Genomic DNA, 54,949 nt, shown 5'->3' on the forward strand with positions numbered 1-54,949 from the left:
ATCACCTTCAGGTGCGCCGCCCCGCAGGCCGCCTTCACCGCCACGATCTCCTCATGAACCTTCAGGTAGTGGCCGGACAGGAACGCGCCCCGGTCGATCACCATGTCGATCTCGTCGGCGCCCGCCGCCACCGCCAGCGCGGTGTCGCTCACCTTCACCTCCAGCGAGGAACGCCCGCTCGGGAACGCGGTGGCCACCGAGGCCACCTTCACCCCCGAACCGCGCACCGCCGCGACGGCCGTGGCGACCAGGTCGGGATAGACGCACACGGCCGCCACCCGGGGCGCCTCACCGCCCGGGTGCACGGCCTTGGCGCACATCGCGCGCACCTTGCCGGCCGTGTCGGCCCCTTCGAGTGTGGTCAGGTCGACCATGGAGATGGCCAGGTCAATGGCCCTCGCCTTGGCCGTGGTCTTGATCGAACGGGTGCCCAGCATCGCCGCCCGCTGGTCCGCGCCGACCCGGTCGACCCCGGGCAGGCCGTGCAGAAATGCTCGCAATGCCGCGTCAGACGAGGCGACGTCCGCGAGCGAAGTAGTCAGAGTTGACACCTAGACAGCATCGCCGACCAGGGCCTCTACCTCCAAACCGGACCACCTTAGGGCGATCGAGGCCCAGGTCCTAGGTATGTCGTACGCCGTGGCGCACCAGAGATAAGGCATCCGCCCGATGTGGCGTACCCGGCCTTAGGACGAGTCTTAAGGGTGTCAGGAAGAAGCACGAAACAGCAGGAGAAACACCATGAATCCCGAGATCGAGTACGAGCTCATGAAGAACCAGGCCAGCGAGCTGCGCCGGGCCGCCGCCGAGCACCGGCGGGTACGCGAGGCCGAGAAGCACAACAAGTCCGAGCGCCGCTCGTTCTTCGGCAAGCGTCGTTCCTCATGACCACCCCACGAGCGCCCGGCCACAACCTCCCTCGTGGCCGGGCCTCTGCACCCCCATAAAACCGTCGAAAGCAATCGATGAGGCATGACATGCTGGATGACATGCGGGGACGTTCTGTCAGTCCTGTCTTCGTCGGGCGGGAAGAGGAGCTCGCGGCCCTGGCCGAGAGCTTCCAGGAGGCCAGGAAGGGTGCGGTGACCGCCGTCCTGGTCGGGGGCGAGGCGGGGGTCGGCAAGACCAGGCTTCTCCAGCGGTTCGCCGAGCAGTGCGCGGCCGGGGGCGCGCACGTGCTGTTCGGCGGTTGCGTCGAGCTGTCCACCGAAGGTCTGGCGTACGCGCCCTTCACCGCCGCGCTCCGGCAACTCGTCAGGGAGCAGGGGCCCGCGGCGGTCGCGGCGCTGCTGCCCGAGGGCGCTGAGCGCGATCTCGCCCGGCTGCTGCCCGAGTTCGGCGAGCCCACCGGCGACGGCGAGACCGACACCGGCCGCGCCCGCCTCTTCGAGCAGTTCCTCACGTTGCTCGAACGCCTCGCGGAGCAACGTCCCACGATCCTCGTCATCGAGGACATCCACTGGGCCGACAGGTCCAGCCGCGACCTCATCGCCTTCCTCAGCCGCAACCTGGGCGCCCCGCAGGTGCTCATCGTCATGACATACCGCTCCGACGACCTGCACCGCCAGCATCCGCTGCGCCCGGTGCTGGCCGAGCTGGGCCGCGTCCACGGCGTGCTCCGGCTCGACCTGCCGCGCCTGTCGCGTGACGAGGTCGCCCAGCAGATGACCGCGATCCTCGGCAAGACGCCCGAATACACCAAGATCGAGAAGGTCTACGAGCGCAGCGAGGGCATTCCGCTGTTCGTCGAGGCCATGCTGGAGAGCGGCGAGGAGTGCACGTTCCCCGACTCCATGCAGGACCTCATCCTCGGCTCCGTCGAACGGCTGCCCGATGAGACCCAGCGGGTGCTGCGCGTCGCCGCCGCGGGCGGCCTGCGGGTCGGCCACGCGCTGCTGGCGGCCGTGAGCGGCCTGTCCGACATCGAGCTGGAGACGGCGCTGCGCCCCGCCATCGCGGGCAACGTGCTGCAGATCGCCGACAACCGCGCCTACGTCTTCCGCCACTCCCTCATCCGCGAGGCCGTGCACGACGAGCTGCTGCCGGGTGAGCACCAGCGCCTGCACGCCAGGTTCGCCCAGGAGATCTCCAAGGACCGCCGCCTCGTCCCGCCGGGCCGCGCCGCCGTCGAGCTGGCACACCACTGGTACGGCGCCCGCAACGACCACTGGGCTCTCATCTCCGCCTGGGAGGCCGCGCAGAAGTCGTTCAAGGCGTTCGCCTACACCGAGGCCGTCCCGCTGCTCGAACGCGTGCTCATGCTCTGGGACCGGGTGCCCGACGCGGCCGAGCTCATCGGCGCCGACCACACCGCCGTGCTGGAACGGGCCTCCGAGGCCGCCAACGCCGGCGGCGACGTGGAGAAGGGCATCAAGTTCGTCAAGGCCGCCCTGTCACAGCTCGACGAGATCGAGGAGCCGGCGCGGGTCGCGGAGCTCATCGTGCGGCGGACGGCGTTCAAGAACGCCAAGAACCAGGCCGGCATCATCGACGACCTCCGGCACGCGCTGCGGCTCGTCCCCGAGCCCAGCACGAGCCGCACCGAGGTCGTCACGACGCTGAGCCGCCACCTGATGCTGCGCGGGCACATCGAGGAGGCCGGCGAGCTCATCGAGGAGGGCCTGCTCCTGTCCAGGCGGTTCGGCGACCGCTGCCTCGAAGCCGACCTGCTGATGAACCTGGCGCTCGGCCACTCGCTCAACGGCGACATGGACACCACGATCCGGATCAACGAGCAGGCGCTGGAGATCGGCAGGGAGGAGCAGTCCGGCCGGCTGATCACCCGGGCGATCGGCAACACCATCGACGCCCTGATCGACATGGGCCGCGAGGACGACGCCCTGCGCATGTCGGAGGCCGGCTGGCGGACCGCCAAGAAATACGGCCGCATCCGTGGCAGCGGCCTGTTCATCATGAACAACTGGGCCGAGTCGCTGGAGACGCTCGGCCGCTGGGACGAGGCCATCGAGAGCGTCGAGACCGCGCTCAACCTCGGCCCCGGCCTGCGCAACCGTTACGCCCTGCTGCGCGTGCGCGCCGACATCGCCATGGCCAGAGGCGAGCTGCAGCTCGTGGAGGCCATCCTGTCGGAGCTCGGCGTGCTGAAGGACCGGCCGGAGGAGTTCGTCCAGGACATCACCAACAACGCCCGCCTGCACATGAGCTGGCACATGACCAAGGGCGAGCCCGAGCACGCGCTGGCCGTGGCCGAGCGGGTGCTCGCGTGGCCCAAGCAGTCGAGCAAGCCCATGCTCGGCTGGCGGCTGCTCGCCATGATGCGCACGGTCTGCGACGCCGCCGAGACCACGGCCCCCGACCGCACCGCGGCGCTGCGGGCGCAGGCCGCCGAGCTGGCGGCCGGGCTGTCGGTCATCGGGCCGGTCGCGGAGGCCTACCGGCTGACGTACTCCGGAGACTTCGACGCCGCGGCGGCGGCCTGGGAACGACTCCACCGCCCGCACAACCAGGCCAAGTCCCTGCTGCGCGCGGCCACGGCGGCCGCGCGGAGCGGCGACAGGGAGGGTGCGGCCACGCGCCTGAAGACGGCGCTGCCGCTGGCGCGGGCGTTGCGCGCGACCCCGCTGGTGGCGGAGATCGAGGCGCTGTCGCGCCGGGTGGGCGGGCTGCAGGAGGAGCCGTCGGAGCTGCTGACGCCGCGCGAGCTGGAGGTGCTGCGCCTGGTGACCCAGGGCCGGACCAACCGGGACATCGCGGCCGAGCTGTTCATCTCGGCCAAGACGGTGAGCGTGCACGTCTCCAACATCCTGGCCAAGCTCGGCGTCACCACCCGGGGCGAGGCAGCCGCGGCCGCCCACCGGTTGTCACTGCTGTCGTCCTAGACAAGAGCCTCGGCGAGCAGTACGACGCCGAAGATCGCGAACGCGGCGGCGGCGCCGTACCGGATGACCTTCTCCGGCAGGTGCTTGCCGAGCAGTCGTCCCACCACGATGGCCAGGGCGTCCGCCGCGACCATGCCGACCGTCGAGCCGATCCAGGTGCCCATCCAGTCGTGCTTCGTCGCCAGCGTGATCGTGGCCAGCATGGTCTTGTCGCCCAGTTCGCTCAGGAAGAACGCCACGGTCACCGCGATCAGGGCGCTCCTGGTGACGCGCTGGGCCTTCCGCGACTCTTCCTCGGTCAGTTCGTCGCCGCGCAGCGTCCAGGCGGCGAATCCGAGGAAGGCCAGACCGGCCACCACCGAGATGGCCGTCGTCGGCAGCGCGTCTCCGATCAGCCCGCCGGCGGCGACACTCACCAGGTGCACAACCGTCGTGGCGATGGTGATGCCCAGAATCACGGTCCAGGCTTTGAAACGGGTCGCGAACGTCATCGCCATGAGCTGGCTCTTGTCACCGAGCTCGGCCACGAAGATGACACCGAGACTGATCCAGAACGCTTCCAACGGTCCTCTTCCGCGCGACCGGGCCGGAAGCGGAACCCTGAGGAGATTTTCGGGCATGACTTCGGCCCGGCAGCGTCTTTCTCATAGGGCTGCCAGGCCGAAGGTCTCGTCCGCCCGTTAAGGCCCGTGTGACCGGGCGCGGTGAGGCGCCAGTATGTCGATCACGCGATTGGGACTACTCCCCTTCGGTATTCACTTCCCACCATAACAGCCCCATCGGGGCGCCTATTCCCCCAGGTCACAGCCGACCAGCACCGGCTCGTTGACCAGCGTGACCCCGAACTTCTCGCGTACGCCGTCACGCACCTCCCTGGCCAGGGCCAGCAGGTCGTCGGTGGTGGCGGCGCCGGTGGGGTTGGTGAGGGCGAGCGTGTGCTTCGTCGAGATGCGTACGGGACCGCGCTGGTAGCCCTTCGGATAGCCGGCCTGCTCGATCAGCCAGGCGGCGGGCACCTTGACCAGCCCGCCGGGCATGTCCCAGTGCGGATGCCCGGGAGCCCGCCCGGCCAATTCCTCGGCCTCCTCGGGCGACAGGACAGGGTTGGTGAAGAACGAGCCCGCGCTGCGGGTGTCGGGGTCGCCGGGGTCGAGCACCATGCCCTTGCCGCGCCGCAGCCCCAGGACGGCCTCCCGGGCGGCGGCCAGCGGCACCCGGCCGCCGGCCTCGGTGCCGAGCCTCTTGGCCAGCTCGGCGTAGCCCACCGGGCCGGACATCTCCGAAATATCCAGCGCGTACGTCACCGCGAGCACCACATAACGCGCCAGGTCGCGCTTGAACACGCTGTCGCGGTAGGAGAACCCGCACTGCCGCGCCTCCAGGTCCACCACCTGCCTGGTCAGCCGGTCGTAGGCCCGGACGCACCGGATGGTCTGGGCCACCTCCTGCCCGTACGCGCCCACGTTCTGGATCGGCGTCGAACCCACCAGCCCGGGAACGCCGGACATGCACTCGATGCCCGACCAGCCCTCCGTCACGGCGCGGACCACCAGCCGGTCCCAGTCTTCGCCCGCCTCGACCGTGACGATGACCTGCTCACCGTCGCGTGACACGGTCACGCCCTCGGTCGCGACCTTGACCACCAGCCCGTCGAAGCCCGCGTCGGCCACCACGAGGTTGCTGCCGCCGCCGAGCACCAGCGTGGGCAGGCCGTTCGCGTCGGCTTCCGCGATCAGGGACACGAGCTGCTCCGCCGAGGTGGCCTCGGCGAAGTCACGGGCGGGGCCGCCCAGACGCAGCGTGGTGTAGGGCGCGAGCATCTCCATGAGCACCTAGCTTATGAGGCCCGCCGTCCTGCCGAGGCACCCTCACCCGGGGCGGGGCTCCAGGCGCTCGTGTGAGCTCACCGGCGTCACCGGCAGCGTCTCGGCGGGCACGAACAGCTCCCCCCGCAGCGCGAGCGAGAGGGCCCGGTCGGCGTTCGTGCCGTGTTCTGCGTCCTCGGGCAGGGCGGTGAGGGCCTGCGCCCTGCGTACCGCCATGAGCCCGCTGCCCAGCGCCCGCACCTTGCCGGGCCCCGCCTCCCGCCACGCGCCGTCGGCCTCCTCCAGGCCCTTCCAGCCGGCCGCCACCGCGCCCTCCACGACGGCCGCGATCAGCGGGGTCAGCGCGTCGCCGCGCAGCATGACGTCCGTCGCCATCAGCACCTGGACCTCGGACTCGTCCAGTTGCAGGAGCTTCATCCTGCTCTCGCCCCAGGTCGACGTCCCGCCTCGCCACAGCGGCGGTTCGGCGACGTGCCAGGCGGTGATCCGCTCCGGATAGCGGTCGGCCAGCTCACGCAGCACGTCACCGGCGCCGTCCACGTTGCCCAGGTCGAGGGCCAGCACGTGGACGTCGGTGTGGTCGAGCACCGACTGCACGCTCTTCCGTACGTCCTCGGGCCGGCCGTCCACCAGCACGCTCACGGTCGCGGTGACGTCCTTGATCTCGACGCGCTGCCGCTCGGTGTTGACGCCCAGCTCGTCGAGACGGTTCGTGGCCAGCGTGCCGTCCCAGACGCGCTGAGCGTGCAGCATGTCGTCGTCCGGGGCGCCGTGCTGGCCGGGGTCACCGGAGAAGCCCAGCTCGGCGGCCGGGTTCTGGCGGGCGTGGGTGCCCTTCGTACCGGACGTGCCGACCCCGGTCGCCGCGCCACCCGTGGTGTCGCGGCCGGAGCCGGTGCTGCCCGCCACCTGTTCCAGCCGCGCGGCCCGCAGGTGTCCCGGGGGCTTGGTGTCGGTCACGGCGGAAACAGGGATCGATCGGACCGTGGGCCATACCTGTCGCGCAGCATCACTCATAGGGAAAAGCGCTACCCGGAAGCCGCCCGCCCTATCATCCGGGGCCGCCTTCACCGCCCGTCACCACGACTTCCCTTCTCTCTCCACTCCGGCGGGCGCCTTCTCGAAGGAGAGAGACCGGTTCGCGTGTGGTGAGAACGAGGGCCAGGGCGACCAGGCTCAGGCGAGCTGCACCACGGCCCGGGCCTTCGACAGCACCCGCGCGTCGCCCGACTTGGCGGTGAGCTGGACGACCACCCGCTTGTCCGCCAGCTTCTCCTCCACGACACCACTGACCGACACCGTGGCGCCCTCGTCGTCGTCGGGGACGACCACCATCGAGGAGAACCGCACACCGAAGTCGACCACCGCCCCGGGATCTCCCGCCCAGTCGGTGACGAACCGCCCGGCCTGCGCCATCGTGTACATCCCGTGCGCGATCACGTCCGGCAGCCCGACCATCTTGGCGAAGCGCTCGTTCCAGTGGATCTGGTTGAAGTCGCCGGAGGCGCCGGCGTACATGACCAGATTGAGCCTGCGCACGTTGTAGTCCACGGCCGGGATCTGCTGCCCGACCTCGATGTCGTCGTACTTCACCGTGTCGGTCATCTCAGCCGGCCCCTCCGCGCTCGATGATCGTGTTGTAGGTCACGCAGACCGGCTCGCCCCCGACGGTCGTCACTTCGCTCCTGATCGTCAGCAGCTCGTTGCGCCCGGCGCTGCGGATGTCGGTGATCGTGGCGGTGGTGACCAGCTCGTCGCCGGCGTGGACGGGACGGATGTACTCGAAGCGCTGCTCGCCGTGGACCACCATGGCGAGGTTGAGCCCCAGGTCGGGGTCGACCAGCGCCTCGCCGCCGCTCTGCAGGCCGAACACGATGGGGAACGTGGGCGGCGCGAGCACGTCGGGATATCCGGCTGCCTGGGCGGCCTGTTTGTCCCGGTAGAGGGGGTTGTTGTCACCGATCGCGGCCGCGAACTCCCTGATCTTCACGCGGCTGACCTCGTAAGGGGCGCTGGGCGGGTAGGTTCTGCCCAGAAAGTCGCGATTCAAGGCCATCGATGCTCCTCGCAAGTCCGTCCGAGCGCTGCTGAGCCCGACGGTAACAGAACAAGGTTCGGCTGTCCCGAGTGATGGCGTTTCCTTTGCGAGGACAGCCTTACCAGGCCATCCCGTATGCCCCCGTAGACGCGACAAACCGGCGCCCTGTCAGAGGACGCCGGTTGTGCGTTATGAACGTTGGGGCCTGCCCGGAGACTAGCGAGTCTCGCGGTGCGCGCGGTGGCAGCGGCAGTTGGGGCAGTATTTCTTCAGCTCAAGCCGATCCGGGTCGTTGCGCCGGTTCTTCCGCGTGATGTAGTTGCGGTGCTTGCACTCCTGGCAGGCCAGCGTGATCTTAGGCCTAACGTCGGTGGCAGCCACTTGGGAGTGCCTTTCTACGTTCGGGACATGGACACGCCCGTACCCAGGCCGATCGACCTGGGACTGGGCAGTAGCGGAGGCCGGACTTGAACCGGCGACACAACGATTATGAGCCGTTTGCTCTGCCTGACTGAGCTACTCCGCCTTTGGGCCATTAAAGACCCCGGCCCCGTAGAGGATACCCGACGCGGTGAGCACATTAGTAACTCACCCGATCGGGGTGGGGTGCTCCCCAGTATGCCTCAGGTACCCCCGACAACCGAAATCAATTGAACGAGGTGGTCGCGCTCACGCGTCCCGCCTGGTGAACGAGACGGTGGCGGCGGCCAGGACGAGCGCCAGCCAGGCGGCCAGCACCAGCCCGCCCTCCAGCGGCGTGAGCCCCGGCCCGGGCTGGTAGAGCCGCGCCCCCGCCGCACCCGGCAGATACGCGGCCAGGTCGGTGACGGTCGCCAGCAACGGCGGCACGACCAGGACGAGCCCCAGCACGGTCCCCAGCGAGGCGATGACGTCCCTGGTGAGAAACGTCACCATCTGGGCCAGCAGGCCGATCAGCACCAGATACCCGGCCGCGCCCGCCAAGGCGGCGGCGTCCCCTCCCTGTCCGCCCGCGAGCCAGGCCCCCGCCCAGGCCCCCGTGACCGTCAGCAGGGCGGTGGCGGCGGCCGTCGCCAGGTAGGCGGCGAGCTTGCCGGTCAGGAGCAGCAGGCGGCCGGGGACGCTGGTGAGCGTGGTGCGGGACTGGCTGCCGGCGTACTCGGAGGCCACGGACAGAACCCCGAGCACAAGGAACCCGGCCTGGACGAAGTCCACGGCGCGCAGGGCCGCCTCGGCGGCGGAGAGCGGACGGTCGAAGGGGGCGGCGGCCAGGGCGGCGCCGAACCCGCCCGCCAGGAGGACGGTCGCGCAGACGGTGAGCAGCGCGGCGGGCAACGTCCTGAGCTTGATCAGCTCCGCCGCGACGGTGTTCCATGCGCTGTTGGTCATCACGCGTCCCTGCGCGCGAACAGGACCGCGGCGACCCCGAGCAGCACGGCCGTCCAGGCGGTCATGACCAGGGCGCCGGCCAGCGGTTCGAGGGTGTTCTCCGCCGGGTAGCCCGTGGCGAACATCTGCGCCCCGGCCACGTCGGGCAGGTAGTTCGCCAGCGAGGTGACCCGGGTCAGCAGGAACGTGACCGACACGAACGTGGTGTTGACGATGAACGCCACCATCGGCACGAGCCCACTGCGGGTCATGACGGCGACGGCGAACGCGATCAGCGCCATGAGCACCCAGTACGCGACGGCCCCCAGAGGACGCCAGCCGAGCGCCTCCAGCAGTGCCCCCATCGGGTGGCCGTGCCGCCCCAGCAGCGCCTGGGAGATCACGAGCGCGCCACCGATCGTGAGCACCGCCGCGACCCCGCTGACGAGCGCCACCACGACGGCCTTCGCCGCGAGCAACCGCCCGCGCCCCGGGGTGCTCGTGAGGCTGACCAGGATCTGCCGGCCGCCGCCCGCGTCCTTGCCGGTGGCGGTGTACTCGCTGCTGATGAGGACGATGCCGAGCACGATCACGCCCACGACGCCGGGCCCGGACATCTCTAGGCCGAGGTCGAGGGTCGAGCCGTCGTCCACCATGCCCGCGTCCAGCTTGGCGCGCCGCGAGGAGGCGGCCATGGCGGTGAACGTGAGCGTCATGGCGGTGCCCGCCACGGCCGCGATGATGGCCGAGGGCAGCGTGAGGGCCTTCCTGAACTCGGCGGCGATGGTGTTCGGCAGGCTCATGACAGCCGCCCGGCGGGGTCGGTGAGGGCGAAGAACGCCTCCTCCAGCGAGGCGTGCCCGGCCGTGACCTCGCCCAGCGGGCCGGTGGTCACGACGCGGCCCGCGCTGATCACGACGAGGTCGTCGGCGGTCTCGGCCATCTCGCTCATCAGGTGGCTGGACAGCAGCACCGTACGTCCGCCCTTGGCGTACTCCTTCAGCAGCCGCCTGATCCAGCGGATCCCGTCCGGGTCGAGGCCGTTGATGGGCTCGTCCAGGACCAGCACCTCGGGCTCGCCGAGCAGGGCGGCCGCCAGGCCGAGCCGCTGTCCCATGCCGAGCGAGAACGTGCCGACCCGCTTGCCCGCCACGTCCGCCAGCCCGACCTCCGCCAGCACCTGCCCGACGCGGCTCTTCGGGATGCCGTTGCTGCGCGCCACCCAGGTCAGGTGGGCGCGCGCCGTACGGGAGCGGTGCGCGCCGCTGCCTTCGAGCAGCGAGCCGACCGTGCGCAGCGGGTCGCGCAGCTTCCGGTACGGCCTGCCGCCGATCAACGCGGTGCCCGCGTCGGCGCGGTCGAGGCCGAGCAGGATGCGCAGGGTCGATGACTTGCCCGCGCCGTTCGGGCCGAGGAACCCGGTCACCCGGCCCGGTGCGACGGTGAAGGCGACGTCGCCGATGGCGAGTTTCGTGCCATGGCGTTTGGTGAGGCCGACGATTTCGATCACGCGTCTCAGCGTTCCAAGCGGGGCCCTGGAGCCGCATCGGCCAAAGGTTGACAGCTAGCGCAGGCCGTCCACGAAGCCGGACTCGTAGGCCAGGATGACGAGCTGGGTGCGGTCGCGTACGCCGAGCTTGAGAAAGAGCCTGCTCAGGTATGTCTTCACGGTCGCGCGGCTGAGGAAGAGCGCGGCGGCGATCTCCTCGTTGGACAGGCCGCGCACGATCGCCGCCACGACGTCCCGCTCGCGCTCGGTCAGGCCGGTCAGGGCGGCCGGGCGGGGTGCGGTCTTGGCGGCGAGGTCGGCGATCATGCGTCTGGTGACCTCGGGGGCGAGCATGGCGTTGCCCTCGTGCGCGATGCGGACGGCGCGCAGGATCTCGTCGGTGCCGGCGTTCTTCAGCAGGAAGCCGCAGGCGCCCGCGCGCAGGGCCTCGTAGACGTACTCGTCGAGGTCGAACGTGGTGAGGATGACGACCTTGACCTCGGGCCGCGCGGCGCAGATGGCGCGGGTGGCGTCGAGGCCGTCCATGACGGGCATGCGGATGTCCATCAGCACCACGTCGGGGCGCAGCCGGGTGGCGGCCTCGACGGCTTCGCGGCCGTCGCGCGCCTCGCCGGCGGCCGACAGCCCCGGTTCGCCGGCGACAAGCTCCACGAGGGAGGCCCGCAGCAGCTCCTGGTCCTCGGCGACCAGCACCCTGATCGGCTCAGACATCGGCCACCTCCGGAAGCGGCAGGACCGCACGCAACTCGAACCCCTCTCCCGGCCGATGCCCGGCGCTGAAGGTGCCACCGAGCAGCTCGACCCGCTCCCGTAACCCGACGAGCCCGTAGCCGGGCTCGTCGGGCGTCGCCGCGCTCCGGCCGTCGTCCGTCACCGTGACGCGCAGCGCGCCTGGCGCGCCGCCGACCGTCACCGTGCAGCGGGCGCCGGGGGCGTGCCGGGCGGCGTTCGTCAGCCCCTCCTGGACGATCCGGTACGCCGCCAGCCCGATCCCGGCGGGCACCGCCCCGGCGTCCGTCACGTGCAGCGTCACCGCGACCCCGCTCTCCCGCATGCGCCCGGCCAGGTCGGGCAGGTCGTCGATGCCCGGCTGGGGCCGGCGTTCCGCGACCTCGTCGCTGTCGCGGACGGCTCCCAGCGTCGTCCGCAGCTCGGTCAGCGCCTCCCGGCTGACCGTCTCGATCTGGCCGAGCCTGTCGCGCATGCGTACGGCGTCATCCGCGCGAGCCGCCACCCCGGCCGTCACCGCGATCGTGCCCAGGGAGTGGGAGACGACGTCGTGGACCTCCCGCACCACCCGCAGCCGCTCGGCCGTCACCGCGCCCTGCCGCTCGGCCAGCATCGCGTGCTCGGTTTCGAGCGCCGCCCGCCGCGTGGTGCCGCCCAGCACCCAGGACCCGGCCAGCGCGAGCAGGCTCAGCATCGTGTAGCGCACGGCGTTCTCCGCGTCGGCCGCCCCCAGGAACGCGACGCCCGCGATGACCACCCCGGTCAGCACGGCGACGGTGTTGAGCGAGCGGGCCGTGCCCCGGGTCAGGGCCACGCGATGGAGCACCCAGGCCGCGGCCACGAACGGATCCTGCGTCACGCCCAGCGCGGCGCCCGTCAGGGTCGCGGCGGCGACAACGGCGAACGCGCCGAGCGGCCACCGGGAGCGGAGCGTCATGCCGAGGATCAGCGCCGCGATGAGCCCGAGATGGGCCCAGGGGACGCGCCCGGCGTCGATCGGCAACCAGAACACCAGCACGCACAGCAGCGCGACGCCCACGTCCCACCGGACGGAGGACGGGCTCGCGTCGGACCAGGGCCGGCTCATGGAACGAACCCTAGCCAGCCGCTCAGAGGACGAACTTCGGCCAGAGAAACGAAAACGCCCGGCTCCGAGTGAATTCGGACCGGGCGTCGTGCTCTGCGATGTGCGAGCCCCCAAACGGAATCGAACCGTTGACCTTCTCCTTACCATGGAGACGCTCTGCCGACTGAGCTATAGGGGCCTGTCCGGCGCTGCGGACAGGTGTAACCATACACGGCACTCAGCGATGATGCGAACTGGTTCCGGCCGCCGCCGGTGCCTCGATCCGCCGCCGCGCCGGGAACTCGACGACCTCGCAGAGATCCGCCAGATCGACGTGCCGGGCCACCTCCGCGACGGAGGTGCAGTCGGCGACCATCCACCCGTTCCTGCGCACCCTGAGCACCTGCCGCCCCGCGCGCACGACGCCTACGACCTCGTAGCCGTCGACACCGACCCATCGCCTGTCCATAGCGGCACAGAGTATCCGCCGGGTCTCTCATTTTTCGCCACGCCACATCCGTTACAGGCATACCGAATCGGCAGGAATGCTCAGTAGCGATAGAAACCCGCGAAGTTCCTCTTCGCCGCGATCTCATCAATCCGCACGATGGCGCCGGTCTCGGGCGCGTTCATCATCTTTCCGCCGCCCAGGTAGATGCCCACATGGTGGGTTTTGACAGACCTCTTGGTGATCTTCCCGAAGAACACCAGATCGCCGGGGCGGGCGGACTTGACCCGGCGCATCTTCCGTACGTGGGCGTTGGTGTTGCCAGGCCCGAGCACGTCCCTGCCGTGCGCCATCGCGTACACCCAGCGGGTGAATCCCGAGCAGTCCAGGCCGCGCGTCCTGGCGGCCGGGCAGGGCTTGATCCGGCCCTTGTAGCCCCGGCAGGTGCCCTTCGAGGGGCCGGGGCTGTCGCTGTGGCCGCCGCCCCAGGAGTAGACGATCTGGCGCTGCTGGATCTCGTACGCGATCCGTACGATCAGCGGCGGCATGGACAGGCCCAGCGGTACGGAGGCCGTGGCGGCCAGCAGGAGCAGCGCGAGCACTCCGGCTAACCGCCGTGCCATCCCCGTACCCCCAAAACAGAACGTCTTGGGATTTATCCTGCCTTAAGGGTCAGCTCTACGGAGCCCACCGTCACGTTCATCCCCACCGTGCCCCGCGTCCGCTTCGGCTTCGTGGTGAACGTCAGCGTCACCTTCTGCCCACGCCCCACCTCGGCGACCTGGCACAGCACCGCCGTGCCGCTGTACCTGCACCCGGGCGCCTTGACCACGCGCTGCCCGCCGAACGCCCGCCCCGACACCTTGATGTCCTTGACCGGGTGCGGGCCCGTGTTGGAGAGCGTGACCGTGTACGTCTTCCTGCTCTTGGCCGCGCCCGACACCCGCACCTCGGCGGGCGGGTTGGCCAGCGCCTTGAGCTGGGACTCCGAGCCGTTGAACGAGTTACCGCCGCCGACCAGCGGCCCCTTGTCCGCCGACTGCCAGAACGTGTGCTTCTTCCAGCTCTTCGGCAGCTCACCGGGCTCACCGCCCCAGCGGGCCAGCCAGAGCGGGTTGGACTTGAACTTGGTCGAGTTCCCGGTGCAGGTCTGCCACCAGCTCGTGGTCGTGTAGATGATCGCGTGCCGGCCGGTCGCCTCGCGGTACTTCTTGGTGAAGTCCTTGATCCAGGTGACCATGTCCTCCTTGGACAGGTCGTAACAGTTGTTCTTACCGTTCTTGTCCTTGTACGGGTTGTCCTCGATATCGAGCACCCCCGGCATCGTTTGGCCATCGCTGACCCAGTTGCCGCCGTTCTGGAGGAAATAGTCGGCCTGAGCCGTCCCATCGGATTCGTGCGGTTGCGCGAAGTGATAGGCGCCCCGGACGAGCCCGGCCCCGGCCGCGCCGCCGTACTGGGCCTCGAAACGCGGGTTGCGGTAGTTGGTGCCCTCGGTGGCCTGGACGAACGCGAACTTCCCGCCCCCCGAGGTGACGGCCGCCCAGTCGATGTCGCCCGTCCAGTTGCTGACGTCGACCCCGGGAACCCCATCGTCCGCCTGGGCGACCCCGGTCATTCCGACCACAGCAATTACCACGAATAACCCTAGACGTTTCACGCCGGAGATCATTGCGGAGCGACACACAATTCCGCAAGTCCCGGAATATCAACCGCTTTAGCGGTATCCAGCCAATAGACCGGCCCCGGCCGCCTGCTCCACTCCCGCGCGTCCGTCCCACCAGGCCCGGGGAGTGCGTCGGCGAGGGTCTCCTTGAGATCGCCCTCGGTCTTTCCGGATCCCGGCAGCCCGTTGACGAGTACGGCCGGTTCACCCGTGCCGAGCACGGTGACACGAAAATCTTTCGGACGTAGGGGGAAACCGCACCTCAAGGCCCTGAAATCGGTCCTCGCGCGAGACCCGCTCCTGACGGCGTTTTCGCAGGTCAGAGCCGTATATGAACACCACATTCGCGTTTGCCAAACCGAATCATCCCTGCGCAAACTGGATCCGATCCTCGAATCCCGCCCCGACCAGGGGTTTCTTCGTCATGCCCGGAGGAGACCGTCCATGATCCACACCCGGGGCCTGTCCCGAGATTTCAAAGTCAAGAAACAGGTCGTGACCGCCGTACGCGGCATCGACCTCGACGTGGAGGCCGGCCAGCTGGTGGCCTTCCTCGGCCCGAACGGCGCGGGCAAGTCCACCACGCTGCGCATGCTCACGACCCTCCTGCCCCCCACCTCCGGCACGGCCGAGATCGCCGGCCACGACGTGGCCACGGACCCGGCGGCCGTCCGCGCCCGCATCGGCTACGTCGGCCAGCAGAACGGCGCGGGCGAGAACTACCTCGTCCGCGACGAGCTCATCACCCAGGGCCGCTGCTACGGCCTGCACGCCCGCGAGGCCGCCGCCCGCGCCGACGAGCTGCTCGACCTGCTCGACCTGCGGCCGCTGGCCAAGCGCCTGCCGGGCACCCTGTCAGGCGGCCAGCGCCGCCGCCTGGACATCGCGTTGGGCCTGATCCACCGTCCCGACCTGCTGTTCCTCGACGAGCCCTCGACCGGCCTGGACCCGACGAGCCGCGCGGAGATCTGGCGGCACATCCTGCTCCTGCGCGAGACGTACGGGACCACGCTCTTCCTGACCACCCACTACCTGGAGGAGGCCGACAACATGGCCGAGCGCGTCGTCATCATCGACGGCGGCCGGATCATCGCCGACGGCACCGCCGCGCAGCTCAAGAACGACCTGGCCGGCGACCACATCACGATCACCACCGGCACCGAGCGGGAGGCGGAGACGGCCGCCCGGATCAGCGGCGGGAGCGCCGACGGCACCACCGTGCGCCTGCGGGTGGCCAACGCGGCCGGCACGCTGCCCGACTATCTCAGGACCCTCGACGGCGCCGGCGTCAAGGTGACCAGCGCCGAGACCGCCCGACCGACCCTCGACGACGTGTTCCTCACTCTCACCGGGAGAAGCCTCACCGATGACGACATTCCTGCGTGACACCACCACCATCCTCTCCCGCGAGTTCAAGCCGGCCCTGCGCGACTCGGGCGGGCTGCTCTTCGAGATGGGGCAGCCGCTGCTGTTCCTGTTCCTGTTCGGGTCGCTGCTGGACGGGGCGGTCGGGTCGTCGTGGCAGTGGTTCGTGCCGGGGATCCTGGTCATGATGTGCCTGACCGGCCCGATGAGCACCGGCTACACGCTGCTGGTCGAGCTGATCGGCGGCTCGATGGAGCGCATACTGGTCACGCCGCTGAACCGGACGGCGATGCTGGTCGGCAAGAGCGCGAAGGCCATGCTGACCCTTCTCGTGCAGGCGGTGCTGATCATTCTGCTGGCGCTGCCGCTCGGCTTCGAGCTGCACGCGGTGGGGGTGCTCGCCGGTCTGACCCAGTTGATGATCTTCGGGGTGGGGCTGGGCGCGCTCTCGTACGTGCTGGCCATCAAGTCGGCGCCGTCCGGCACGCTGTTCTACGTCGTCTCCCAGTCGGTGCTCTTCCCGCTGCTCCTGCTGTCCGGCGTGCTGCTCCCGCTCGAAACCGCCCCGGCGTGGATGCGGGCGGTCGCGCAGGTCAACCCGGTCACGTACGTCGTGGAGGCGCAGCGCGCCCTCTTCTCCGGCGACCTCACCCACCCCTCGATCCTGTACGGCACCGCCAGCGCCATCGCCCTGGCCGCGCTCGGCCTCCATCTCGGCAACCGAGCCCTGAGAAAGGGCCTCTGATCAGGGACTGATCGCCAGGAACAGGAAAGAGGCGAACAGCACCAGGTGCACCCCGCTCTGCAGCAGGGTCGCCCGCCCCGGCACGACCGTGAGCGTGGAGACGACGAACGTCAGGGCCAGCAGCACCATGTGCGTGGCGCCGAGCCCGAGCAGCAGCGGTCCCTCCAGCCAGATCGACGCCACCGCGATGGCCGGGATGGTCAGCCCGATGCTGGCCATCGCCGAGCCGAGCGCCAGGTTGAGGCTGATCTGCACCTGGTCGCGCCGGGCCGCGCGGACGGCGGCGATGGTCTCGGGCAGCAGCACCAGCAGCGCGATCACCACACCGACCACGGCCTGCGGCAACCCGGCCGACGACACGGCCGCCTCGATCACCGGTGACTCGACCTTGGCCAGCCCGACCACGGACACGAGCGCCACCAGCAGCAGTCCGAGGCTGGCCAGCGCCGTACGGGCGGAGGGCCGGGGCGCGTGCTCCTCCTCGGTCATCGGCCGGCCCTCCACCTCGACCGGCAGGAAGTAGTCGCGGTGGCGTACGGTCTGGGTCAGCACGAACAACCCCCACAGCGCCAGCGAGACCACGGCCGCGAACGCGAGCTGCCCCGGGGAGAAGGCCGGCCCCTGGGCGCTCGTCGTGAACGTGGGCAGCACCAGGCTGAGCGTGCTCAGCGTGGCCACGGTGGCGAGGGCCTTGCCCGTGCCCTCCGCGTTGAACGCCGCGATCCGCCGTTTCAGGGTGACGGTGAGCAGGGAGAACCCGACGATGCCGTTACAGGTGATCATCACCGCCGCGAACACGGTGTCGCGGGCCAGCGTCCCCGTCTGCGGGCCACCGGAGATCATGAGGCTGACGATGAGCGCCACCTCGATCACCGTGACGGCCACGGCCAGCACCAGCGACCCGAACGGCTCGCCCACCCGGTGGGCGATCACCTCCGCGTGGTGCACGGCCGCCAGCACGGCGCCGGCCAGCAGCAGCGCCAGCACGGCCACCAGCACGGGCGGCAGCTCACGCCCCCACGTGGCCGCCAGGGCGATCAGCGCCAGCCCGGGAACGACTACAGTCCACTTCACAGCGTTTCGGATCATGTACTCTACGCAACCCCATCCTTTTTGGCTTTCACCCTGATAATGCCGTGACATCCGTTTTAGGGGGGAATGGAGTGCCCATGACGCGACTGGTGGCGAGCAGCACGGTGCCCTGGATCCCGGTGACGCACCGCCTGGACGTGCTCCTCGCCGACGCCCTGCCGCCCGCCGGGCAGACGACGTCGGCGTTCGCCTTCGTGTCGGACCAGGCCGGGCGGACGCTGCTGACGTGCGTGGACAGGGAAGGGCGCGGATGGGACATTCCCGGCGGCCACCTGGAGCCGGGCGAGAGCGCGACCGACGCCGCCGTCCGCGAGCTGTACGAGGAGACCGGGCTGCGCCTGCCGGCCTCCGCACTGTCGATCTTCGCCTGGCAGCGCATCGAACTGCTCGACCCGCCGCCGGCCGGCTACCGGTATCCGTCGCTGACGTACATGGCGATGTTCCGGGCCGTGCTGCCGGGCCCCGGCGCCCCGACGAGCCCGCCGACCGGCTCGGAGAGCACCCGGGCCGACTGGCTGTCCGTGGCGGAGATCGAGCGGCGCTGCGCCGGGAACACCTGGCTGGCGCTGCTGGACGGGCGCTAGATGGTCTTGGCCCGCTCCAGGTCGGCGCTGCGGTAGAAGCGTTCGGGGATGCTGGCGAGGGTGGACGGGTGCACCTGGGGGCCGAGGCCGTACAACTTCTGGAAGCTCATGATCAGCGGCCGCCAGGCGTCGGGGTCGATGTGGTCGTCCGTTCCCGGCAGGCGGATGTCCTCGTGGACCCAGACCCGCTGCACGCGTACCTCGAACGCCAGCACCCCTTCGCCCACCGGATGGTGGTTCTCGACCACGGCCTCCATCGCCACGGGACACTCGGCCACCCGGGGCGGGCCCACCGTCTCGGACGGCACGGCGGTCAGCCCGGCGCGGCCGAACTTGTCCCGCACGGTCCGATAGCCCCGGGCCCACTTGCGCTCGGGGACGGGATCGGACCCGGTGGTCAGGGCCAGCCGGTCGACGACGCCGGCGAGCGCGTCGGACGGCAGGTTCAGCACGCACTCGCGGGTCCGCAGCAGGTTCTGGGCCGTTTGGGCCCGGGCGCCCAGCCCCAGCATGGCCCGCCAGCCCAGCCAGAAGGCCGACGACATGGGGGCCAGGTTGGGCGTGCCGTCCTCGTTCATGGAGGAGATCAGGACGACGGGGGTGCCGAAGTAGAGGATGTTCGGCTCAATGGCGGTGTGCGTGTCGACAACAGTGCTCATAGAACAACTGTCGCGGCACGTCGGAGGTGGGTGCTGGCGCCATTCGGACATCTCACTCGACGTCGCCCGACCGGCCCGGGGATGATGATCCGATGATCTGGCGCGCGCCGGCGATCACCCGGCTCAACCGGCAGTTGGCCGTGATGGAGGCGGACGAACGCGCGATCGCGGACGCCTGGCTCGACGCCCACCGCGAGAGGATCGACGGCGCCACCGGCCGCTGACCGCTGCCACACCGCAGCCACACCGGCAGCACACCGGGCTTTGGCAGAGTCGGGCAGGGAGAAGATCGTTCTCTGTCTCGGGAGAGAAGTCATGGTCCAGACGCTCCAACGGCTCGCCGACAAGACCGTCAACGCCCTGCTGCCCAAGGCGACGGCGCACGCGGCGGCCTGTGTCAACTGCCCGCCCACCGCGAACCGGTGCAACTACTTCTGCTGTGGTGTCATCGCCTCGCGCGTCCACCTCTACAGCTGCTGCATGAACAGCAGCCTCCAGTGCACCTGCCAGGTAGAGATCTACGACTACTGCTGACGGATCACCCGGGCCGGCGGCCCCAAACGCCGGTCCGGGTCATCAGGAGCTCCTGATGCACTATCTCGCGCTACTGTCCCGCTGCGTGATCGCCGGCGTCCTGGTGCTGGCCGTGGTGTCGAAGCTGCGCGCGCCGGCGGAGGTCGGGTCCGCCGTCGGTGAGCTGCTGAAGGTCCGGCGGCCGGTCGGCCGCCGGCTGGCGCGGCTGCTCGTCGTCGCCGAACTGGGGGTGGCCGCCCTCGTGATCATCCCCGGTACGGCACAGGCCGGCCTGGTCGCCGCCGCCGTCCTCATGTGCGGTTTCGCCGCTCTGGTGTGGGCGAACGTCCGCCGGCGCATCCCCTGCCCCTGTTTCGGGCCGTCGCGTACCCCGCTGGGACCCGTGCACGTCGTCCGCAACCTCGTCCTGGGGGCGGTCGCGGCCGTGGGGGCAGCCGCCCCGATGGCCGCGCTACGGCCGGAAGAAGTCGTGATGACGCTGGTCGTGGCCGCGTTCGGGGTGGGTCTGGCCGTGTTCGCGGACGACGTGCACGCCCTGTTCCGTACCTGATGGAGACCTGATAGAGACCTGATGGAGAAAGGTGGAGTCGTGGCCGAGGCTGTCCTGGCCGTGCTGCTGGTGGCCAACCTGTTCCTGACCTTCGGCGTCATACGCCGGCTCCGCGAGCACACGGTGCGGCTCGCGGCGATCGAGCACCCGTCCGAGAGCGGCCTGGGCGTCGGCGCGGCGGTGCCGGACTTCCACGCCGCCACGACGGAGGGCTCCGCCGTCTCCCTCGCCGACCTGCGCGACGCCGTGACCGTGGTGTCGTTCGTGGCCACCGGCTGTCACAGCTGCGAGGAGCACCTGCCCACGATCCGGTCCAAGGGCGCGGCCGCGGTGGCGGGCGGCGCGCGGGCGCTGGCCGTCGTGGTGAACGTCCGGGGTGAGCGCGTGGAGGCCGACCAGCTCATCGCCGCCGTGTCGGGGCCCGGCGCCGTGGTGGAGGAGTCGCTGGGCGGGGAGCTGCAGCGGGCGTTCGGGGTCAAGCGGTATCCGAGCTTCTTCCTCGTGGCGCCGGACGCGACGATCATGGCCACGCCCGGGTCCGCGAGCGAGCTGCCGGCCATAGAACTGCGGACGTCCGCGAAGTGATGTCCCCCTTCAGGCGGTTCGTCACGGCGGCGGGGCTCGCCTGGCGGGCCGCGCCCGTGACGACGGCCGTGGTGTTCTGCGCGACCCTCGCGCTCGGCGCCGGGCCGGTGGCCGCCGCGCTGTTCGGCAAGCTGCTGATCGACCACCTGAGCACCGGCTCCGGCGCTCCGGCGACCCTGGCCGTCCTCGCCGCGGGTCTGGGCGGCACGCTGCTGGTGACCCACGTCGGCGACGCCGCCGTCCGCTACCTGGAGGACCAGCACGCGCGGCGGATCGAGATGATCGTGCAGGAACGGCTGTTCGCCAAGCTCAACAGCCTGCCCGGCCTGGAGCTGTTCGAGCGGCCGAACTTCCACGACCGCATCCAGCTCGCCCTGCGCGCCGGCCAGGGCGCCCCACAGCAACTGGTCGGCTCGGCGCGCTCCCTGGTCCAGAGCGGGATCCAGCTGATCGGGTTCGTCGGCGTGCTGATGGCCGTCAGCCGGACCGCGGCGCTGCTCCTGGCGCTGGCCACGATCCCGCGCCTGGTCGCCGAGCGGCGCCTGGCCAGGGACCGCGTCGGTCTGCTGTCCGCGCTGAGCCCGGCCCAGCGCCGCCGCTTCTTCTACAGCCGCCTGCAGTACGAGCCGCGCGCCGCCAAGGAGCTGCGCGTGTTCGGGCTGGGCGGGTTCTTCCAGGACCGCATGCGGACCGAGCTGACGGCCATCCACGTCTCCCAGCGCGGGCTCGACCTGCGAATCCTGCGCGTACAGGCGCTCCTGGACGCCGCGACGGTGGCGGCCATGGCGCTCGCGGCCTACATCGTCGTCGCGGACGTGGCCGCCGCCCGCGGCACGCCGGGCGACCTCGCGATCGTCCTCACGGCCCTGCCGGTGACGGCGGGCGCGGCCACGGCCGTGGTCCGCCAGCTCGCCGCCGGCTCGGAGGCGCTGCTGTCGATCGGGCACTACCTCGACATCATGACCACGGGCGGTGAACGGCCGGGCGGCGTGGCCGTACCCGCGCTCAAGGACGAGATCGTCTTCGACGACGTGTGGTTCCGCTACGGCGACGACCTGCCGTGGGTGCTCAACGGCGTGAGCTTCCGCATTCCGCTGCACCGGTCCGTGGCCCTGGTCGGGGCCAACGGGGCGGGGAAGAGCACCATCGTCAAGCTGCTGGCCGGGCTGTACGAGCCGGCGAAGGGCCGCATCCTGTGGGACGGGATCGAGCTGAGCCGGCTCGACCCGGCGTCGCTGCGGCGGCGGATCGGCATGGTGTTCCAGGACTACATGACCTACGATCTCACCGCCCTGGAGAACATCGGCGTCGGCGACCTGGAGACCCGCTTCGACCTGGCGCGGATCAGCGGCGCCGCCCGGCTGGCCGGGGTCGACGACGTCGTCGGGCGGCTGCCGCGCGGCTACGACACCATGCTCAGCCTCATGCACTTCAGCCTCGGCGAGGAGGACGACAGTGCCGGGGTGTCGCTGTCCGGCGGTCAGTGGCAGCGGATCGCGCTGGCGCGGATGCTCCTCCGCGCCGACCGTGACCTGCTGATCCTCGACGAGCCGAGCGCGGGGCTGGACCCCGAGGCGGAGTATCAGGTGCATCGGGTGGTGCACGAGCACAGCACCGGTACGACACGGTTGCTGGTGTCACATCGGCTGAGCGCCGTCCGCATGGCCGACCGGATCGTGGTCGTGGAGGACGGCCGGGTGTCGGAGACGGGCTCCCACGCCGACCTGCTCCGCACCGGCGGCCGGTACGCCGATCTCTTCCGCCTGCAGGCCGCCGGCTATCAGGACGTGCCCCGGTTCCCCAGCACCGGGCCTATGACCGAGGCGATCGGGATGGCGCCGAACTCCCTGGAGTCCAGCCCAGAACCCGCGTCGCCCACCACGTAGACGTGCCCGGCGGGCACCACGCCCCCGCTCGGCTCGGCGTCACCGGCGACCGCGGCGACCCGCTTGACCAGCAGCGGAACGCCGGTGGCCGCCGGCAGGACCAGGCCGCCGGGCGCCCGGCACACGACCACGGCGCCCCGCCGGACCCGGCGCCACCGGGCCACGATCACCCGGTCGCCGTCCCGCAGCGCCGGCTCCATGCTGCCGCCCTGAACGGTGACGACGAGGAGCGCCGCCCGCGCCACGAGCACCGCCGCGCCGGCCGAGATCACGACCCCGGCCACGAGCGCCCACATCACGTCACCGCGAGCTGGCAGTCATTGGCGAGAATGCGCAGAAAGAGCTCCTGCAGCGACGGGCTCGGTTCCACGCCGAGCTCGTTCACCAAATAGGACCGGAGTTTATAGAATACGTCCAGCGCCTCCGCCGGACGGTGGCTCCGATAAAGCGAGAGCATGAGCTGGGCGTGGAATGCCTCGTTGAGTGGATATTCAATTACCATGACCCGGAGCTCGGGCGTGATGACGTGATGCTGGCCCATTTCCAAACCCGTGTCGAAACGGGCCGCCAGCGCGCTGAGCCGCAACTCTTCCAGCCGCGTGCAGGAAAGGGCGATCTGCGGCGTCGTGGGCACGTTCGACAGTGCGGGACCACGCCACAAGTCCAGCGCCTCGCTCAGCAGCCGGACCGCCGATGCCGGGTCGCCGGCGGCCGACGCCTGCCGGGCCGCGCGGTAGAGCCGCTCGAACCGTACGGAGTCGACGTCGTCCGCCTGCAGGCGGTAGCCGTTGTCCACGGTCTCGATGTGCTGGTGGCAGGAGCGGTCGAGCAGGCCGCGCAGGCGCCAGACGTAGCCGTGGACGGTCTTGCGCGCGCTCGCGGGGGGCCGGTCGCCCCAGAAGTCCGTCACCATCTGCTCCACGCTCACCGGGCGGCCGACATTGAGCAGAAGGACGGCGAGCACCAGCCGTTGCATGGAGGCGGTTATTTTTATCGGGATGTTCTGATCGACGATTTCCAACGGGCCGAGAATCATGAAACGCACTGAAGTCTCCTTCGCCCCCGAGGCGATCTCACAGTCGATCGCGAACGCATCGCCCCCCAAGCCCGATTATCACTCCTATATTTATGGTGTCAATCATCTGGTCGGCGCCCGGACCGTTTAGGCGCTCAGCAGGCCGCGGCGGAAGGCGACCGCGACGGCGGCCGCGCGGTCGTTGACGCCGAGTTTGGCGTAGATGTGCAGGACATGGCTCTTGACCGTGGCCTCACTGATGAACAGACGGGCGGCGGCCTCGCGGTTGGTGGCGCCGTCGGCGATCAGGCGCAGGACCTCCAGCTCGCGCGCGCTCAGCGGGTCGGCGGGGGCGCGTACCTGGCCGAGCAGGCGGGTGGCCACCGACGGGGACAGCACGGCCTCGCCCCTGGCCGCCGCGTGCACGGCGCGGATCAGCTCGTCGCGGTCGGTGTCCTTGAGCAGGTAGCCGGTCGCGCCGGCCTCGATGGCCGGCAGGACGTCCTTGTCGGTGTCGTACGTGGTCAGCACGAGCACCCGGGCCCGGATACCCAGCCGGGCGAGCTCCTTGATGGCCGTCACCCCGTCCATCCTCGGCATGCGCAGATCCATGAGGATGACGTCGGGGTCCAGCACCCGGGCGAGGTCCACGGCCTGGGCGCCATCTCCCGCCTCACCCAGCACCTCGAAGCCCGGGTCGCCGGTGAACATGCCGCGGATGCCGTCGCGGACGACGGGGTGGTCGTCGGCGATCAGCAGCCGGATGGGGGTCTCAGGCACGCGGGGCCTCCCGGAGGACGGCGGGGACGCTCGCGGAGATCGCGGTGCCCGCGCCGGGCTCCGACTCGACCTCCAGGGTGCCGGCCAGGCGGGTCACCCGTTTGCGCATCGAGATGAGGCCGAAGCCGCCGCCGTCGCGGACGCGCTCGGGGTCGAACCCGGCGCCGTCGTCGCGTACGTCGAGGGCCACCACGTCCTCCATGTACGACAGCGTCAGCCCCACCCGCCCCGCCCCGGCGTGCTTGGCCACGTTGGCCAGGGCCTCCTGGGCGGTGCGCAGCAGGGTCTCCTCCACCTCGGGATGCATGGGACGGACCGTACCAGTCGTGGTCACGTCCGCCCGGACGCCGTTCAGGTCGGACCATTCGGCCGCGACCTCGGCCAGCGCGGCGGGCAGCGGGGCGGACTCCAGCGGCCCGGGGCCGACGGCGTGGATGGACCTGCGAGCCTCCGCCAGGCTCTCCTTGGCCAGGCGCATGGCGTTGCCGAGGTGCCGTTCGCGTATGTCCTCCTGGCCCTTGGCGTGCGTCGCGGCCTGGAGCTGGGTGATGATGCCGGTCAGCCCCTGGGCGAGCGTGTCGTGGATCTCCCCCGCCATGCGCTGCCGCTCGTCCATGACCCCGGCCTCCCGCGCCTGGACCAGGAGCTGGGCGTGCAGGCCCGCGTTCTCCCGCATCGCCTCTTCGAGCTGGGCCACCGTCTTCTTCCGCTCGGCGCTGCGCTCGGCGGTGACCTCGCCGACGAAGCTGAACAGGCCGACGCCGGCCACGATGGCGCCGGTGAAGAACAGGTAGGTGAGGATCCCCGCCGGGGTGGGCTCGGGCACGCCGCCACTGTAGGCCGCGACCGTGGCGGCCGCCGTGGCGGTCACTCCCGCGAACCGCCACTTACCCCGCAGGTACTGCCACGAGTGGAGGAAGCCGGTGAAGCCGAAGAAGCTCGCGAACCAGACTTCCCGGTTGCTCAGCACCGCGATCAGCACGATCAGGCCGGTGACGTACAGGGCCGGCGCCCCGCCGCGCGGCATGAGCGCGATCCACCCGGCGGCGAGCGCCGCCAGGCCGAGCGTGACCAGCCGCTGACTCCACGGCTCCCGCTCCTCGGTGAGCAGGGAGAGCACGGTGGAGACGGCGAGCAGCACGTACGGGGCCGCGGCCACGTACTGATCCAGCCGCCTCTCCCACCGGTCCAGCCTCGTCACGCTCACTCCCACCGAAAGAACCTGGCCGCCGCCGCGCTCAGGACCACCGCGTACGCGGCCATCACGCCCAGCAGCAGGAGGCTAGGCGAGCCACCGGCCCACACGACCTGCATCGACTGCCGGAAAGCCCCCAAGGGAGTGTATTCGCCGGCCCGGGCCAGCAACGCGGGCATCTGGCTCGCCGGCTGCATCAGCCCGGCCAGGTAGGCCATCGGAAAGTACAGCAGCACGCCGACCCCGTTGGCGCTGCGCCCGTTCGCGGCGAGGGCCGCGATGAGCAGGCCGATCGCGAACATCGCCGCCGTCCCCAGCACGAACGTCACCACGACCGCCCCCACACCGCCGGGCAGGCGCGCGCCCAGCACGGTCCCCGCGACGGCGACCAGCAGCCCGCAGGCGACGAGCGCCAGGGCGAGCTGCATCAGAACCTGCACCACCAGCATGTTCACCGGCCGCAGCGGGGTCGTGGAGAGCCGGCGCAGAATGCCCCTTTCGCGATACGTGGCCAGGGTCGTGGGCAGCATGTACAACGCGACCAGCCCCACGGCGATGGCCAGCGCCATCGGGAGCAACTGGGTGTCGCCCGGCTCGATCGAGCTGCCGAAGACGATCAGGATGAACAGCGGGATGAGCACCGTGAACATCGATCCCGGCTCCCTGACCAGGAGTTTCAGTTCGACGGTGGTGAGCTTGGCGAGCGCGGTCATGTCAGGTCTCCGTCAGTTGAAGGAACGGCCGGTGAGGGCGAGGAATGCGTCGTCGAGCGTGCGCTTGTCGATCCGCAGGTCGCTGACCAGGACGTGGTGGCGGGCGAGCCGGGCCGTGACGGCCGTGGCGAAGTCGCCCCTGCCGGTGACGGCCACCCGGTCACCGTCCCTGGTCACGCCCGACACCCCGGGCAGGCCGCGGAGCAGGGTGTGCGGGTCGGCCTCGGCCATCAGCGTGAACCGCATCTGGTGCTCGGCGTCGATGCCCTCGATGAGCCCGCGCGGGCTGTCGATGGCGACGATGCCGCCCCGGTCGAACACGGCGACCCGGTCGCAGAGCTCCTCGACCTCGTCCATGAAGTGGCTGACCAGCACCACGGTGACGCCGCCCGCGCGGACCCGCTTGATCAGCTCCCAGGTGGCCCGGCGCGCCTGCGGGTCGAGGCCCGTGGTCAGCTCGTCGAGAAAGGCCACCCGCGGGTTCCCGATCAGCGCCAGCGCGATGAACAGCCGCTGCTTCTGGCCGCCCGACAGCTTGCCGAAGCGGGCGTCGCGCTTGTCGGCCATTCCCCACTGCTCCAGCAGCTCACGCCAGTCGCGCGGGGCGGCGTAGAAGGAGGCGTAGAGGTCGAGCGCCTCCCAGACCTTGATGTTGTCCGGCAGCTGGGTGTGCTGCAGTTGCACGCCGACCTGCTCGCGCAGCGCCCTGGCGTCCTTGATCGGGTCAAGGCCGAGCACTCTGACGGATCCGCCGTCGGGGCTCCTGAGCCCTTCGACGCACTCGACGGTGGTGGTCTTGCCAGCGCCGTTGGGGCCCAGGATGCCGAAGATCTCGCCCTCTTCGACGGAGAACGACACTCCGTCCAGAACCGTCAGGCCGGCGTACCTCTTGGTGAGGTCGGTGACTTCGATGACTGCCATGCCTCAAGGATCTTGCGGGGGCGTTCCACGCGAATCGACCTGCCGGCCATGGTGCGGGACGGATGAGGTTGATCCGGAAATCCACCGTTCGGTGGATGGACAGGCAGACCGTCCGCTCGCGGATAATCCGCCCCGGAACCACTTGGGTAGTCTGAACGCATGACCGCGATGGCGCCCGCCCGTACCGAGACCGACCTGTCCTTCCTGCTCGACCACACCGGCCACGTGCTGCGTTCCCGGATGAGCGCCGCCCTCGCCGAGATCGGGCTCACCGCGCGCATGCACTGTGTGCTGGTCCACGCCCTGGAGGAGGAGCGCACCCAGATCCAGCTCGCCGAGCTGGGCGACATGGACAAGACCACGATGGTGGTGACCGTGGACGCGCTGGAGAAGGCCGGCTACGCCGAGCGCCGCCCCTCCAGCACCGACCGCCGCGCCCGGATCATCGCGGTCACCGAAACGGGCGCGGAGGTCGCCAGGCAGAGCCAGCGGATCGTCGACGGCGTGCACCGGGACGCGCTCGGCAGCCTGCCCGACGACGAGCGCGAGGTGCTGGTCCGCGCCCTGAACCGGCTGGTCACCGGCCACCTCGCCGAGCCGGCCGAGAGCCCGCAGCCGGTGCGCAGGGCACGGGAGCGGAAAAACTAGATCCGAGGCATATCGTCTACAACAGAACTATCTGCTACGGTCTCTCTCATCGACTTCGAATGGGGAGAGATCGTGTCGCACGTGCGCTTCGACTCACGCTGGACCGCCTTGGGCGTGTTGTCGGCAACCGGATTGATGACCATCCTGGACGGCAGCATCGTCACTGTCGCGCTACCCGCCATCCAGGAGGACCTGGGCTTCTCGCCCGCCGGCCTGAGCTGGATGATGAACGCCTACCTGATCGCCTTCGGCGGCCTGCTCCTCCTGTCGGGCCGGCTGGGCGACCTGATCGGCCGCCGGACGATGTTCATGGCCGGCAACGTGATCTTCACCGCCGCCTCGCTGCTGGCGGGCGCGGCCGGCGGCCCCGGGATGCTGATCGCCGCCCGGTTCCTGCAGGGTGTGGGCAGCGCGATGGCCTCGGCCGTGGTGCTGGGCATCCTGGTGACGCTGTTCACCGAAACCCGTGAACGGGTCAAGGCGATCGCGATCTTCAGCTCCACCGGCGCCGCCGGCGCCTCGCTCGGCCAGGTCCTGGGCGGCGTGCTCACCGACGCCCTGAGCTGGCCGTGGATCTTCCTCATCAACGTGCCGATCGGCGTGGTGACCATCGCGATCGCCGTCCGCGCGCTGCCCGCCGACCGCGGGGCCGGCCTGTCCGCCGGGGCCGACATCGCGGGGGCCGCGCTGGTCACCTCCGGCCTGATGCTGGGCATCTACACCGTGGTCAAGGTGGAGGAGTACGGCTGGCTCGCCGCCCACACGCTCGGCCTCGGCGCGGTGTCGCTGGCCCTGCTCGCCGCGTTCTTCGTCCGGCAGGCCACGGCCAAGGCGCCGCTCATGCCGCTGCGCGTGCTCCGCTCCCGCAACGTCGCCGGCGCCAACCTGGCCCAGATGCTGGCGCTGTCGGGCATGTTCGCCTTCCAGGTGCTGGTCGCGCTCTACATGCAGCAGGTGCTCGGCTACGGCGCCCTGGACACCGGCCTCGCCATGCTGCCGGCCGCGGTCGGCATCGGCTCGATCTCGTTGTTCGCCTCGGCCCGGCTCAGCGCCCGCTTCGGCGCCCGCGTCGTGCTGCTGGGCGGCCTGGCGATGCTCATCGCGGCCATGCTCCTGCTCACGAGGATCCCGGTGGACGCCGGTTACGTCACCCACCTGCTTCCGGTGATGCTGCTCATCTGGGGCGGCGGGCTCGTCCTGCCGGCGCTGGCCACGCTGGGCATGTCGGCGGCGCGGGAGAGCGACGCGGGCCTGGCCTCCGGCCTGTTCAACACCACGCAGCAGGTGGGCATGGCGATCGGGGTGGCGGTGCTGTCGACGATGGCCGCCTCGCGTACCGAGGAGCTGCTGTCGGCGGGCCGCGACCGGGCGGAGGCGCTGACCGGTGGTTACCAACTGGCGTTCGGGATCTCGGCCGGGCTGCTCATCACCGCCTTCGTCGTCGGGCTGGTCGTCCTGCGCCAGCCTCGCGTGGAGCAGCAAGTTTCGGTGACAGTCTGAAAATTTCACAGCGCGACAACGTCAATGGCCAGGGTCGCTGGGCGATCTCTGGCCATGGCGCCGTCCGGGTTCGTTGACAGCTCTCAAGGCCGCGCCGATACTTTCGCCAACATGCCGATAGTTTCACGAGGAGGGAGTACGCACATGCGCATCAAACTGCTCGTCGGCGCCATAGCGCTGGTCGCGGCCGCCGCCCCCATCACCACCAACCAGACCGGCACCAACAACGGCTACTTCTACTCGTTCTGGACCGACAGCCAAGGGACGGTCTCCATGGAGCTGGGGTCCGGCGGAAACTACAGCACCTCGTGGCGGAACACCGGGAACTTCGTCGCGGGCAAGGGCTGGAACCCCGGCGGGCGCCGGTCCGTGAGCTACTCGGGCAGCTTCAACCCGTCCGGCAACGCGTATCTCACGCTGTACGGGTGGACGAGAAACCCGCTGGTGGAGTACTACATCGTCGACAACTGGGGCACCTACCGGCCGACGGGGACGTACAAGGGCACCGTCACCAGCGATGGCGGCACGTACGACGTCTACCAGACCACCCGCTACAACGCCCCCTCCATCGAGGGCATCAGGACCTTCAACCAGTACTGGAGCGTCCGGCAGTCGAAGAAGACCGGCGGCACCATCACCTCCGGCAACCACTTCGACGCCTGGGCCCGGTACGGGATGAACCTGGGCAACCATGACTACATGATCCTCGCGACCGAGGGTTACCAGAGCAGCGGAAACTCCAACATCACGGTAGGTGGCAGCGGAGGCGGCGGCGGTGGCGGTGGCGGCGGCGGTTGCACCGCGACGCTGTCCGCGGGTCAGCAGTGGAGCGACCGGTACAACCTCAACGTCTCGGTCAGCGGTTCGAGCAACTGGACCGTGACCATGAACCTGCCGTCCCCCGCCAAGGTGCTCTCCACCTGGAACGTCAGCACCAGCTCCCCCAGCGCCCAGGTGCTGACCGCCAGGCCCAACGGCAACGGTAACAACTGGGGCGTGACGATCCAGCACAACGGCAACTGGACCTGGCCGACGGTCTCCTGCAGCGGCTAGCGGGGCCGATAGGAGCAGCGCGCGCCGACCTGGACGGTGGCGCGCAGCTCGTTCCCGATCACGCGGTCGGCGGCGGCGATGCCGGCCGCGCAGCGCCTCCTCGGCCAGCCCGGCCAGATAGGCCTGCTCCGCGTACGCCTCCAGCAGCGCGGCACGCCCCGCCGCCGGCAGCCCGCCCGCGTGCTCCACCGCCGCGCGGTAGTGCGCCGCCGCCTCCCGGTGCGCTCCCTGCCGGGCCGCCCCCGCCCCGGCCAGCCGCCCGTACCGCAGGACGGCGGCCTCGTCCCGCGCGTTCAGCGCGTGGTGGACCAGCCGGCCGGGGTCGATCCCCCGGACCCGAGCCAGGATGCCGAGCACCCGGCGGTGCGACGCCACCCGCCGCGCCGGCGACAGCGTCTCCTCCACCGCGCCGCGCAACAGCTCGTGCCGGAACGACACCCCGTCACCGGCCGGCACCAGCACCCCCGCGTCGACACACGTCTCGACCAGCTCCGGCGCGCCCGCCACGACGGCCGCGTCGGCGCGGGTGGGCATCACGGACACCAGCCTGGCCAGCTCTCTGGCGGGCCTTGGCAGCGACCGCAGCCGATCGAGAATCAGATCCTGTACGGTCGCCGGCACCGTCGCGCCCTCGCTCCCGAGCAGTTCGGTCACCAGCAACGGGTTACCGCCGGTCAGCCGGTAGACCATCGCCGCGTCCCGCCCCGCCAGGCCCGCCTGCTCGCTCACGCAGTCGTGCGACAGCGGGCGCAGCCTGATGCGCTGGACGAGGGCGCTCGGCAGGGCGGCCAGCGCGCCCCGGATCGGGTGCTCGGCCCCCACCTCGTCATCCCGGTACGTCACCACCAGCAGCGCGGGCAGCCGGCCGATCCGCCGCCCCAGCCAGACCAGCCAGTCCAGCGTGGCCTCGTCGGCCCAGTGCGCGTCCTCCACCACGACCACGGGGTGGGGCCGCGAAGAGGACAGCTCCTCCAGGGAGGCCGCGAAGATCTCCTCCTGGACCGCGCCGGCGCCCAGCCGTTCGGCGAGAACGCCCCCGGTCTGGAGGCCGATGTCATGCAGCGGCCCCAGCGCCCGCGGGGTGACCAACCGGTCGCAGGCACCCCATAAAACCCGCGCCCGGCACCGGCGGGCGAACTCCGTGACCAGCACGGACTTGCCGATGCCGGCCTCACCGGCCACCACCACCACCACCCGCCCGCCCCGCCGGCTCTCGCCCAGCAGGTCGTCGAGGAGTTTCAGTGTCGCGGAACGCTCCCAGAGCTCCACGACCCCGATCGTAGCCCCCGCGATCTCCGATCCGGGAGATGTCCGGCGGATGCCCTGGCGCGGCACCCATCGCCTATGGAGACTGAACGTACGCCGCGCCTGACGGGAGAATTCATGGGGACGAGCCGCCTGGAGCTGACCGGTTTCGCGGGACAGGTGCTCCTGCCCGGCGACGATGGCTACGACCGGCACCGGAGCGTGTGGAACGCGATGGTGGACCGGCGTCCGGCGGTCATCGCCCGCTGCGCGAGCCGCGACGACGTCGCCACCGCGGTGCTGTTCGGGCGCGCGCAAGGACTGGAGATCGGGGTGCTCTGCGGCGGCCACAGCATCCTCGGGTTACCGATCGCCCACGACGGCCTGCTGATCGACCTGACGCCCATGGACGCCGTACGCGTGGATCCGGCGGGCCGGCGGGCCTGGGTTCAGGGCGGCGCGCTGCTCGGCGCCCTGGATCGCGCGACCCAGCCGTACGGCCTGGCCACGACGGCGGGCAACGTGTCCCACACCGGCGTGGGCGGGCTGACGCTCGGCGGCGGGATGGGCTGGCTGGCCAGGGCGTACGGCCTGTCGTGCGACAACGTGACCTCCTTCGAGATGGTGACCGCCGACGGTGACGTGGTGCGCGCGGACGCCAAGGAGAACCCCGACCTGTTCTGGGGCCTGCGCGGCGGTGGCGGCAACTTCGGCGTGGTGACCGAGTTCGAGTTCCGCCTGCATCGGGTCGGCACCCGGTGCCTCCTCGTGGACCTGTACTTCCCGCCCGAGGACGCGGTGGCGGCGATGCGCGGCTGGCGTGACCTGATCGGCGACGCGCCGCGTCAGGCCACCTTCACCGCGTGGGTCGGCACCATGGACGACCGGCCGCTGGCCAGCGTCGGCTTCGTCTGGGTGGGCGACCCCGACGAGGGCCGCCGCCTGCTCCCGGCGCTGCGCGGCCTGGGGTCACCGGTCGCCGAACGCGTCCAGGAGCTGTCCTATCTCGACCTGCAGACGATGGACGACACCGTCGAGGGGCACCGGCACCGCAGATATTGGAAGGGCCACTACTTCGACGAGTTCCCCGACGAGGCCATCCACACCTTCCTGGCGCCGGGCGCGGCTTTTGCGCCGTCGGCCAGCCTGCAGTCGTACGGCGGCGCGATCGCGGACGTGCCCGACGACGAGACGGCCTTCAGCCATCGCGGCACGCTCGTCGAGTTCGTCGCGGCGGCGCGCTGGTCGGATCCCGCCGAGGACGCGGAGCGCATGGCCGCCGCGCGCCGGTACGCGGCGTCGCTGGAGCCGTTCGCCACCGGCGTCTACGTCAACGTCCTGACCGATGAGGGTGAGGGGGGCGTGCGGCGCGCGTACCCGAAGGAGAAGCTCGACCGGCTGACGGCGCTGAAGGACCGCTACGACCCCGGCAACGTCTTCCACTTCAACCAGAACATCCCGCCGGCCGCGCCCCGGAAACCCTAGGGCGCGGTACGGACACCTATCCGAGGGCCTCCTTGGCCCGCCGGCGGATCGCGATGTCGGAGTCGGACTCGCTCATCGCCGTCAACTGGTCCTGGAGCCGGGCGGAGGAGATCCGGGCCGCGGCCATGACGGCGCGCTTGCGCACTCCCACGTCCCCGTCGCTGAGCAGCGCGGCGAGCACGTCCTCCGCGTCGGTTCCCAGCTCGCCGGCGGCGTTGGCCGTCACGACCCGGACCTCGGCGTGCGGAGCCGCGGCGGCCCGCTCCAGCAGCGGGATGGCCTCGGGGCCGCCGATGGCGCCGGCCAGGCTGATGGCCTTGCTGGCCAGCATGGCGTCGTCGCTGCCGCCGAGCTCGGCCAGGAAGGGCATCGCGGCCGCGCCCAGCTCGGTGGCCGCGCGGTCGTAGTCGGGCTCGTCGGGGTCGATCGCCGCCCTGACGTCGTTCATCGTCACCATCACCGTGCTCCTTTCCTCAGCAGAGCTGCGTTTGGGCGCTGCTCTCCATTGTCTGACGCTCGCTCTCGATCAGGTCGGGAGGAGGGTTGGTGATGTTCGCCGTGCCGTTGCCGGTCATCAGGCGATCGTTGTCGTCGACGTGCCGGAGGCCGAGGACGTGCCCGACCTCGTGGGCCATCGTCCACTGCGTGGCCGCGCGGGCGATCACGCAGCTCGGGCGGCCATCGTGGGCGGCACACCCGTTGAGTGCGCGGCCGTTGGAGATGACGGTACGCGCGACGTAGACCGCGACGTCGTTGACCCCGACGTTGTCGCGGTTGTCGAACAGGTCGCGCTGCTCCTGGGTGGTCTGGCCGAACACGCAGGCGCCGACCTCGATGTCCTGGTCCGCGATGGTGAGATTCTCGGTGGAGCCGACTTCGACCATGATGTTGACCGAGCGATAGACCTCACGCATGCTCTGCACCATCTGGTCGATGGTGAAGGCGGTCGGCGCGGTGAGGAGTTTCACGTGCAGGCGTACGCGCGAGTTGAACGGCCTGCCGCTGTTCCCGGCGAATTCGGTGCCGTTGAGGGTGCCGAGCCACCAGTTCCCGTCACCGGGATAGTAGAAGAGCACTTCGGTCTTGCCCTGGCCGGAGAAGTCGCCGGTCCAGAGTGGGCGACCGTCCCGCAGGTTGCCGAGGCCGTCGAAGCACGGCATGATTCCCCTCCCTCCACCCATTGACTGGACTCACAGAATGCGACCGCGGCCTGGGTCGATGCCTCCGTGGCGGACCTAGGAATATCCCTAGGTTGTGACGTGGCGCACACCATGTCACAGCCGGACGGGGCATCTCGTCTCAGAGGGCATGACAAAGACCTCAGTGCTCATCACCGGTGGCAACAAGGGACTCGGCTTCGAGACGGCCCGGCGGCTCGGCGAGCAGGGTTGGACCATCTTTCTCGGCTCACGCGACGAAGGCCGCGGAAAGGCGGCCGCCGGGAAGCTGGCCGACCAGGGCGTGAACGTGGTGATGGTCCCGCTGGACGTGACCTCGGACGCGTCGGTGGCCGACGCCGTACGGCTGGTCCAGCGGCACACCGACCGCCTCGACGTGCTGATCAACAACGCCGGCGCGCCGGGGAACATCGTCGCGCCCGCCGACGCGACGGCCGGTGAGCTCCATTCCGTCTACGACACCAACGTGTACGGCCCGGTCCGGGTCACGCACGCGTTCCTGCCCCTGCTGCGGGCGGCGGAGCATCCGCGGGTGGTGATGGTGTCCAGCGGCGGCGGTTCGTTCGCGGTCGTGACCGACCCTGACCAGCCCGTCTCGAAGATGCACGAGCTCGCCTACAGCTCGTCGAAGGCGGCCCTGAACATGATCACCGTCCGGTACGCCCAAGCGCTCCCGGAGATCAAGTTCAACGCCATCACCCCCGGTGAGGTCGTCAATCTCAAGTTCACCGCCACCGATATGAACAATCACACCGGCCAGCTCACGGTCACCGAGGGCACCGATCCGATCATCGAGCTCGCGACGATCGGCGCCGACGGGCCGACCGGGATCTTCATCGATCGCCTGGGACCCGTCGCCTGGTGACGACCTCCCGACCGGGTACCCTGCTGGACGTGCATGAGGCGGTGGATGAGACGGGCGCGACCGCGTATCGGCCGCTGCTGTTCTCCATCGCCTACGGCATGACCGGATCCGTGGGCGACGCCGAGGACATCGTGCAGGACGCGTTCGTCGGCCTGACCCGCGCGCGCCAGGCCGGAACCACGATCACCGATCCGAAGGCGTACATGGCGAAGGCGGTGACGCGGCTGGGCATCGACCACCTGCGTTCGGCGCGGGTGCGGCGGGAGACGTACGTGGGTGACTGGCTGCCGGAACCGGTCGTCGTGTCCGCCGACGGGCAGGGGCCGGCCGAGCACGCCGAGCTGGCCGACTCGCTGTCGATGGCGTTCCTCGTCCTGCTGGAGTCCCTTTCGCCGGTGGAGCGCGCGGTGTTCGTGCTGCGCGAGGTGTTCGGGTACGGCTACCCGGACGTTGCGAGGATCATCGGCAAGACCGAGGTGAACTGCCGGCAGATCTTCGCGCGCGCCAGGCAGCGGGTCGCCGCCGGAGGGCAGGTGCGCGACGTCGTGTCGCCCCCGGCGCGGCGGCGGGGCGAAGAGCTCGCCCGCAGGTTCTTCGAGGCCGCCGCCGGTGGCGACATGGACGCGCTGCTCGGCATGCTCGCCCCAGACGTGGTGATGCACGGCGACGGTGGCGGCAAGGCCCAGGCGATCGCGAAGCCCGCCACCGAGCCGCTGCGCGTCGCGCGAATGCTCGTCGCCGGGCTCCGCCGGGTCCAGGCGCTGGGCGTCGCACACCGGCCGGCCTGGGTGAACGGCCGGCCGGGCGCGGTGATGTACGACGCGGAAGGCCGCGTGGCCGCCGTGGTCGAACTCGACATCGTCGATGGCGTGATTCAGGCGGTCCACTCGGTGGCCAACCCCGACAAGCTCCGCCATCTCGGACCGGTGTCCGATGTGGGGCTTCTGCCCCGTACTCAGGCGACGGAGTAGGCCCCCAGGATCGTCTGCGTCAACGGCATGCTCCGCATCGTTGATGAGCGACAAGAAGTCAGGTCAGGGTGAGCCGAACCTCCGATCCGATGCGGGTCAGCTTCTCCGGGTTGCGGACGTAGTAGAGGCCGGTGATGCGGGCGCCCTCGACACGGACCGCCATGACACCGTCGATCTCGCCGTCCACGCGCACCACGAGTGCCGGGTTGCCGTTGACCATGGTGGACTCACCGGTGAGCACGGCGCCGGCCTTGCGGGGGCCGCCGGTGATGAAGCGGGCCACCTTGCCCGCGCCGGTGATCGGCCGTGGCGCGGCCTGCTTGACGCCGCCGCCATCGCTCACCAGGACGACCTCAGGGGCGAGCACGTCAAGAAGGCCCTGCAGGTCCCCGGTCTCGAACGCACGCTGGAACGACTCCAGCGCCGCCCGGGTCTCGCCCGGGGAGACCGTCTCGCGCGGGCGGCGGGCATCGACGTGCTTGCGGGCGCGGTGCGCGATCTGGCGGACGGCCGCGGCGTTCTTGCCGACGGCGGCCGCGATCTCGTCGTAGCCGACGTCGAAGACCTCGCGCAGCACGAAGACGGCGCGCTCGGTCGGCGACAACGTCTCCAGAACGAGCATGAGCGCCATCGACACACTTTCGGCGAGCTCGACGTCCTCGGCCACATCCGGCGCGGTGAGCAGCGGCTCGGGCAGCCAGGACCCGACGTACGCCTCCTTGCGGCGCCTCATGGTACGCAGCCGGTCGAGCGAGCGCCGGGTCGTGATCCGTACCAGGTAGGCGCGCTGATCCTGCACCTGCTCCAGGTCGACCTTCATCCACCGCAGCCACGTCTCCTGGAGGACGTCTTCGGCGTCGGCCGCCGATCCGAGCATCTCGTACGCGACGGTGAAGAGCAGGTTGCGGTGCCGTACGAACGCCTCGGTGGCGGCGTCCATCCGGTCGCTGCGTTCGTTCATTGCCCGCTCCTGCCCGTTTCCTGTGCTCCACGCACAAGACGCCGGTCCGCACCGCCCTGTGACACCCATGGCCGGTGACACACGTCACATCGCCGCCCTGTCACAGACGCCGAGGCGCCCCCGTCTCATGGTCGTCAGAATGCGGCGGAAGAACGGAAACACATCATGAGCAAGGTCTGGTTCATCACCGGTTCGTCCCGCGGCCTCGGCCGCAACTTCGCCGAGGCCGCCCTCTCCCGGGGCGACAAGGTGGCCGCGGCCGTCCGGAACACCGGCAGCCTCGACGATCTGGTCGCCGCCCATGGCGACGCGGTGCTCCCGCTGGCGATGGACGTAACCGACAAGGCCGCCGTCTTCGAGAGCGTCAAGCGGGCCAAGGAGCACTTCGGCCGCCTGGACGTCATCGTGAACAACGCCGGCTACGCCCAGATCGGCGCGATCGAGGAGCTGACCGAGCAGGAGCTGCGCGACCAGTTGGAGACCAACCTGTTCGGTGCGGTGTGGGTGGTCCAGGCCGCGCTGCCGTACCTGCGCGAGCAGCGCTCGGGACACATCATCCAGCTCTCGTCGGCGGCCGGGGTCATCGCCATGCCGCTCGGCGGCGCCTACCACGCCTCCAAGTGGGCGCTGGAGGGCCTGAACGAAGCCCTCGCCGGCGAGGTCGCCGAGTTCGGCGTCAAGGTGACCATCATCGAGCCCGGCGGCTTCGCCACCAGGGACGGCAACAACCCGGACCCGCTCGCCAACGGCCACATGGCCCAGACCGACCCGGCCTACGACGGCCTGCGCCAGCGGCTCGCCAAGTTCACCGGCAAGCAGCCCGCCGGCGACCCGGCCGCCGCGGCCCAGGCCCTGCTCAAGCTCGTCGACTCCGACAACCCGCCCCTGCGGGTGCTCTTCGGGCTGGGTTTCTACCCGATGCTCCAGCAGGCGTACGCCGACCGGCTCAAGACCTGGGCCGACTGGCAGGACCTCTCGGCGGAGGCGCAGGGCAATCTCGGGTGAAAATGCTTTGTCGGGAGGGCGGCGTACGGGTAGCTTCGCCCTCCATGACCCCGACTCTGCGCACCGAGCGTCTCCTGCTGGAACCGTATGTCCCCGAAGACCGGGAAGACTTCGTCACCCTGTTCCAGGACCCGCGGGTTTCGCAGTGGATGGGCGATGGCACGGCCCCCGAGGCGGAGGACCGCGCCCTGTTCGGACGGATCTTCACCAAGGTCTACGCCCAGAACCTGTTCGACGTCTGGGCCGTTCGCCGGAACGGTTGCCTGGTCGGCCACGCCGAGATCAAGCCGACCGACACGGTCCAGGGCCACGAGATCATCTACGCGCTGACCCCCGAGGTGTGGGGATCGGGCCTGGGGAGGGAGCTGGCCGGGGCGATCGTCGCCTACGGTTTCGGCACCCTGGGCCTGACGGAGGTGTACGCCACCGTGGCGGCGTCGAACAGCGCCTCGCTGGCCGTACTGGACAAGATCGGCTTCGAGCATGAGCGTGACATCGCCGAGGACGACGGCGGCACCACGCGCGTGCTGGTCCGCCGCTCACCCGCCGCGCAGGGAGTAGGCGGCCACCCCGTCGGGCAGGTCGGCCACGCGTGACAGGGCGCCGGTGGCGATGTTCCAGCCGAGCAGCCGGCCCTCGTTCTCGACGATCACCGTGCCGTGGCCGAGCCAGCCGCGTACGGGACAGCTCTTTTCGCACCTCAGCGTCCTGATCACCTGTCCCGTGGCGGCGTCGGCCAGGTACGAGTGGGCGGCGGCGGACGTGGCGACGAGGCCGTCGCGCTGCCATCCGTGCTCGCCCGGCCCGTCGGTGATGCCCCGGACGTCCAGCGGCACCTCCGACCCGTTCTCCTGAATGACCGTCCGGCCGCCTTTTCCGGAGACGATCCTGAGGTCGCGGAAGCCCGCGACACCCGTGAACCCCTTGTACCGCTGCCGCCGCGCCTCCCCCGTGGCCAGGTCGAGCAGGTAGTTCGCCCTCTCCTGCTCGACGAGGAGCCGCTCGCCGCGCCAGAGCACCACCTCGTTGGCCCCCGGCACCGGGTAGCGCCTGGCCTGGCCGATCACGAGATCGACGACCACCACCTCGTCCTTCCGCGGGAAGGCGGCCATCGTCCCGTCGGGGGCGAGCGAGTTGGGCGTCAGCGGCGGCTTCACATCAAGAGGGATGCGACCGCCGGATTTAAGGGCATAAATCCGCCCGTCCCCGAACTCGGCCAGCGCCAGCACCGGCCCGGGAACGGCGGTCACCACGGGAATGTCGGCCCACCTCTCCGGCAGCGCGGTCACCAGCGCGGGCAGCTCCGCGCCACCGACCGTGTCCACGGCGGGGGCGGGCGCGACGGCGACACCGCGCTCGACCGGCTCCGGGAACACCACGACCCCCGCCACAACGAGCGCGACCGCCCCGGCCACCGTCCACCGCCGGCGGGAACGGCTCCGCGTACCCCGCCACCACAGCTCATCCGCCCGGGACGACCCTTCAGGCAGGGTCTCGGCGAGATCGTCGAAGAGCTCCCGCAGCCGCTCGTCCGTCATATCAGCACCTCTTCCAGCTCGGGAGCGACCTCACGCAACCGCTTCAGCGCCGCGTGCGTCTGGCTCTTCACCGTCCCGGGCGAGACCCCGAGGATCGCGGCGACCTCCACCACGGGCAGATCCTCGTAGAAGCGCAGCACCAGCACCGCCCGCTGCTTCACCGGCAGCCTGGCCAGCGCGCGGGCGAACACCACCTTCAGGTCCGACGCTCCCGAAGTGTCAGGATCCGCCTGGTCGGGCGGCTCCCCGTAGGCGAACTCCCGTCGCCGCCGCCACCTGGACGCCACGTCCCTGTACAGGGTGGTCCGCACGTAGTTGACCGGATCGGTATGCACCTTCGACCAGCGGCGCGCCAGTTTGATCAGGGCGTCCTGGAGCACGTCCTCGGCCAGATGCCTGTCACCGCTGATGAGGATGGCGGCCCGCAGCAGGCGCGGATGCCAGGCGGCGACGAAGACCTCGAACGCCTCGGAGTCCCTCATATGAACAAGACGCTCGAAGGGGGGTGAACGGTTGGGGCTGATATTCAGAAGGGCGGCACCGCGGGTGCCGTGTCAGCGGCCGTGTCAGCACGGCGACGGCCCGATATCAGGGCGGTCGGCGATCGTGAACGTCATGAGCGAAGCCCTCCACACCGTCACCACGATGCCGACCGCCCGTAAGTCCGGCTGCCCCTTCGACCCGCCGGCCGAGCTGATCGAGGCCCGCGAGCACGGCCCGATCAGCCGTTTTCCCTTCCCCGACGGGCACGAGGGCTGGCTGGTCACCGGCTACGACCTGGTCCGCTCGATCCTGGCCGACCCGCGGTTCAGCTCCCGCAAGGAGCTCATGAACCACCACCCGCTGGTCGACTACGGCGACATCGAAGTGCCCCCGGCGCCGCCCGGCGAGTTCCTGCTCATGGACGACCCCCAGCACAGCCGCTACCGCAAGCCGCTGGTCGGCAAGTTCACCGTCCGCCGCATGCGCCTGCTCACCGAACGCGTCGAGCAGGTCACCGCCGAATACCTGGACGCCATGGAGAAGGCGGGAACGTCGGCGGACCTGGTGACCGCGTTCGCCAAGCCCATCCCGTCCGTCATCATCTGCGAACTGCTCGGTGTCCCGTACGAGGACCGCGACCGCTTCCAGGAGAACATCGACAAGTTCCTCGGCGGCGAGGTCGACGACGACGAACTGATCGCCGCCTACATGGCCACCCAGACCTACCTCGCCGAACTGGTCGCCGCCAAGCGCGCCAACCCCACCGACGACGTGCTCTCCGACCTGCTCGACAGCGACCTCACCGACGAGGAACTGAAGGGCATGGCCCTCATCCTGCTGTCCGCCGGCTTCGACACCACCGCCAACATGCTCGCCCTGGGCACCTTCGCCCTGCTGCAGAACCCCGAGCAACTGGCCGCCCTGCGCGCCGACCCTGCCCTCGCCGACCAGGCCGTCGAGGAGCTCCTGCGCTACCTGACCGTCGCCAAGCAGTTCCAGAGGATCGCGCTGGAGGACGTCGAGTTGGGCGGCCACACCATCAAGGCCGGTACGACGGTCATCCTGTCCTACAACACCGCCAACCGCGACCCCGACCGCTTCACCAACCCGCACACCCTCGACATCCACCGCCAGGAGGGCGGCCACCTGGCCTTCAGCCACGGCATCCACCAGTGCCTGGGCCAGCAGCTCGCCCGCGTCGAACTGCGCGTCGCCCTGCCCGCCCTGATCGACCGCTTCCCCACGCTGCGCCTGGCCGTACCGGCCGACGAGGTCGCCCTGCGCCCGGAGACCGCCGACATCTACGGCGTCAAGAGCCTCCCGGTCACCTGGCGAGGGTGATCTCCGCCAGTTCGCGCCAATCCTGCAGCTTCCCGGCACGGGTCGCCTCGGCGAACACGGTCTCGCCGAGGCGATCGCGCGTGTCGGCGGCGACCCTGGACGCGTCCGGCAGCGAACGATCCGGCGTACCGCGAACCTCATCGCTCGCCGCGAGCAGGCGCACGGCCTGCTCGGCGTGTCCCTGGCGCAGCGCGAGATCCGCGATCCCGATCAGCACGCTGGCGATCAGCGGCGGATATGTCGTCTCCGCGGCCGCGCGGAACGCCTCGCTCCGGTGCGCGCGGGCCTCCTCGATGTCCTCGGCGAGGTAGCCCTGCAGGTCCATGACCTGGGCGCGGACCATGTCGCCCAGCTCCCCGCCGCCCAGCACGACGCGTACCGTGGCCAGGTGCTCGCGCGCCTTGCCCGGCTCGCCGCGCCAGCGCGCGAGCTGCGCCTTCGCAAGCTCCAGTTGGGCCACCACGTCCGGCCAGGCGATCCCGCCCGCGCACCGCTCCGCCTCCGCCACGGCGGAGGCGCTGGATCGTTCGTCGCCGAGCAGCCAGTAGAGCTGGGCCTGCCGCGCCCGCAGCCCGACGACCTCCTCGGCCGAGCCCAGCTCGGTCAGCGCCACGGCCGCCTGCTCGTAGTGCTCGCACGCACGGGCGAACTCGCCGCGCATGGCCAGCCGATCGGCCAGGAAGGTCAGCGCCAGCGACATCCCCATCCGGTCGCCCAGCGTGCTGAACTCGGCGAAGGCGGTCTCGGCGTCGGAGTCGACGTCGGTCTCGTCGCTGCCGAGCGTGAGCCGCAACCGGCCGCGGGCGTACCTGGCCTGCGCGCGTACCCAGGGATCGTCGTCGGCGATGAGCGGCTCGAAGGCGGACAGGAACTCCGTCGGCTCCTGCACCATCCGCTCCAGCAGCGCGACGAACACCACCATCGGGTGGCGATGCCCGCTGCGCTGAACGGCCCGGTGCGCCTCGTGGATCCACTCCGCCGCCTGATAATGATCGCGGCCGGGCCCGGAGGTCAGGAACACGGTCACGACGGTGTACGCCATCGCCCGCACCTCGTCGGGCACCTCACCCCGCAGCGAGGCCGCCGCGACGCTCAGCTCGGTGCCCTCGGTCCTGTGCCCGCTGAGGAACCAGTACCAGCCGGCGGCCCCGGTCAGCCGCATCGCCTCCTGGGCCCATCCGTCGGCGATCGCGCCGCGCAGGGCCGCGCTGATGTTGTCGTGCTCGGCGTCGAGGATGGCCAGCCATTCCAGTTGCTCGGTACGGCGCAGGTGCGGCTCGGCGGTCTCGGCCAGCTCGGTGAAGTAGGCGAGGTGCGCCCGGCGTACCGACTCGGTCTCCCCGGCCTCGTCGAGCCGGTGCGCCGCGTACTCCCTGATGATGTCGAGCATCCGGTAGCGGGGCGTGTCCTCGTCGTCGGCGAGCAGCAGCGACTTCTCGATCAGCGCGGTCAGCACGTCGAGCGTCTGCTCCCCGTCGGGGAACTCGTCCCCGCACACCCGTTCGGCCGCCTCCAGGCTCGCCCCGCCGGAGAACACCGAGAGCCGCCGCAGCACACTGCGTTCGGCCTCGGTCAGCAGGTCCCAGCTCCAGTCAACGACCGCGCGCAGCGTCTTGTGCCGGGGCAGCGCCGTACGGCTGCCGCTGGTCAACAGCCGGAATCGGTCGTCGAGCCGGCGTGCGAGCTGATCGATGGACATCGTACGCAGCCGCGCCGCGGCCAGTTCGATCGCCAGCGGCATCCCGTCGAGCGCCCGGCAGATCCCCGCCATGACCGTCAGGGTGTGCGCGTCGGAGCCGATGTCCTTGCGCACCCGATCCGCGCGGTCCCGCAGCAGCCGCACCGCGGGCGAGGACCCGATCTCGGCCGGATCGGCCCCCTTCGCGGGCAGCGGAAGCGGCTCGACCTGCCACAGCACCTCACCCGTGATGCCGAGCGGCTCCCTGCTCGTGGCCAGGATCCGCAGCCGCCGGCACTCCCCCAGCAGCCGATCCGCGAACTCCGCGGCCGCCTCGATCATGTGCTCGCAGTTGTCCAGGATCAGCAGGATCGCGCGCTCACGGACCGCGGCGATGAGCTGATCCATCGATTCCCCGCCGCGCCCGCCACCGAGCACTCCCTGGTCACGCAGGCCGATCGCGGCAAGGGCGGCCTGCGCCAGGTCACCGCCCGCCCGCACCGAGGCCAGCTCGATCAGCCAGGCCCCGTCCGGCAGCTCGGCGAGCATCGTCCGCGCGGTCTCCGTGGCCAGCCTCGTCTTGCCGGAACCGCCCGCCCCCGTCAAGGTGACCAGCCGGTGCTTGATGGCCAGGCCGGCGACCGTGGCGATGTCGTCGTCCTCGCCGACGTAACTCGTCAGCTCGGCGCGCAGGTTGGTCCTGCGGTTCTCGGCCCGCTCGCCCAGCTCGCCGCGGAGCAACGCGGTGTGCAGCGCGGACAGCTCGGCCGACGGATCGGTGCCCAGCTCCTCGGCGAGCAGCTCACGCGTCCGCTGGTACGCGGTCAACGCCTCGGGCCCACGCCCCGCCTCGGCGAGCGCACGCATCAACGCCGCCACGAACCCTTCTCGCAGCGGGTATGTGGCCACCAACTCGGTCAGCTCGGAAAGCAGATCCGACCCACGGCCGAGGCGGATATCGGCATCCACCCGATCGCCGAGCGCGGCGACGTAGAGCTCGTCCAGCCGCGCCACGGCGACGTCGAACGCTTCACTGTCGCGCAGCGCGATGTCCGCCATCGCCGTACCGCGCCACAGGGCCAAGGCCGAACGCAGCACCTCGGCCCGCTCCGCGGGCTCAACGGCACGCGCCTGAGCGATCAACCGCTCGAACCGGGACACGTCCACGGCCTCAGGCGCCACGGCCAGCCGATATCCACCGGCGTCAGCCTCGATCACGCCATCCGGCAACACCCGGCGCAGCCTGGACACCAGCGCCTGCAACGCGTTCACCTCGTCCGCGGGCGGCTGCTGCCCCCAGATCCAGTCCACCAGCTTCGACCGCGTGACGATCCTGCCGGGTTCGAGGGCGAGCGCGGCGAGCAGCGCCCGCAGCCGAGCCCCCGGAACCTCCACCACGGCCCCATCGGGGTTCCGGACCTCGAACGGCCCGAGCAATCCAACTCGCACACCAGCAATTGTGCCGGTCCCCACCGACCACCCGCCACCACGGGCCCCGCGGCATTCTCTTCTTCAGGGTTCTTTGCGTCTTTCAATTGCCACCGTCGAACGAAGTGTTGTCCGTGTTGACGCGACACATGATGATGTTGGTCTGCGGGTCGGTTCAAGTGGGTTTGAAGGTGCTCAAGACGCCAGAAAGCAACCCGGCGACGTCGTTCAGGTCGCAGTGGTATCCGCCGTCCCCCGCCAGACACGGAAGCACCGTTGAGCAGGTGCGGCGAGGGCGAGAGTGGTGGACGCGAAGACGGCGGCGAATACGGTCGCGATGCGGAAGATGGAGACCTCCTGGGGGAGAGAGGACCGAAGCAATGCGATACTCGCTGTGAAATATAAATTACCTTCCGTCAATTTCGCTCGCTTCGGAAGTGTCTCTGTCACGGGGAACACGCGGCACGATCAGACGGTGTACAGGAATGGCAGAGGCACGAGGGCACGTCATGATCCGTCCGTGGCGCGTTGGTGTTTCTCGCGTTGCAGCCGGTCAGCAACCGTGGGTCCAGACGTCAAGTTCTTCGCGGATGGCTCTGGTGACGCGGGCGTTCGGGCCTCGGGTCTCGGTGGCGTGATCCAGCAACCGCCGCAGTTCCTCGATGGCGATGACCGGTCCCGCGGTCTTCCCCACCCAGTGTGCCCGGCGTAGCCGTAGCCCAAGAGTGGTCGGATCGTCCGCACCGAACTCCTCGGCGCTGATAGCGATCAGGCCTTCCAGCCGTACTACGGCTTGGGTTGGATCTCCGGCCTCCCCAACCCAGTGCGCCAGCGTTCGGCCCAGCATCAACATGGAGCGGCTACGTGGAGCATCGAGCTGAGCGGCATCGGCCAGCACTTCAGTCAACAGTTCTACCGCCCGCTGGGCGTGACCGGCCTGACCGACGCATTGGGCGAGGTCCTCACGCGCGTCGAGAGTCCAGTTGTGCAGCGGCCCGAACTGCGACGTAGCGTCGGCGGCCAGCAGTTCCCACCGGTCAAGCGCCTCGGCGTATCTCTCGGTCCGCGTCAGCCGATCAGCGATTCGAAATTGGATCGAGAAGATCAGGTCCTGAGCGAACCCGTCGGATCGCGTGACGGTACGCAGGAGCTCCTCCATCAACAGGATGGCTTCGGCGGGGTCTCCCGCTTCACCGGTCCAGTGGGCGACTTCCATCCGGCTGTTTACCGTCATCTGGGCGTCCTGGCCAAGAAGGTGAGCGCAGTCCGCGGCAAGTTCCGCGTACAGGACCGCGGCTCGGGCGGCGTCTCCGGCCTGGCCGGTCCAGTTCGCGACGGCCCGCCGGGCCTTCAGCGTCCGCTGATGATCCTCGCCGAAGATCTGCACCGTCTCCGCGAGCAGTTCCGTGCACAGTCGCAGGGATTCGCCGGGATCTCCCTCCATCCCGATCTCCCACGCGTACATTCGCCTGGCGTCCAAGGTCTCGGAGTGATGTGGCCCGAGAGTCCGTTCCAGACTCTCGGCCGCGCGGCGGGCGAATTCGAGCGCGACAGACGCGCCATCCGAGTCGCGCAGAAGATCACAGCGCCGTTCCATGCCGTCCTGCAGGCCCGCGCGCTGGGCGGCACTGAAAGCGGCCTCGGCCTGGTCATGACGTAACCACTGCCAGGCGATCTCACCGAGCTCCATAGCCTCCCCAGGCGTCGCGAACGCGATCAGCACGTCGAAAGCCTTCCGTGGCACAGGAGTCTTCTCCACCGCGTCAATGAGGTAGTCGAAGGCCAGATAACCGTCCTCCACCTCCGGCAACAGCAGGCTGCTGGTGGCGTGCAGCGGCGTCACCGCCCAGCGGAGCGCGTCCTCCAGGGACTCGGGACGCAAGAGCGGGCCACCTCGGTCGCGCAGGTACGGCTCGTGCAGCTCGACCAGCACCGATAGGGGAAGCGGCCGGTGGATACCGACCCGCCGCGCATCGGTGGCGGCACGCACCAAGGCGGCCCCGCGCGGATGCGATCCTGGCGCCCACGCGTCCCGCCAGTCGGCCAGCAGGTACGGCCCGGCGGCCAGGTACTCAGCCACGCCGAACCGGTCGGCGTGCCGCAGGGCCTGCTCAATCCGGCGGTCGTCACGGTAACGCTCGGCGGCGACCAGGTCGGCCTTGGACCACGTACGCGATATCTCGACCCGGGTCGCCAGCCGCAACACGTCCCATCCCTGCCGCAATGCCTCCCGGCCCGGATTGATCGCGCCCGGCCCCGTACGCCCACTGAACTTGGCGTACTCCTCCGCCCGCATGGTCGCCACGACGTAGCGGCCACCTCCGCCCACGGCCAGGATGCCGCTGATGCCCTGCCCGGTCAGTCCGCCCTCGCCGAGGAACCGTTCGAGGTCGTCCAGCCACACGACGCACTTCGGGGTGTCGATCGCGGTGTCCACGGCGATCTGCCCCGCCTGACGGCTGACCGGCTCGATGAGACGGTGATCTGGGAGCAATTGCCGTATCGCCTCATAAGCCGCGCGCGATTTCCCGGCGGTGGATTCTCCCACCAGCAGCACGAAACGGCCCCGCCGCAGGGCATCGAGCAGCCGCGGCATGACGGCTCGCACGATGAACGCCGGTGTCCGCGTGTGCCGACCCTCATGCTCGACCGCCGCCGGATGCACCCCCAGCACCACCGGATCGTCCAGCGCGCGTACCAGCGGAAGACGGCCACGCGCGTCGAGCCGAACCACCGACGGCAGCAGCTCTCGCCGGTCTTTGTGTTTCTTCAGCGCGTCCGTGCCGTACGCCATCAGCGCTCCACCCATCGCGACGACCACCGCCGCGACCCCGGACGCCGGCGCCGTCGGCAACCCGGCGGTGGACAGCACGGCGGCGGCCCCGGCCAGCAGGGCCGCGGCAAGAAGCAAAAAGTGTCCGGTACGTCGGCGTCTGCCTCCTGGCATCGGCGGCCTCCGAGGTTCCCGGTGCCTCCAATATGCGGCAAGGCAGTCTCCAACGCGAGTACACGGCAGCAGCACCGGTTTCGAGGAGCCGCGCCGGCACAGTGCGGTCATGCGTCAGATACGACGAACAGGACGCGCATCATCAGTATCGCGAAGAGGGCACAACGCATCGCTCGACAGATGCCCTGCTCGGCCGCCATAGCCAGGAAGATCATTGCACACGTGTCGCACGAGCCCTCGGCCCCTCCGCGTCATCTTGGTGCGGCTTTCGCTGAGGTTTCATCCACAATGGAGCAGTGCGAGGACCGTGGGTGCATGCCGGCCGACTCTGGACGAACGGCGATCCGTTTCTCGCTGTCGACGCTTCATTGCGCGGCGCGTGGCATGGATTCAGCGACAACCAATACGACGACGTTGTGGGGCTAGGGCCGGAGGACACCAACATCCCGGTCGGAGCCGGCTGGGCAGCCCTCGTCGGCGCCGACGGAGTCGTCCGCGATGACAGTTGGATGGAAGCCTTCCAAGCAGAGGACGGCGGCATCGCCATCGTGCAGGCATCCGGTTCCGACTACCCGCGTCTGCTGGCCGAGGCCCTCCGCTACCCGGACATCGACGATGAAGACGGTGACCCGCTCATCGTGCGCAGCGGCGAGCTCGCCTTGTTCAGCTCCGCGTGCAACGGCACCGGGCCACACTCGCGACCCCTGGTGCCTGCTCGACCGGGACCGGTGCCATCTATGCACGGACAACCATCGCACGACAGCGATCCAGGCCTTCTGACAATGACGACGTGCACACGTTCGCGTTCAAGGTGCGCTGGTACACCCAGATAGACGAAGAGAGCTGTTTCGCCCGGTGGCTGCTGGCCCCTGACCCTGGACGTCGTGCAGCGCAACATGGACAAGATGCACGCGCCGGCGAGTGTCGCGGTGGCAGGCACTTCTGGCGCTCGGACTTGATCATCGTTCGAGACACGAGGTTCGAGGGTATGGCGGCCGCGATTCGTGATCTGATCTCGTCTGGAGACGTCGAGGGAGCATGCGGCCTGCTCGAACCCGGCCCTTGAGCCATGCTCATCCTGGAGTCCGAGGCCCCGCTGGAGGCAAGAGGCCTTAAGTCTTGACCTGGCGGCTGTCGCGCGCAGCAAGGACTTGCGTGCTGATGCGGCACTGCTCAGGAGGTTCGTCCTGGAGGTGACAGCTCGGCGTCGGCGCGCGTGAGCCATGCCTCGTACCAAGCGTCGAAGGTTGGCGTAGGACCGAGATATGTCGGTGTGGCCAGGTCATAGAGTTCGCTCTCCAGGCTGGCAGGGGCGGTCTTGGCTGGTCGCCAGGCGCTTTCGTCGAGCCAGACATCCCACACCGTGCCCGTCAGCTCTCCTGTGGTGACCAACGCGGTGACACCCGAGCAGCCCTGGGTGCCGATGAAGATGCAGCCGGGTGTGGGGTCGGGGGCTTGGATGCTGGGACCGCCACCGGAGTTGGGCTTTGGATCGTGGACCCATGTGTACCAGGCGTTATAGATCTGCTCGGCGTCGCGACGGGTGAGCGGGAAGGGTTTGGCAGGATCCCCCTCGGTCTCTTTCACGATCTCCTCCGGTTCCCAGATGCCGTAGTAGGGACCCGCGCCGGGACCGATCTGGAGCAGGAACTCCCGGTATGCGGGTGGCAATTGGACACCGAAATCGTCTTCTAGGGCCAGGACCGAGGTGGAGTTGAGCGGGGTGTTGCGGTACTGGTGTCGTTCAGCGCCGAAGATAAGGAACCGCTTGTTGCTTCGGTAGAACTCATGCAGGTGTACGGGTCGGCCGGTTTCGATGGCTCGCAGTCGGTCGAGTCCTGCTGTCATGGTCACCATGACGCCAGTATGCGGCTCTTTCGTGAACCAATCTGGCTGCGGCGGGATAGGCGCGTATGACCTCAGGCACACAGCGGTGCCCCTGTGACTCAACGCAGGCATCTCAGCACCGGACGTAGCGGAACGAGCAGGCCACAACGTTGACGTCCTCCTGGGGCTACGCCAAGTACATCGATCGCCAACAAGCGGATCGGCGACGCACCGGCGGCGTGCTACGCCCACAGGGCTCCGGACACCAGCCGGGGCCCTTCGCCGTTCCACGACTCGCTCGCACTGGCCGGGTTTGGACCTGCGGCCCCGTGGCCCCCAGACCACGGCAATCGAGCGATCATTCGAACGGCTCAAGGTTTCGGGAGAGCCTGAGTTCGCTGACGATCCCGCCGGTTGCCGTACTTCTCGGCTGTACCGTGCGCCCCTTCCTTGGTGGCCCAAAGAACGGGCCGATCCGAGGTCGGGTACTCAGCGCCTGGTCTCGTACCTGGTCAGGAGTATGCCGTCGGGGAACGTCCGGGTCTCCATCAGGGTCAGGTTCACCCAGTTGTCCAGGGCCGTAAAGAACGGCATGCCGCTGCCCACCAAGACCGGTGCGGTGACCAGCACGTACTCGTCGATCAGCCCGGCCCGCATGGCCGCTGCGGCAAGTGTGGCGCCGCCGATGTCCATGGGGACACCGTCCTCGGCCTTGAGCCGGGTGATCTCGGTGACCGCGTCGCCGGTGACCAGGCGGGTGTTCCAGTCGACCGTGCTGATCGTCGAGGAGAACACCACCTTCGGCATGTCCCGCCAGCGGCGGGCGTACTCGATCGCCGCCGGTGTGGCGCCAGGCTGCTGGTCGGCGGTCGGCCAGTGGGAGCTCATCGCCTCCCACAATCTGCGCCCGTACAGCGCCAGGCCGGTCGCCCCCACCCGGTCGGACCACCACTGGAACAGCTCGTCGCTCGGTACGCTCCAGCCGAGGTCGTCGCCGGGCGCGGCGACGTAGCCGTCCAGGCTCAGGTTCATGGCGAAGGTCAGTTTCCGCATGGCGTCAGCCTCCCGTGAGTCGGTGCTCGGCGTACAGACCAGCACGACGCGGAAAAATCATCGGTCAGGCCAGCCGAATTACCGGAGCAGGTGGGACAGGGCGCGCGGACGAGCGTACGCGCGGGCCTGGAGTCCCCGAGGTGGATAACCGCCCCCGGCCCAGACAGGTGGGACAGCCGGGCAGGTCACGCGCGCCGATCTGATCCCGTTCAAGTGCGCTACCAAAGCCCCAAATCGACACCCGGCCAGCGGAAACGCCGTCATTGCACGTACATTGATGGGCCACCGGCAGACGGTCGCTCTCGATGGCATCTGGCTGCGTACCCCACAAACGCAGAAGAGGCCCCGTAGGGCCTCTGAGCTGCGCTAACTGCGTGTGGCAGGTGCAAGGTTCGAACTTGCGTAGGCTGAGCCGACGGTTTTACAGACCGCTCCCTTTGGCCACTCGGGCAACCTGCCGTGCCATCCGCTCTCGCGGCGACAGACAGAAGAATAGCGGACTTCCGAGGTGTACGTGACACCGGTTTGTCCCGAGCCGGATCTCAAGGGACTGCAGCGCCGAAACGGGCGGGGTTCTGAGGGTCATCCGGGGTCGTTGAGCCAGCGGTCTCCTGGTCCCGCTCCCGCGGGGGTGGTACGGCGGCGCATGTTTGGCCTGCCGGGGATGGGTTCTGGTCTCCGCAGGCCGCGTGGCGGGCCCCGGTGTGGCTGGTGCTGGATTCTGTCCCGGCATCCGACGGGGGTGGAGGGGAAGGGGGTGTTGAGGGGGGAAGGTGGCGAAGTGGTGCAAAGGTGATCATCTGCGTACACGGGGCGGCAAGGGGTCTCGGTCCTGCGCGGCTGGCCGATGCTGGCTAGGCTCGTTCGCTGGGTCCGTGCGCCTCGGGCATGGTGGGGAAGCGGGATCCGGGTAGGGATTCGCGGTTGAGAGGATGGGTGTTTTGGCTGATTCGTCGTTCGACATCGTCAGCAAGATCGACCGGCAGGAAGTCGACAATGCGCTGAACCAGACGGTCAAGGAGATCGGGCATCGCTTCGACTTCAAGGGCACTGGGGCTGCTATCAGCTGGTCCGGGCAGAACAACATCGAGATCAAGGCGAACAGCGAGGAGCGGGCGAATGCCGCACTCGACGTGTTCAAGGAGAAGGTGGTCAAGCGGGGGCTGTCGCTGAAGGTTCTCGACGCGGGTGAGCCGAAGCTGTCGGGCAAGGAATACCGCATGCTGATCAGCCTCAAGGAGGGCATCGATCAGGAGAACGCGAAGAAGATCTCCAAGCTGATCCGTGACGAAGGTCCCAAGGGGATCAAGGCGCAGATTCAGGGTGAGGAGCTTCGGGTCAGCTCCAAGAAGAAGGATGACCTTCAGGACGTCATTTCTCTGCTCAAGGGCAAGGATCTGGACATTGCCCTGCAGTTCGTGAACTACCGCTAGCCAGGCGTGGAACCGTACGGATCCGGTCTCGGTCTGGTGGGGTCGGGTCGTGGAGGGGACATCCGCGGCATATGGTCGAGCGCTCTCGTCCGGCAGGTAGATGGTCGAAAGCGCTCGTCCTGGCACATGGTCGAGCGCCCTTGTCGGGCAGAGGTTGAGGGTGCTCGTCCGGGTTTTGCGAGGGTGTGCAAGCGGCGACGTGTGCCTCAGGTTACTCCGCGGGGTGGTTACTGGGGGCGGAGGATTCGGGTGGCGCCGGCGATCAGGGCTGTGGCGAGGATCCAGCCGGAGATGATCAGTGCGTACGCGAGCCACTGCGTCCACCCCACAGCCGCGAAAAGCTCTCGTTGCCCGAATGCGGGGATCGGGAGGAGTAGGTCGAAGGTGTAGGCGAACGAGTTGAAATCGGGGCTCTCGGTGGGCTTGAGGGCTCTTGGGGGGATAAGGGCGAAGACGACCGTGCCCAGGGTGAGCAGTAACCCGAACCACATGCCTGCCAGCCACGGGCGATAGCCGTAACCGACGGCCCCGTCGAGGAGGCGGCCCCACACCCGTGTGCCGACTCCTTGTGTCTGCCTTCTGGCGCGTAGCTTGGCGAGTTGGGTGCGGCGGGCGAGTACGTCGTTGCCGTCGCTGAGGTACCAGGCGGCCAGTTGTTCGTACGGCTGCGGACGGAAACCGTCCGGATCGCGGGTGACCCAGTCGATGCGTTTGGCCACGCCGCCCCCGCGCAGGCGGTTGTAGGTGAGGCCGTTCAGGCGAAGCTTCTCCGGCCAGACGTCCGGGTGGTCGTGCAGGGTGCCGATGGTGGAGTAGGCCAGGGTGACGACGCCCTCGATGGGTTCGGCCGGATTGAGGTAGAGCTCGCGGATCTCCATGTGACTCATGTAGAGGGCGTAGCGGGTGTCCGGGCTGCGGACGGTGCCGGCGATCGAGAGAGTGCCGTTGATGCGGGCGCCTCGTAACAGTAAGCAGCCGGTTGCCTGGAATCCGTTGGTGCAGCGCATGGTGTCTTCGACGGCCATGTTCTCGGCGTCGAGGGCGTCTTTGCCGGGATTGCTGAGCTTCGCGCCCTCCAGGAAGAATCCGCCGTTGAGGCGGGCGCCCACCAGGTTGATTCCGCCGGTGAAGTCGGCGTTGCGCAGGTACGTGCCGGCGTCGACGGTGATGGCGTTGGCGTAGAGGGCCCAGTCATCGTCGTCGTCCGTGGCCACGCGCGTGCCTCCGAGCCACAGGCCGCTTTCGAACTGGGCGCGGGCCAGGCGTACGGCACCGGTGATGTTCGAGCCGGACAGGCTGAGATGGCCGGCGACGTGCATGCCGCCGCCGCTGATCCCCGGGAGGTGGCAGTCGGTCAGGCGGATCGTGCGGGTGGTGGAGTCGGTGAGCCGGATAGGTTCGTCCAGATGGCAGCCGGTGAGGATGAGTTCGTGCGGAATTGTGCCGCCGGCGATGACCAGGCGGCCGGTGATCCTGGCGCCGCGCAGGCGTACCGAGGGAACCGAGCCGCCGTTGACCTCGCGAGCGCCGAGCAGGAGCGAGGCGATCACCTCGGCCCTGATCGAGCGTTCAGGCCCCCAGGTGTCGCCGTCCGTGGGCGCGTTGGCGCCGGCCTTGCGGCAGGTGCCGATCTCGAACGGGCCCAGCTCGACCGTCTCCCCGGTCGGGAAGGCGTTCCAGAGTTTGCGCTCTGCTTCGGTCAGCCGTGGAGCCGGGCCCATACGATCCCTCAGCGGCGGTAGCCGGCCATGCGCTCGAGGCGCGCGACCCGCTCGGACGTGGGCGGGTGCGTGGAGAACAGGCGGCCGACGCCGGAGCCGCTGAACGGGTTGGCGATCATCATGTGCGAGGCCGAGGTGAGGCGGCTGTTCTCGGGGAGCGGAAGTCTGCGGGCGCCCATCTCGATCTTGCGGAGTGCGGAGGCGAGTGCGAGGGGGTCGCCGGTCAGCCGAGCGCCCGATTCGTCGGCCTGGAACTCCCTTGTGCGAGATATCGCCATCTGCACCATCCCGGCCGCCACCGGACCGAGCACCATCATCAGCAGCGCCCCCAAGAAGCCAGGACCCTCGTCGTCGTCAGAGCCGCCGAAGAACACGGCCACATAACTGACCCAAGTGATCATCGTGGCGAGCGCACCGGCGACCGAGGAGATGAGGATGTCCCGGTTGTACACATGCGACAGCTCATGCCCGATCACGCCGCGCAGTTCGGCCTCGTCGAGCAGCTTGGTCAGCCCGTACGTCACGCAGACCGCGGCCTGGCGGGGGCTCCTGCCGGTCGCGAACGCGTTCGGCTGCACCGTCGGCGAGATGTACAGGCGTGGCATCGGCTGGCGTGCCTCGGTCGAGAGCTCGCGGACGATTCGGTAGAGCGTGGGGTGTTCGACCTCGCTGACGGGCCTTGCCCGCATGGCCGACAACGCGATGCGGTCGGAGAAGAAGTAGGCGATGCCGCTGCTCGCCAGGGCGAGCACGAGCGCGAACCGCATTCCGGTGCCGCCGCCCAACCACGCGCCCACCCCGACAATCAGCGCAGACAGCCCGCCGAGCAGAACGGCGGTGCGCAGACCGTTGTGGTGCAAGGTTCCCCCTCTCGTGGCCTGGGTTCACCTCGTCCAACGACGATGACCCGGTCCTTCGTTCCCCGCAGTGCTCAGTTGAGGGCGGAGCGCGACTTGCCGCGTGCTGTTCAGCCAGAGGCGGACAAGGACGTCAGGTCGAGAACGAACTGCGGGGCGATCGAGAACAGGACGACCGCCACCAGGGCCAGGCCGATCGCGAACCAGGTCGAAGGGTGTGGGCGCGGCGCCAGCCCGGCGGCCGGGGCGAAGAGGCGGGCCGTCCAGACGACGTAGTAGTAGAGGCCGATCACCGTGTTGACGGCCATGACCAGCGCCAGCCAGCCGGAACCGGTCTCGATGATCTCGCGGAAGACGAAGACCTTGGCGAAGAGCCCGGCCAGCCCGGGCGGCAGGCCGGCCAGGCAGACCAGGCAGAACGCGAGCGCGATGCCCGCCGCCGGACGGCGCAGGGCCAGGCCGCGGTAGTCGTCGAGTTCGTTGCGCGCGGAGGTCTTCGACACGAGCATGACGACGGCGAACGCGCCGAGGTTCATGGCGGCGTAGATGACCAGGTACGCCATGGACGCGCTGATCGCGCCCGGCATGAGCTCGGCCGACGTGACCGCCAGCGGAGCCAGGATGTAACCGGACTGCGCG

The 54,949-nt window shown here is 69.7% G+C and carries 55 protein-coding genes, 3 tRNA genes and 2 pseudogenes (1 of these 60 cut by a window edge); 21 read left to right on the forward strand and 39 right to left on the reverse strand.

The features are described from left to right. Positions 1 to 542: pseudogene (locus tag C4V41_RS15470) on the reverse strand (deoxyribose-phosphate aldolase); the annotation flags it as partial. Between the two features lie 199 nt (positions 543 to 741). Between C4V41_RS15470 and C4V41_RS62945 the strand changes: the two are divergent. Both C4V41_RS62945 and C4V41_RS65840 read left to right on the forward strand, forming a co-directional pair. After that, positions 742 to 888: a hypothetical protein gene (locus C4V41_RS62945; protein ID WP_200824011.1), complete on the forward strand. Its 147-nt coding sequence runs from the start codon at positions 742 to 744 to the stop codon at positions 886 to 888. Positions 889 to 989: 101 nt separating this feature from the next. Beyond that, positions 990 to 3,839: an ATP-binding protein gene (locus tag C4V41_RS65840; RefSeq protein WP_327537332.1), complete on the forward strand. Its 2,850-nt coding sequence runs from the start codon at positions 990 to 992 to the stop codon at positions 3,837 to 3,839. On the opposite strand, the gene C4V41_RS15480 is transcribed toward C4V41_RS65840, so the two are convergent. The 16 genes from C4V41_RS15480 to C4V41_RS15555 form a co-directional block, all read right to left on the reverse strand. Further along, entirely contained in the window at positions 3,836 to 4,402 is a 567-nt protein-coding gene (locus tag C4V41_RS15480; protein WP_235030147.1) for a TMEM165/GDT1 family protein, read from the reverse strand. The two genes, C4V41_RS65840 and C4V41_RS15480, sit on opposite strands and share 4 nt — an antisense overlap. 225 nt (positions 4,403 to 4,627) lie before the next feature. After that, a complete protein-coding gene (locus C4V41_RS15485; protein WP_103956596.1) occupies positions 4,628 to 5,665 on the reverse strand; it encodes a UDP-N-acetylmuramate dehydrogenase in 1,038 nt (345 codons plus the stop codon). Positions 5,666 to 5,707: 42 nt separating this feature from the next. Then, complete coding sequence (locus tag C4V41_RS15490) at positions 5,708 to 6,625, reverse strand: hypothetical protein (RefSeq protein ID WP_103956597.1); 918 nt, start codon at positions 6,623 to 6,625, stop codon at positions 5,708 to 5,710. A 216-nt stretch (positions 6,626 to 6,841) separates the two neighbouring features. Continuing rightward, positions 6,842 to 7,270, reverse strand: a complete 429-nt coding sequence (locus C4V41_RS15495; RefSeq protein WP_103956598.1) for a MaoC family dehydratase — start codon at positions 7,268 to 7,270, stop codon at positions 6,842 to 6,844. A gap of 1 nt (position 7,271) precedes the next feature. Further along, entirely contained in the window at positions 7,272 to 7,721 is a 450-nt protein-coding gene (locus C4V41_RS15500; protein ID WP_103956599.1) for a MaoC family dehydratase N-terminal domain-containing protein, read from the reverse strand. Between the two features lie 198 nt (positions 7,722 to 7,919). Further along, on the reverse strand, positions 7,920 to 8,084 hold the full coding sequence (gene rpmG / locus C4V41_RS15505) for a 50S ribosomal protein L33 (protein ID WP_019632658.1): 165 nt from the start codon (positions 8,082 to 8,084) through the stop codon (positions 7,920 to 7,922). Positions 8,085 to 8,155: 71 nt separating this feature from the next. Next, positions 8,156 to 8,229 (reverse strand) — tRNA-Met (locus C4V41_RS15510). A 143-nt stretch (positions 8,230 to 8,372) separates the two neighbouring features. After that, positions 8,373 to 9,071 carry an ABC transporter permease gene (locus C4V41_RS15515; protein ID WP_103956600.1) on the reverse strand — a complete coding sequence of 233 codons (699 nt, stop codon included), beginning with the start codon at positions 9,069 to 9,071 and terminating at the stop codon, positions 8,373 to 8,375. After that, positions 9,071 to 9,853: an ABC transporter permease gene (locus C4V41_RS15520; protein ID WP_103956601.1), complete on the reverse strand. Its 783-nt coding sequence runs from the start codon at positions 9,851 to 9,853 to the stop codon at positions 9,071 to 9,073. Before C4V41_RS15520 ends, C4V41_RS15515 begins: the two co-directional genes overlap by 1 nt. Continuing rightward, positions 9,850 to 10,560: an ABC transporter ATP-binding protein gene (locus C4V41_RS15525; protein WP_103956602.1), complete on the reverse strand. Its 711-nt coding sequence runs from the start codon at positions 10,558 to 10,560 to the stop codon at positions 9,850 to 9,852. Before C4V41_RS15525 ends, C4V41_RS15520 begins: the two co-directional genes overlap by 4 nt. Before the next feature lie 54 nt (positions 10,561 to 10,614). Then, entirely contained in the window at positions 10,615 to 11,271 is a 657-nt protein-coding gene (locus C4V41_RS15530) for a response regulator (RefSeq protein ID WP_103956603.1), read from the reverse strand. Then, positions 11,264 to 12,376, reverse strand: coding sequence for a sensor histidine kinase (locus tag C4V41_RS15535; protein WP_103956604.1), 1,113 nt, complete (start codon positions 12,374 to 12,376; stop codon positions 11,264 to 11,266). Before C4V41_RS15535 ends, C4V41_RS15530 begins: the two co-directional genes overlap by 8 nt. Positions 12,377 to 12,481: 105 nt before the next feature. Beyond that, positions 12,482 to 12,554: transfer RNA gene (locus C4V41_RS15540), tRNA-Thr, on the reverse strand. Positions 12,555 to 12,593: 39 nt separating this feature from the next. After that, entirely contained in the window at positions 12,594 to 12,824 is a 231-nt protein-coding gene (locus C4V41_RS15545) for a transposase (protein ID WP_103956605.1), read from the reverse strand. 80 nt (positions 12,825 to 12,904) lie between these two features. Then, complete coding sequence (locus C4V41_RS15550; protein ID WP_103956606.1) at positions 12,905 to 13,426, reverse strand: C40 family peptidase; 522 nt, start codon at positions 13,424 to 13,426, stop codon at positions 12,905 to 12,907. Positions 13,427 to 13,458: 32 nt separating this feature from the next. Then, a complete protein-coding gene (locus C4V41_RS15555) occupies positions 13,459 to 14,421 on the reverse strand; it encodes a GH25 family lysozyme (RefSeq protein WP_160150291.1) in 963 nt (320 codons plus the stop codon). A 492-nt stretch (positions 14,422 to 14,913) separates the two neighbouring features. Between C4V41_RS15555 and C4V41_RS15560 the strand changes: the two genes are divergently transcribed. Together C4V41_RS15560 and C4V41_RS15565 are read left to right on the forward strand one after the other, a co-directional pair. Continuing rightward, positions 14,914 to 15,855: an ATP-binding cassette domain-containing protein gene (locus C4V41_RS15560; RefSeq protein WP_103956608.1), complete on the forward strand. Its 942-nt coding sequence runs from the start codon at positions 14,914 to 14,916 to the stop codon at positions 15,853 to 15,855. After that, positions 15,836 to 16,579 carry an ABC transporter permease gene (locus C4V41_RS15565; protein WP_103956609.1) on the forward strand — a complete coding sequence of 248 codons (744 nt, stop codon included), beginning with the start codon at positions 15,836 to 15,838 and terminating at the stop codon, positions 16,577 to 16,579. The genes C4V41_RS15560 and C4V41_RS15565 overlap by 20 nt, the downstream gene beginning before the upstream one ends. Here the strand turns inward: C4V41_RS15565 and C4V41_RS15570 are convergent, their stop codons facing one another. Beyond that, the gene (locus C4V41_RS15570; RefSeq protein WP_200824012.1) at positions 16,580 to 17,653 is read right to left on the reverse strand and encodes a calcium:proton antiporter; all 1,074 of its coding nucleotides are present in this window, start codon (positions 17,651 to 17,653) and stop codon (positions 16,580 to 16,582) included. A gap of 95 nt (positions 17,654 to 17,748) precedes the next feature. On the opposite strand from C4V41_RS15570, the gene C4V41_RS15575 reads away from it, so the two are divergent. Further along, positions 17,749 to 18,255, forward strand: a complete 507-nt coding sequence (locus C4V41_RS15575; RefSeq protein WP_103956611.1) for an NUDIX hydrolase — start codon at positions 17,749 to 17,751, stop codon at positions 18,253 to 18,255. Here the strand turns inward: C4V41_RS15575 and C4V41_RS15580 are convergent. Then, positions 18,252 to 18,914 carry a flavin reductase family protein gene (locus C4V41_RS15580; RefSeq protein WP_103956612.1) on the reverse strand — a complete coding sequence of 221 codons (663 nt, stop codon included), beginning with the start codon at positions 18,912 to 18,914 and terminating at the stop codon, positions 18,252 to 18,254. The two genes, C4V41_RS15575 and C4V41_RS15580, sit on opposite strands and share 4 nt — an antisense overlap. Positions 18,915 to 19,006: 92 nt before the next feature. On the opposite strand from C4V41_RS15580, the gene C4V41_RS65330 reads away from it, so the two are divergent. From C4V41_RS65330 to C4V41_RS15600, 5 genes are all read left to right on the forward strand, one after another. Then, positions 19,007 to 19,138, forward strand: a complete 132-nt coding sequence (locus C4V41_RS65330; protein WP_268808606.1) for a hypothetical protein — start codon at positions 19,007 to 19,009, stop codon at positions 19,136 to 19,138. Positions 19,139 to 19,229: 91 nt separating this feature from the next. Then, the gene (locus C4V41_RS15585; protein WP_103956613.1) at positions 19,230 to 19,448 is read left to right on the forward strand and encodes a hypothetical protein; all 219 of its coding nucleotides are present in this window, start codon (positions 19,230 to 19,232) and stop codon (positions 19,446 to 19,448) included. A gap of 55 nt (positions 19,449 to 19,503) precedes the next feature. Continuing rightward, positions 19,504 to 19,998 (forward strand): MauE/DoxX family redox-associated membrane protein, encoded by a 495-nt coding sequence (locus C4V41_RS15590; protein WP_103956614.1) that lies wholly within the window; start codon positions 19,504 to 19,506, stop codon positions 19,996 to 19,998. 39 nt (positions 19,999 to 20,037) lie between these two features. After that, the gene (locus C4V41_RS15595; RefSeq protein WP_160150292.1) at positions 20,038 to 20,583 is read left to right on the forward strand and encodes a TlpA family protein disulfide reductase; all 546 of its coding nucleotides are present in this window, start codon (positions 20,038 to 20,040) and stop codon (positions 20,581 to 20,583) included. Next, on the forward strand, positions 20,583 to 22,469 hold the full coding sequence (locus tag C4V41_RS15600) for an ABC transporter ATP-binding protein (RefSeq protein WP_103956616.1): 1,887 nt from the start codon (positions 20,583 to 20,585) through the stop codon (positions 22,467 to 22,469). Before C4V41_RS15595 ends, C4V41_RS15600 begins: the two co-directional genes overlap by 1 nt. On the opposite strand, the gene C4V41_RS15605 is transcribed toward C4V41_RS15600, so the two are convergent. From C4V41_RS15605 to C4V41_RS15630, 6 genes are all read right to left on the reverse strand, one after another. Beyond that, complete coding sequence (locus C4V41_RS15605) at positions 22,364 to 22,765, reverse strand: S26 family signal peptidase (RefSeq protein ID WP_103956617.1); 402 nt, start codon at positions 22,763 to 22,765, stop codon at positions 22,364 to 22,366. The genes C4V41_RS15600 and C4V41_RS15605 overlap by 106 nt on opposite strands. Next, positions 22,765 to 23,505, reverse strand: a complete 741-nt coding sequence (locus C4V41_RS15610) for an AfsR/SARP family transcriptional regulator (RefSeq protein ID WP_235030233.1) — start codon at positions 23,503 to 23,505, stop codon at positions 22,765 to 22,767. The genes C4V41_RS15605 and C4V41_RS15610 overlap by 1 nt, the downstream gene beginning before the upstream one ends. Positions 23,506 to 23,631: 126 nt before the next feature. Continuing rightward, positions 23,632 to 24,264 (reverse strand): response regulator, encoded by a 633-nt coding sequence (locus C4V41_RS15615; protein ID WP_103956619.1) that lies wholly within the window; start codon positions 24,262 to 24,264, stop codon positions 23,632 to 23,634. Further along, on the reverse strand, positions 24,257 to 25,465 hold the full coding sequence (locus C4V41_RS15620) for a sensor histidine kinase (RefSeq protein WP_200824013.1): 1,209 nt from the start codon (positions 25,463 to 25,465) through the stop codon (positions 24,257 to 24,259). The genes C4V41_RS15615 and C4V41_RS15620 overlap by 8 nt, the downstream gene beginning before the upstream one ends. 2 nt (positions 25,466 to 25,467) lie before the next feature. After that, positions 25,468 to 26,172, reverse strand: a complete 705-nt coding sequence (locus C4V41_RS15625; protein ID WP_103956621.1) for an ABC transporter permease — start codon at positions 26,170 to 26,172, stop codon at positions 25,468 to 25,470. Between the two features lie 12 nt (positions 26,173 to 26,184). Beyond that, positions 26,185 to 27,093: an ABC transporter ATP-binding protein gene (locus C4V41_RS15630; RefSeq protein WP_103956622.1), complete on the reverse strand. Its 909-nt coding sequence runs from the start codon at positions 27,091 to 27,093 to the stop codon at positions 26,185 to 26,187. A 159-nt stretch (positions 27,094 to 27,252) separates the two neighbouring features. Between C4V41_RS15630 and C4V41_RS15635 the strand changes: the two genes are divergently transcribed. The 4 genes from C4V41_RS15635 to C4V41_RS60700 all read left to right on the forward strand — a co-directional run bounded on the left by C4V41_RS15635 (position 27,253) and on the right by C4V41_RS60700 (position 30,979). After that, positions 27,253 to 27,741, forward strand: a complete 489-nt coding sequence (locus C4V41_RS15635; RefSeq protein WP_103956623.1) for a MarR family winged helix-turn-helix transcriptional regulator — start codon at positions 27,253 to 27,255, stop codon at positions 27,739 to 27,741. 81 nt (positions 27,742 to 27,822) lie between these two features. Beyond that, a complete protein-coding gene (locus C4V41_RS15640; RefSeq protein ID WP_235030148.1) occupies positions 27,823 to 29,241 on the forward strand; it encodes an MFS transporter in 1,419 nt (472 codons plus the stop codon). 144 nt (positions 29,242 to 29,385) lie between these two features. Further along, a complete protein-coding gene (locus C4V41_RS15645) occupies positions 29,386 to 30,294 on the forward strand; it encodes a glycoside hydrolase family 11 protein (RefSeq protein WP_160150293.1) in 909 nt (302 codons plus the stop codon). Between the two features lie 346 nt (positions 30,295 to 30,640). Further along, entirely contained in the window at positions 30,641 to 30,979 is a 339-nt protein-coding gene (locus tag C4V41_RS60700; RefSeq protein ID WP_146103668.1) for a hypothetical protein, read from the forward strand. Between the two features lie 167 nt (positions 30,980 to 31,146). Here the strand turns inward: C4V41_RS60700 and C4V41_RS66105 are convergent. Beyond that, positions 31,147 to 31,755, reverse strand: a pseudogene (locus tag C4V41_RS66105) (ATP-binding protein); the annotation flags it as partial. Here C4V41_RS66105 and C4V41_RS15655 point away from each other — a divergent pair. Next, on the forward strand, positions 31,678 to 33,024 hold the full coding sequence (locus tag C4V41_RS15655; protein WP_200824014.1) for an FAD-binding oxidoreductase: 1,347 nt from the start codon (positions 31,678 to 31,680) through the stop codon (positions 33,022 to 33,024). The pseudogene C4V41_RS66105 and the gene C4V41_RS15655 overlap by 78 nt on opposite strands. 16 nt (positions 33,025 to 33,040) lie before the next feature. Here the strand turns inward: C4V41_RS15655 and C4V41_RS15660 are convergent, their stop codons facing one another. Then, positions 33,041 to 33,481, reverse strand: a complete 441-nt coding sequence (locus C4V41_RS15660) for a HEAT repeat domain-containing protein (RefSeq protein WP_103956627.1) — start codon at positions 33,479 to 33,481, stop codon at positions 33,041 to 33,043. A gap of 16 nt (positions 33,482 to 33,497) precedes the next feature. Next, positions 33,498 to 34,184, reverse strand: a complete 687-nt coding sequence (locus C4V41_RS15665; protein WP_103956628.1) for a matrixin family metalloprotease — start codon at positions 34,182 to 34,184, stop codon at positions 33,498 to 33,500. Between the two features lie 148 nt (positions 34,185 to 34,332). Here C4V41_RS15665 and C4V41_RS15670 point away from each other — a divergent pair, with 148 nt between their 5' ends. Together C4V41_RS15670 and sigJ are read left to right on the forward strand one after the other, a co-directional pair. Beyond that, positions 34,333 to 35,067: an SDR family oxidoreductase gene (locus C4V41_RS15670; RefSeq protein WP_103956629.1), complete on the forward strand. Its 735-nt coding sequence runs from the start codon at positions 34,333 to 34,335 to the stop codon at positions 35,065 to 35,067. Between the two features lie 29 nt (positions 35,068 to 35,096). Then, complete coding sequence (sigJ, locus tag C4V41_RS15675; RefSeq protein ID WP_235030149.1) at positions 35,097 to 36,038, forward strand: RNA polymerase sigma factor SigJ; 942 nt, start codon at positions 35,097 to 35,099, stop codon at positions 36,036 to 36,038. Positions 36,039 to 36,096: 58 nt separating this feature from the next. On the opposite strand, the gene C4V41_RS15680 is transcribed toward sigJ, so the two are convergent. Continuing rightward, a complete protein-coding gene (locus C4V41_RS15680; protein WP_200824015.1) occupies positions 36,097 to 36,999 on the reverse strand; it encodes an RNA polymerase sigma-70 factor in 903 nt (300 codons plus the stop codon). 165 nt (positions 37,000 to 37,164) lie between these two features. Between C4V41_RS15680 and C4V41_RS15685 the strand changes: the two genes are divergently transcribed. After that, on the forward strand, positions 37,165 to 38,004 hold the full coding sequence (locus C4V41_RS15685) for an SDR family NAD(P)-dependent oxidoreductase (protein ID WP_103956630.1): 840 nt from the start codon (positions 37,165 to 37,167) through the stop codon (positions 38,002 to 38,004). Between the two features lie 44 nt (positions 38,005 to 38,048). Next, entirely contained in the window at positions 38,049 to 38,600 is a 552-nt protein-coding gene (locus C4V41_RS15690) for a GNAT family N-acetyltransferase (protein WP_103956631.1), read from the forward strand. Here C4V41_RS15690 and C4V41_RS15695 read toward each other — a convergent pair. After that, the gene (locus tag C4V41_RS15695) at positions 38,544 to 39,542 is read right to left on the reverse strand and encodes a hypothetical protein (RefSeq protein ID WP_103956632.1); all 999 of its coding nucleotides are present in this window, start codon (positions 39,540 to 39,542) and stop codon (positions 38,544 to 38,546) included. The two genes, C4V41_RS15690 and C4V41_RS15695, sit on opposite strands and share 57 nt — an antisense overlap. Continuing rightward, complete coding sequence (locus tag C4V41_RS15700; RefSeq protein WP_103956633.1) at positions 39,539 to 40,024, reverse strand: SigE family RNA polymerase sigma factor; 486 nt, start codon at positions 40,022 to 40,024, stop codon at positions 39,539 to 39,541. The genes C4V41_RS15695 and C4V41_RS15700 overlap by 4 nt, the downstream gene beginning before the upstream one ends. 133 nt (positions 40,025 to 40,157) lie before the next feature. On the opposite strand from C4V41_RS15700, the gene C4V41_RS15705 reads away from it, so the two are divergent. After that, complete coding sequence (locus C4V41_RS15705; protein ID WP_103956634.1) at positions 40,158 to 41,366, forward strand: cytochrome P450; 1,209 nt, start codon at positions 40,158 to 40,160, stop codon at positions 41,364 to 41,366. Here C4V41_RS15705 and C4V41_RS15710 read toward each other — a convergent pair. The 5 genes from C4V41_RS15710 to C4V41_RS15730 form a co-directional block, all read right to left on the reverse strand. Next, complete coding sequence (locus C4V41_RS15710; protein WP_103956635.1) at positions 41,350 to 44,493, reverse strand: BTAD domain-containing putative transcriptional regulator; 3,144 nt, start codon at positions 44,491 to 44,493, stop codon at positions 41,350 to 41,352. The genes C4V41_RS15705 and C4V41_RS15710 overlap by 17 nt on opposite strands. A gap of 532 nt (positions 44,494 to 45,025) precedes the next feature. Beyond that, positions 45,026 to 47,383 carry a tetratricopeptide repeat protein gene (locus tag C4V41_RS15715; protein ID WP_103956636.1) on the reverse strand — a complete coding sequence of 786 codons (2,358 nt, stop codon included), beginning with the start codon at positions 47,381 to 47,383 and terminating at the stop codon, positions 45,026 to 45,028. Between the two features lie 1,209 nt (positions 47,384 to 48,592). Beyond that, entirely contained in the window at positions 48,593 to 49,276 is a 684-nt protein-coding gene (locus C4V41_RS15720) for an SMI1/KNR4 family protein (RefSeq protein WP_103956637.1), read from the reverse strand. 459 nt (positions 49,277 to 49,735) lie between these two features. Then, on the reverse strand, positions 49,736 to 50,299 hold the full coding sequence (locus tag C4V41_RS15725; RefSeq protein WP_103957307.1) for a dihydrofolate reductase family protein: 564 nt from the start codon (positions 50,297 to 50,299) through the stop codon (positions 49,736 to 49,738). A gap of 377 nt (positions 50,300 to 50,676) precedes the next feature. Continuing rightward, positions 50,677 to 50,758 (reverse strand) — tRNA-Tyr (locus C4V41_RS15730). A 473-nt stretch (positions 50,759 to 51,231) separates the two neighbouring features. On the opposite strand from C4V41_RS15730, the gene C4V41_RS15735 reads away from it, so the two are divergent. Further along, a complete protein-coding gene (locus C4V41_RS15735) occupies positions 51,232 to 51,732 on the forward strand; it encodes a YajQ family cyclic di-GMP-binding protein (RefSeq protein ID WP_200824016.1) in 501 nt (166 codons plus the stop codon). A 227-nt stretch (positions 51,733 to 51,959) separates the two neighbouring features. Here C4V41_RS15735 and C4V41_RS15740 read toward each other — a convergent pair whose 3' ends face one another. The 3 genes from C4V41_RS15740 to C4V41_RS15750 all read right to left on the reverse strand — a co-directional run. Then, entirely contained in the window at positions 51,960 to 53,453 is a 1,494-nt protein-coding gene (locus C4V41_RS15740) for a hypothetical protein (protein ID WP_103956639.1), read from the reverse strand. Between the two features lie 8 nt (positions 53,454 to 53,461). Beyond that, on the reverse strand, positions 53,462 to 54,313 hold the full coding sequence (htpX, locus tag C4V41_RS15745) for a zinc metalloprotease HtpX (RefSeq protein WP_103956640.1): 852 nt from the start codon (positions 54,311 to 54,313) through the stop codon (positions 53,462 to 53,464). A gap of 107 nt (positions 54,314 to 54,420) precedes the next feature. Beyond that, on the reverse strand, positions 54,421 to 54,949 hold the 3' portion of the coding sequence (locus C4V41_RS15750; protein ID WP_103956641.1) for an NADH-quinone oxidoreductase subunit N. 971 nt of this gene lie beyond the right edge of the window; the window shows 529 of its 1,500 coding nt (coding positions 972-1,500); its start codon lies off the right edge, out of view; the stop codon is at positions 54,421 to 54,423.

This window comes from Nonomuraea solani, from assembly GCF_900108335.1.
GTDB lineage: Bacteria > Actinomycetota > Actinomycetes > Streptosporangiales > Streptosporangiaceae > Nonomuraea > Nonomuraea solani.

What these genes read in the sequence shown, in the direction of transcription:
- C4V41_RS62945 (WP_200824011.1), top strand. Translation starts at nt 742, where the DNA reads ATGAATCCCGAGATCGAGTACGAGCTCATGAAGAACCAGGCCAGCGAG.
- C4V41_RS65840 (WP_327537332.1), top strand. Translation starts at nt 990, where the DNA reads ATGCGGGGACGTTCTGTCAGTCCTGTCTTCGTCGGGCGGGAAGAGGAG.
- C4V41_RS15485 (WP_103956596.1), bottom strand. Translation starts at nt 5,665, where the DNA reads ATGGAGATGCTCGCGCCCTACACCACGCTGCGTCTGGGCGGCCCCGCC.
- C4V41_RS15495 (WP_103956598.1), bottom strand. Translation starts at nt 7,270, where the DNA reads ATGACCGACACGGTGAAGTACGACGACATCGAGGTCGGGCAGCAGATC.
- C4V41_RS15500 (WP_103956599.1), bottom strand. Translation starts at nt 7,721, where the DNA reads ATGGCCTTGAATCGCGACTTTCTGGGCAGAACCTACCCGCCCAGCGCC.
- C4V41_RS15515 (WP_103956600.1), bottom strand. Translation starts at nt 9,071, where the DNA reads ATGACCAACAGCGCATGGAACACCGTCGCGGCGGAGCTGATCAAGCTC.
- C4V41_RS15520 (WP_103956601.1), bottom strand. Translation starts at nt 9,853, where the DNA reads ATGAGCCTGCCGAACACCATCGCCGCCGAGTTCAGGAAGGCCCTCACG.
- C4V41_RS15530 (WP_103956603.1), bottom strand. Translation starts at nt 11,271, where the DNA reads ATGTCTGAGCCGATCAGGGTGCTGGTCGCCGAGGACCAGGAGCTGCTG.
- C4V41_RS15535 (WP_103956604.1), bottom strand. Translation starts at nt 12,376, where the DNA reads ATGAGCCGGCCCTGGTCCGACGCGAGCCCGTCCTCCGTCCGGTGGGAC.
- C4V41_RS15545 (WP_103956605.1), bottom strand. Translation starts at nt 12,824, where the DNA reads ATGGACAGGCGATGGGTCGGTGTCGACGGCTACGAGGTCGTAGGCGTC.
- C4V41_RS15550 (WP_103956606.1), bottom strand. Translation starts at nt 13,426, where the DNA reads ATGGCACGGCGGTTAGCCGGAGTGCTCGCGCTGCTCCTGCTGGCCGCC.
- C4V41_RS15555 (WP_160150291.1), bottom strand. Translation starts at nt 14,421, where the DNA reads ATGACCGGGGTCGCCCAGGCGGACGATGGGGTTCCCGGGGTCGACGTC.
- C4V41_RS15560 (WP_103956608.1), top strand. Translation starts at nt 14,914, where the DNA reads ATGATCCACACCCGGGGCCTGTCCCGAGATTTCAAAGTCAAGAAACAG.
- C4V41_RS15565 (WP_103956609.1), top strand. Translation starts at nt 15,836, where the DNA reads ATGACGACATTCCTGCGTGACACCACCACCATCCTCTCCCGCGAGTTC.
- C4V41_RS15575 (WP_103956611.1), top strand. Translation starts at nt 17,749, where the DNA reads ATGACGCGACTGGTGGCGAGCAGCACGGTGCCCTGGATCCCGGTGACG.
- C4V41_RS15580 (WP_103956612.1), bottom strand. Translation starts at nt 18,914, where the DNA reads ATGAGCACTGTTGTCGACACGCACACCGCCATTGAGCCGAACATCCTC.
- C4V41_RS65330 (WP_268808606.1), top strand. Translation starts at nt 19,007, where the DNA reads ATGATCTGGCGCGCGCCGGCGATCACCCGGCTCAACCGGCAGTTGGCC.
- C4V41_RS15585 (WP_103956613.1), top strand. Translation starts at nt 19,230, where the DNA reads ATGGTCCAGACGCTCCAACGGCTCGCCGACAAGACCGTCAACGCCCTG.
- C4V41_RS15590 (WP_103956614.1), top strand. Translation starts at nt 19,504, where the DNA reads ATGCACTATCTCGCGCTACTGTCCCGCTGCGTGATCGCCGGCGTCCTG.
- C4V41_RS15600 (WP_103956616.1), top strand. Translation starts at nt 20,583, where the DNA reads ATGTCCCCCTTCAGGCGGTTCGTCACGGCGGCGGGGCTCGCCTGGCGG.
- C4V41_RS15605 (WP_103956617.1), bottom strand. Translation starts at nt 22,765, where the DNA reads ATGTGGGCGCTCGTGGCCGGGGTCGTGATCTCGGCCGGCGCGGCGGTG.
- C4V41_RS15610 (WP_235030233.1), bottom strand. Translation starts at nt 23,505, where the DNA reads ATGATTCTCGGCCCGTTGGAAATCGTCGATCAGAACATCCCGATAAAA.
- C4V41_RS15625 (WP_103956621.1), bottom strand. Translation starts at nt 26,172, where the DNA reads ATGACCGCGCTCGCCAAGCTCACCACCGTCGAACTGAAACTCCTGGTC.
- C4V41_RS15630 (WP_103956622.1), bottom strand. Translation starts at nt 27,093, where the DNA reads ATGGCAGTCATCGAAGTCACCGACCTCACCAAGAGGTACGCCGGCCTG.
- C4V41_RS15635 (WP_103956623.1), top strand. Translation starts at nt 27,253, where the DNA reads ATGACCGCGATGGCGCCCGCCCGTACCGAGACCGACCTGTCCTTCCTG.
- C4V41_RS15645 (WP_160150293.1), top strand. Translation starts at nt 29,386, where the DNA reads ATGCGCATCAAACTGCTCGTCGGCGCCATAGCGCTGGTCGCGGCCGCC.
- C4V41_RS60700 (WP_146103668.1), top strand. Translation starts at nt 30,641, where the DNA reads ATGCCGAGCACCCGGCGGTGCGACGCCACCCGCCGCGCCGGCGACAGC.
- C4V41_RS15655 (WP_200824014.1), top strand. Translation starts at nt 31,678, where the DNA reads ATGGGGACGAGCCGCCTGGAGCTGACCGGTTTCGCGGGACAGGTGCTC.
- C4V41_RS15660 (WP_103956627.1), bottom strand. Translation starts at nt 33,481, where the DNA reads ATGGTGACGATGAACGACGTCAGGGCGGCGATCGACCCCGACGAGCCC.
- C4V41_RS15665 (WP_103956628.1), bottom strand. Translation starts at nt 34,184, where the DNA reads ATGCCGTGCTTCGACGGCCTCGGCAACCTGCGGGACGGTCGCCCACTC.
- C4V41_RS15670 (WP_103956629.1), top strand. Translation starts at nt 34,333, where the DNA reads ATGACAAAGACCTCAGTGCTCATCACCGGTGGCAACAAGGGACTCGGC.
- C4V41_RS15680 (WP_200824015.1), bottom strand. Translation starts at nt 36,999, where the DNA reads ATGAACGAACGCAGCGACCGGATGGACGCCGCCACCGAGGCGTTCGTA.
- C4V41_RS15685 (WP_103956630.1), top strand. Translation starts at nt 37,165, where the DNA reads ATGAGCAAGGTCTGGTTCATCACCGGTTCGTCCCGCGGCCTCGGCCGC.
- C4V41_RS15690 (WP_103956631.1), top strand. Translation starts at nt 38,049, where the DNA reads ATGACCCCGACTCTGCGCACCGAGCGTCTCCTGCTGGAACCGTATGTC.
- C4V41_RS15695 (WP_103956632.1), bottom strand. Translation starts at nt 39,542, where the DNA reads ATGACGGACGAGCGGCTGCGGGAGCTCTTCGACGATCTCGCCGAGACC.
- C4V41_RS15700 (WP_103956633.1), bottom strand. Translation starts at nt 40,024, where the DNA reads ATGAGGGACTCCGAGGCGTTCGAGGTCTTCGTCGCCGCCTGGCATCCG.
- C4V41_RS15705 (WP_103956634.1), top strand. Translation starts at nt 40,158, where the DNA reads ATGAGCGAAGCCCTCCACACCGTCACCACGATGCCGACCGCCCGTAAG.
- C4V41_RS15720 (WP_103956637.1), bottom strand. Translation starts at nt 49,276, where the DNA reads ATGGTGACCATGACAGCAGGACTCGACCGACTGCGAGCCATCGAAACC.
- C4V41_RS15725 (WP_103957307.1), bottom strand. Translation starts at nt 50,299, where the DNA reads ATGCGGAAACTGACCTTCGCCATGAACCTGAGCCTGGACGGCTACGTC.
- C4V41_RS15735 (WP_200824016.1), top strand. Translation starts at nt 51,232, where the DNA reads ATGGGTGTTTTGGCTGATTCGTCGTTCGACATCGTCAGCAAGATCGAC.
- C4V41_RS15740 (WP_103956639.1), bottom strand. Translation starts at nt 53,453, where the DNA reads ATGGGCCCGGCTCCACGGCTGACCGAAGCAGAGCGCAAACTCTGGAAC.